Source organism: Bradyrhizobium sp. HKCCYLS3077 (assembly GCF_051167555.1).
Classification (GTDB): Bacteria; Pseudomonadota; Alphaproteobacteria; order Rhizobiales; family Xanthobacteraceae; genus Bradyrhizobium.
In genome coordinates, this window is the sequence record NZ_JBNPTH010000011.1 from 111567 (window position 1) to 166511 (window position 54945).

54 protein-coding genes and 1 tRNA gene (2 of these 55 running past the window's edge) are annotated in these 54945 nt (G+C 67.0%); 31 read left to right on the forward strand and 24 right to left on the reverse strand.

The window, feature by feature from the left end; translation table 11 throughout:
- Nucleotides 1-288 carry the 5' portion of a septal ring lytic transglycosylase RlpA family protein gene (locus tag ACQR0Z_RS32875; protein ID WP_434860366.1) on the reverse strand. It extends 261 nt beyond the left edge of the window, so 288 of the gene's 549 nt are visible here — the first part of the coding sequence; it begins with the start codon at nt 286-288; its stop codon lies beyond the left edge, outside the window.
- A 654-nt stretch (nt 289-942) separates the two neighbouring features.
- Between ACQR0Z_RS32875 and ACQR0Z_RS32880 the strand changes: the two genes are divergently transcribed.
- The 6 genes from ACQR0Z_RS32880 (at nt 943) to ACQR0Z_RS32905 (ending at nt 7953) form a co-directional block, all read left to right on the forward strand.
- Nucleotides 943-1503 carry a F0F1 ATP synthase subunit delta gene (locus tag ACQR0Z_RS32880; RefSeq protein ID WP_434879317.1) on the forward strand — a complete coding sequence of 187 codons (561 nt, stop codon included), beginning with the start codon at nt 943-945 and terminating at the stop codon, nt 1501-1503.
- A complete protein-coding gene (gene atpA, locus ACQR0Z_RS32885; protein ID WP_008961301.1) occupies nt 1503-3032 on the forward strand; it encodes a F0F1 ATP synthase subunit alpha in 1530 nt (509 codons plus the stop codon). Before ACQR0Z_RS32880 ends, atpA begins: the two co-directional genes overlap by 1 nt.
- A gap of 156 nt (nt 3033-3188) precedes the next feature.
- The gene (locus ACQR0Z_RS32890) at nt 3189-4067 is read left to right on the forward strand and encodes a F0F1 ATP synthase subunit gamma (RefSeq protein ID WP_434921396.1); all 879 of its coding nucleotides are present in this window, start codon (nt 3189-3191) and stop codon (nt 4065-4067) included.
- 89 nt (nt 4068-4156) lie between these two features.
- A complete protein-coding gene (gene atpD / locus ACQR0Z_RS32895; protein WP_434860363.1) occupies nt 4157-5599 on the forward strand; it encodes a F0F1 ATP synthase subunit beta in 1443 nt (480 codons plus the stop codon).
- An 89-nt stretch (nt 5600-5688) separates the two neighbouring features.
- Nucleotides 5689-6096 (forward strand): F0F1 ATP synthase subunit epsilon, encoded by a 408-nt coding sequence (locus ACQR0Z_RS32900; RefSeq protein WP_434921397.1) that lies wholly within the window; start codon nt 5689-5691, stop codon nt 6094-6096.
- A 165-nt stretch (nt 6097-6261) separates the two neighbouring features.
- Entirely contained in the window at nt 6262-7953 is a 1692-nt protein-coding gene (locus tag ACQR0Z_RS32905; RefSeq protein WP_434921398.1) for an adenylate/guanylate cyclase domain-containing protein, read from the forward strand.
- Between the two features lie 216 nt (nt 7954-8169).
- On the opposite strand, the gene ACQR0Z_RS32910 is transcribed toward ACQR0Z_RS32905, so the two are convergent.
- The 12 genes from ACQR0Z_RS32910 to ACQR0Z_RS32965 all read right to left on the reverse strand — a co-directional run bounded on the left by ACQR0Z_RS32910 (nt 8170) and on the right by ACQR0Z_RS32965 (nt 19571).
- Nucleotides 8170-8667: an RNA pyrophosphohydrolase gene (locus tag ACQR0Z_RS32910; RefSeq protein WP_434921399.1), complete on the reverse strand. Its 498-nt coding sequence runs from the start codon at nt 8665-8667 to the stop codon at nt 8170-8172.
- 139 nt (nt 8668-8806) lie between these two features.
- Nucleotides 8807-9313 carry an RNA pyrophosphohydrolase gene (locus ACQR0Z_RS32915; RefSeq protein WP_434879277.1) on the reverse strand — a complete coding sequence of 169 codons (507 nt, stop codon included), beginning with the start codon at nt 9311-9313 and terminating at the stop codon, nt 8807-8809.
- Nucleotides 9314-9397: 84 nt separating this feature from the next.
- Nucleotides 9398-10609, reverse strand: a complete 1212-nt coding sequence (locus tag ACQR0Z_RS32920; protein ID WP_434879276.1) for a divergent polysaccharide deacetylase family protein — start codon at nt 10607-10609, stop codon at nt 9398-9400.
- A 182-nt stretch (nt 10610-10791) separates the two neighbouring features.
- Nucleotides 10792-12138, reverse strand: coding sequence for a S41 family peptidase (locus ACQR0Z_RS32925; protein ID WP_434860357.1), 1347 nt, complete (start codon nt 12136-12138; stop codon nt 10792-10794).
- On the reverse strand, nt 12135-13508 hold the full coding sequence (locus tag ACQR0Z_RS32930; protein ID WP_434921400.1) for a murein hydrolase activator EnvC family protein: 1374 nt from the start codon (nt 13506-13508) through the stop codon (nt 12135-12137). The genes ACQR0Z_RS32925 and ACQR0Z_RS32930 overlap by 4 nt, the downstream gene beginning before the upstream one ends.
- 32 nt (nt 13509-13540) lie before the next feature.
- Nucleotides 13541-14023, reverse strand: a complete 483-nt coding sequence (rlmH, locus tag ACQR0Z_RS32935) for a 23S rRNA (pseudouridine(1915)-N(3))-methyltransferase RlmH (RefSeq protein WP_434860355.1) — start codon at nt 14021-14023, stop codon at nt 13541-13543.
- 56 nt (nt 14024-14079) lie between these two features.
- A complete protein-coding gene (rsfS, locus tag ACQR0Z_RS32940) occupies nt 14080-14406 on the reverse strand; it encodes a ribosome silencing factor (RefSeq protein WP_306577791.1) in 327 nt (108 codons plus the stop codon).
- 366 nt (nt 14407-14772) lie between these two features.
- A complete protein-coding gene (locus ACQR0Z_RS32945; RefSeq protein WP_434860417.1) occupies nt 14773-15390 on the reverse strand; it encodes a nicotinate-nucleotide adenylyltransferase in 618 nt (205 codons plus the stop codon).
- A 72-nt stretch (nt 15391-15462) separates the two neighbouring features.
- Complete coding sequence (locus ACQR0Z_RS32950; protein ID WP_434921401.1) at nt 15463-16752, reverse strand: glutamate-5-semialdehyde dehydrogenase; 1290 nt, start codon at nt 16750-16752, stop codon at nt 15463-15465.
- Nucleotides 16753-16826: 74 nt separating this feature from the next.
- Nucleotides 16827-17963, reverse strand: coding sequence for a glutamate 5-kinase (gene proB, locus ACQR0Z_RS32955; protein ID WP_434879273.1), 1137 nt, complete (start codon nt 17961-17963; stop codon nt 16827-16829).
- Nucleotides 17964-18297: 334 nt separating this feature from the next.
- On the reverse strand, nt 18298-19368 hold the full coding sequence (gene obgE / locus ACQR0Z_RS32960; protein WP_434921402.1) for a GTPase ObgE: 1071 nt from the start codon (nt 19366-19368) through the stop codon (nt 18298-18300).
- Between the two features lie 8 nt (nt 19369-19376).
- Nucleotides 19377-19571, reverse strand: coding sequence for a hypothetical protein (locus tag ACQR0Z_RS32965; RefSeq protein WP_434921403.1), 195 nt, complete (start codon nt 19569-19571; stop codon nt 19377-19379).
- On the opposite strand from ACQR0Z_RS32965, the gene ACQR0Z_RS32970 reads away from it, so the two are divergent.
- A complete protein-coding gene (locus ACQR0Z_RS32970) occupies nt 19570-20487 on the forward strand; it encodes a DMT family transporter (RefSeq protein ID WP_434921404.1) in 918 nt (305 codons plus the stop codon). The two genes, ACQR0Z_RS32965 and ACQR0Z_RS32970, sit on opposite strands and share 2 nt — an antisense overlap.
- A gap of 162 nt (nt 20488-20649) precedes the next feature.
- Here ACQR0Z_RS32970 and ACQR0Z_RS32975 read toward each other — a convergent pair whose 3' ends face one another.
- From ACQR0Z_RS32975 to rplU, 3 genes are all read right to left on the reverse strand, one after another.
- On the reverse strand, nt 20650-21240 hold the full coding sequence (locus tag ACQR0Z_RS32975; protein WP_434921405.1) for a GNAT family N-acetyltransferase: 591 nt from the start codon (nt 21238-21240) through the stop codon (nt 20650-20652).
- A gap of 139 nt (nt 21241-21379) precedes the next feature.
- Nucleotides 21380-21649: a 50S ribosomal protein L27 gene (gene rpmA / locus ACQR0Z_RS32980; RefSeq protein ID WP_009026714.1), complete on the reverse strand. Its 270-nt coding sequence runs from the start codon at nt 21647-21649 to the stop codon at nt 21380-21382.
- Between the two features lie 132 nt (nt 21650-21781).
- Complete coding sequence (gene rplU / locus ACQR0Z_RS32985) at nt 21782-22165, reverse strand: 50S ribosomal protein L21 (RefSeq protein ID WP_015663597.1); 384 nt, start codon at nt 22163-22165, stop codon at nt 21782-21784.
- Between the two features lie 286 nt (nt 22166-22451).
- On the opposite strand from rplU, the gene ACQR0Z_RS32990 reads away from it, so the two are divergent.
- The 4 genes from ACQR0Z_RS32990 to ACQR0Z_RS33005 all read left to right on the forward strand — a co-directional run bounded on the left by ACQR0Z_RS32990 (nt 22452) and on the right by ACQR0Z_RS33005 (nt 25419).
- Nucleotides 22452-23591 (forward strand): ROK family protein, encoded by a 1140-nt coding sequence (locus ACQR0Z_RS32990; protein WP_434921406.1) that lies wholly within the window; start codon nt 22452-22454, stop codon nt 23589-23591.
- Nucleotides 23592-24051: 460 nt separating this feature from the next.
- Nucleotides 24052-24141: transfer RNA gene (locus ACQR0Z_RS32995), tRNA-Ser, on the forward strand.
- 102 nt (nt 24142-24243) lie between these two features.
- A complete protein-coding gene (locus ACQR0Z_RS33000; protein WP_434921407.1) occupies nt 24244-24426 on the forward strand; it encodes a hypothetical protein in 183 nt (60 codons plus the stop codon).
- A gap of 93 nt (nt 24427-24519) precedes the next feature.
- Nucleotides 24520-25419: an HNH endonuclease gene (locus ACQR0Z_RS33005; RefSeq protein ID WP_434921408.1), complete on the forward strand. Its 900-nt coding sequence runs from the start codon at nt 24520-24522 to the stop codon at nt 25417-25419.
- Nucleotides 25420-25440: 21 nt separating this feature from the next.
- Here the strand turns inward: ACQR0Z_RS33005 and ACQR0Z_RS33010 are convergent, their stop codons facing one another.
- On the reverse strand, nt 25441-25869 hold the full coding sequence (locus ACQR0Z_RS33010) for a hypothetical protein (RefSeq protein WP_434921409.1): 429 nt from the start codon (nt 25867-25869) through the stop codon (nt 25441-25443).
- A 200-nt stretch (nt 25870-26069) separates the two neighbouring features.
- Between ACQR0Z_RS33010 and ACQR0Z_RS33015 the strand changes: the two genes are divergently transcribed.
- Both ACQR0Z_RS33015 and ACQR0Z_RS33020 read left to right on the forward strand, forming a co-directional pair.
- Entirely contained in the window at nt 26070-27401 is a 1332-nt protein-coding gene (locus ACQR0Z_RS33015) for an ABC1 kinase family protein (protein WP_434921410.1), read from the forward strand.
- A 166-nt stretch (nt 27402-27567) separates the two neighbouring features.
- The gene (locus ACQR0Z_RS33020) at nt 27568-28311 is read left to right on the forward strand and encodes a DUF7168 domain-containing protein (RefSeq protein ID WP_434921411.1); all 744 of its coding nucleotides are present in this window, start codon (nt 27568-27570) and stop codon (nt 28309-28311) included.
- 50 nt (nt 28312-28361) lie between these two features.
- On the opposite strand, the gene ACQR0Z_RS33025 is transcribed toward ACQR0Z_RS33020, so the two are convergent.
- Nucleotides 28362-28970 (reverse strand): hypothetical protein, encoded by a 609-nt coding sequence (locus ACQR0Z_RS33025; protein WP_434921412.1) that lies wholly within the window; start codon nt 28968-28970, stop codon nt 28362-28364.
- Between the two features lie 217 nt (nt 28971-29187).
- Between ACQR0Z_RS33025 and ACQR0Z_RS33030 the strand changes: the two genes are divergently transcribed.
- The 4 genes from ACQR0Z_RS33030 to ACQR0Z_RS33045 all read left to right on the forward strand — a co-directional run bounded on the left by ACQR0Z_RS33030 (nt 29188) and on the right by ACQR0Z_RS33045 (nt 30718).
- Nucleotides 29188-29523: an MmcQ/YjbR family DNA-binding protein gene (locus ACQR0Z_RS33030; protein ID WP_434860341.1), complete on the forward strand. Its 336-nt coding sequence runs from the start codon at nt 29188-29190 to the stop codon at nt 29521-29523.
- A gap of 102 nt (nt 29524-29625) precedes the next feature.
- A complete protein-coding gene (locus ACQR0Z_RS33035) occupies nt 29626-29847 on the forward strand; it encodes a YgaP-like transmembrane domain (RefSeq protein ID WP_434921413.1) in 222 nt (73 codons plus the stop codon).
- Nucleotides 29844-30368, forward strand: a complete 525-nt coding sequence (locus ACQR0Z_RS33040; protein WP_434921414.1) for an RNA polymerase sigma factor — start codon at nt 29844-29846, stop codon at nt 30366-30368. The genes ACQR0Z_RS33035 and ACQR0Z_RS33040 overlap by 4 nt, the downstream gene beginning before the upstream one ends.
- 2 nt (nt 30369-30370) lie before the next feature.
- A complete protein-coding gene (locus ACQR0Z_RS33045) occupies nt 30371-30718 on the forward strand; it encodes a carboxymuconolactone decarboxylase family protein (protein ID WP_434921415.1) in 348 nt (115 codons plus the stop codon).
- 18 nt (nt 30719-30736) lie between these two features.
- Here the strand turns inward: ACQR0Z_RS33045 and ACQR0Z_RS33050 are convergent, their stop codons facing one another.
- Both ACQR0Z_RS33050 and ACQR0Z_RS33055 read right to left on the reverse strand, forming a co-directional pair.
- A complete protein-coding gene (locus ACQR0Z_RS33050) occupies nt 30737-31780 on the reverse strand; it encodes a hypothetical protein (protein ID WP_434921416.1) in 1044 nt (347 codons plus the stop codon).
- Nucleotides 31781-32307: 527 nt separating this feature from the next.
- Nucleotides 32308-32955 (reverse strand): hypothetical protein, encoded by a 648-nt coding sequence (locus ACQR0Z_RS33055; protein ID WP_434921417.1) that lies wholly within the window; start codon nt 32953-32955, stop codon nt 32308-32310.
- A gap of 851 nt (nt 32956-33806) precedes the next feature.
- Here ACQR0Z_RS33055 and ACQR0Z_RS33060 point away from each other — a divergent pair.
- The 3 genes from ACQR0Z_RS33060 (at nt 33807) to ACQR0Z_RS33070 (ending at nt 37935) form a co-directional block, all read left to right on the forward strand.
- On the forward strand, nt 33807-34304 hold the full coding sequence (locus ACQR0Z_RS33060) for a YchJ family protein (protein ID WP_434921418.1): 498 nt from the start codon (nt 33807-33809) through the stop codon (nt 34302-34304).
- Between the two features lie 435 nt (nt 34305-34739).
- Complete coding sequence (locus tag ACQR0Z_RS33065) at nt 34740-36242, forward strand: glycosyltransferase (protein ID WP_434921419.1); 1503 nt, start codon at nt 34740-34742, stop codon at nt 36240-36242.
- Nucleotides 36243-36339: 97 nt separating this feature from the next.
- Nucleotides 36340-37935 carry a hypothetical protein gene (locus ACQR0Z_RS33070; protein ID WP_434921420.1) on the forward strand — a complete coding sequence of 532 codons (1596 nt, stop codon included), beginning with the start codon at nt 36340-36342 and terminating at the stop codon, nt 37933-37935.
- A gap of 16 nt (nt 37936-37951) precedes the next feature.
- On the opposite strand, the gene ACQR0Z_RS33075 is transcribed toward ACQR0Z_RS33070, so the two are convergent.
- The gene (locus ACQR0Z_RS33075; RefSeq protein ID WP_434921421.1) at nt 37952-38698 is read right to left on the reverse strand and encodes a GntR family transcriptional regulator; all 747 of its coding nucleotides are present in this window, start codon (nt 38696-38698) and stop codon (nt 37952-37954) included.
- Between the two features lie 197 nt (nt 38699-38895).
- Here ACQR0Z_RS33075 and ACQR0Z_RS33080 point away from each other — a divergent pair, with 197 nt between their 5' ends.
- From ACQR0Z_RS33080 to ACQR0Z_RS33100, 5 genes are read left to right on the forward strand one after another with little or no spacing between them, the layout of a single operon-like run.
- Entirely contained in the window at nt 38896-39930 is a 1035-nt protein-coding gene (locus ACQR0Z_RS33080; protein WP_434921422.1) for an extracellular solute-binding protein, read from the forward strand.
- Complete coding sequence (locus ACQR0Z_RS33085; protein WP_434921423.1) at nt 39927-41006, forward strand: ABC transporter ATP-binding protein; 1080 nt, start codon at nt 39927-39929, stop codon at nt 41004-41006. Before ACQR0Z_RS33080 ends, ACQR0Z_RS33085 begins: the two co-directional genes overlap by 4 nt.
- Entirely contained in the window at nt 41003-41869 is an 867-nt protein-coding gene (locus tag ACQR0Z_RS33090) for an ABC transporter permease (RefSeq protein WP_434921424.1), read from the forward strand. Before ACQR0Z_RS33085 ends, ACQR0Z_RS33090 begins: the two co-directional genes overlap by 4 nt.
- A complete protein-coding gene (locus ACQR0Z_RS33095) occupies nt 41866-42666 on the forward strand; it encodes an ABC transporter permease (protein WP_434921425.1) in 801 nt (266 codons plus the stop codon). The genes ACQR0Z_RS33090 and ACQR0Z_RS33095 overlap by 4 nt, the downstream gene beginning before the upstream one ends.
- Before the next feature lie 4 nt (nt 42667-42670).
- On the forward strand, nt 42671-43576 hold the full coding sequence (locus ACQR0Z_RS33100; RefSeq protein WP_434921426.1) for a polysaccharide deacetylase family protein: 906 nt from the start codon (nt 42671-42673) through the stop codon (nt 43574-43576).
- 3 nt (nt 43577-43579) lie between these two features.
- On the opposite strand, the gene ACQR0Z_RS33105 is transcribed toward ACQR0Z_RS33100, so the two are convergent.
- Complete coding sequence (locus tag ACQR0Z_RS33105; protein ID WP_434921427.1) at nt 43580-43732, reverse strand: hypothetical protein; 153 nt, start codon at nt 43730-43732, stop codon at nt 43580-43582.
- 111 nt (nt 43733-43843) lie between these two features.
- Between ACQR0Z_RS33105 and ACQR0Z_RS33110 the strand changes: the two genes are divergently transcribed.
- Complete coding sequence (locus ACQR0Z_RS33110; protein WP_434921428.1) at nt 43844-44659, forward strand: NAD-dependent protein deacetylase; 816 nt, start codon at nt 43844-43846, stop codon at nt 44657-44659.
- Between the two features lie 267 nt (nt 44660-44926).
- Here ACQR0Z_RS33110 and ACQR0Z_RS33115 read toward each other — a convergent pair whose 3' ends face one another.
- Together ACQR0Z_RS33115 and ACQR0Z_RS33120 are read right to left on the reverse strand one after the other, a co-directional pair.
- Entirely contained in the window at nt 44927-45100 is a 174-nt protein-coding gene (locus ACQR0Z_RS33115; RefSeq protein ID WP_315787228.1) for a hypothetical protein, read from the reverse strand.
- A gap of 63 nt (nt 45101-45163) precedes the next feature.
- Nucleotides 45164-46468 carry a PQQ-dependent sugar dehydrogenase gene (locus ACQR0Z_RS33120; RefSeq protein WP_434921429.1) on the reverse strand — a complete coding sequence of 435 codons (1305 nt, stop codon included), beginning with the start codon at nt 46466-46468 and terminating at the stop codon, nt 45164-45166.
- A 1486-nt stretch (nt 46469-47954) separates the two neighbouring features.
- On the opposite strand from ACQR0Z_RS33120, the gene ACQR0Z_RS33125 reads away from it, so the two are divergent.
- The 5 genes from ACQR0Z_RS33125 to ACQR0Z_RS33145 all read left to right on the forward strand — a co-directional run.
- Nucleotides 47955-49280 carry a DUF3422 domain-containing protein gene (locus ACQR0Z_RS33125; protein WP_434921430.1) on the forward strand — a complete coding sequence of 442 codons (1326 nt, stop codon included), beginning with the start codon at nt 47955-47957 and terminating at the stop codon, nt 49278-49280.
- 70 nt (nt 49281-49350) lie between these two features.
- Nucleotides 49351-50043 carry a DUF2848 domain-containing protein gene (locus ACQR0Z_RS33130; RefSeq protein ID WP_434921431.1) on the forward strand — a complete coding sequence of 231 codons (693 nt, stop codon included), beginning with the start codon at nt 49351-49353 and terminating at the stop codon, nt 50041-50043.
- A gap of 378 nt (nt 50044-50421) precedes the next feature.
- Nucleotides 50422-51576 (forward strand): glycosyltransferase, encoded by a 1155-nt coding sequence (locus ACQR0Z_RS33135; protein WP_434921432.1) that lies wholly within the window; start codon nt 50422-50424, stop codon nt 51574-51576.
- A 27-nt stretch (nt 51577-51603) separates the two neighbouring features.
- Nucleotides 51604-53868: an exopolysaccharide transport family protein gene (locus tag ACQR0Z_RS33140; RefSeq protein WP_434921433.1), complete on the forward strand. Its 2265-nt coding sequence runs from the start codon at nt 51604-51606 to the stop codon at nt 53866-53868.
- A protein-coding gene (locus tag ACQR0Z_RS33145; RefSeq protein WP_434921434.1) for a glycosyltransferase crosses the window boundary here: on the forward strand, nt 53865-54945 show its 5' portion. The gene runs 77 nt beyond the window's last position; the window shows 1081 of its 1158 coding nt (coding positions 1-1081); it begins with the start codon at nt 53865-53867; its stop codon lies off the right edge, out of view. The genes ACQR0Z_RS33140 and ACQR0Z_RS33145 overlap by 4 nt, the downstream gene beginning before the upstream one ends.

A 54945-nucleotide genomic window follows, 5' to 3' on the forward strand; every position in this document is an offset into this window, starting at 1 on the left:
CGCCATGCCGGAGAAGGTGCGGCCGGTGCCGGAGGTCGGCGCCACCGAGGCGTTGGAATTCATCCAGGACGAGTTGTTGTTCGACCAGCCGTTCGAAAAGGAATCTGCCGCGGGCTGAGCGGCCTGGCGCGCGTGATGATGATGGTGGTGTCGCGCGTGATGATGGTGATGCCTGGAGCGGGCCGAGGCTTCTGTCGCGGTGCCACCGACGATCAGCGTGACGGCAACGGCGAGCGCGGTACGCGAGCCGGCAATCTTGCCAGCCGAGAGGTTCTTCAGTTTCAGCATCTAGATCAGTCCCTCGAAACAGTATTGCTGCCTTCTGCAGCCAGTGGACCCCCGTCAGGTATTGAGGCGCGCGCCGTTTGATGGCGCAATGAGGCACGAATGGGGCAGTAGAAATTGTTCCGTTCGTCTCGAATTATCTTGAGACCAGCGTTCTTCATCACGGAAAATTCCGTAATCAGGTCACTTAACACTTCATTAACTAATTAATACTTCAGATTACTGTTGAGTTAAGTTCTCATTGAGTTTGATAGCCTCTTGACAAGTAATCCCGGCGGAAGCGGCTCGGCTGGCCGCGCCTCTACCCAAGCACCATGCAAGGCCAAACCGGCATAGCGGCCATGCAGCAACAGTTGGAACAGGGTTCAGGGAAATCGGTATCGAGGTCGGGTCCCGCTGGCCCCCGCGAGGGAGACCCAATTCCCTGCTCGCGCCGTGCGCTTGCGCCGCGGCAACAACGTGCCGAATAGCGGGCCACCGCTTGTTGCGGCTGCGCGTACGCTATGTTAGCAAAGCGCCGCTTTTCGTGATCAAGCCGCTCCCGCGGCGATCGAAAATCAAAGTCCTGCTTGAATTCCAAGGGCTTAACTGGTTTGCACCGCAGCGGTGCGCCGGTTTCCCTCTTGTGGGTTGGGCACTTATATAAAGAGCGCGCCTGTGGCTGCTGAAGATCCCTCCGTGTCCGGTGTGTCCGGTCGTTATGCGACGGCCCTGTTTGATCTGGCCCGTGACGAAAAGTCCGTCGATGCGGTCAAGGCCGATCTCGACAAGTTCAATGCCCTTCTCGACGAGAGCGCCGACCTGAAGCGTCTTGTCCGCAGCCCGGTGTTCGGCGCGGACACGCAGCTCAAGGCGCTCAATGCCGTGCTCGACAAGGCCGGTATCGGCGGCGTCGCCGCGAACGTCCTGCGGGTGCTGACCACCAACCGCCGCCTGTTCGCAGTCGCCGACGTGATTCGCGCCTTCAACGCGCTGGTCGCCAAGTACAAGGGTGAGGCCACGGCCGACGTCACCGTCGCCGAGCCGCTCTCCGACAAGAATCTCGACGCCTTGAAGGCCTCACTGAAGACGGTGACCGGCAAGGACGTTGCGCTCAACGTGAAAGTGGATCCAGCGATCATCGGCGGGCTCGTCGTCAAGCTCGGCAGCCGGATGATCGACAGTTCGCTTCGCACCAAACTCAACTCGATCAAGCACGCGATGAAAGAGGCAGGCTGATGGACATCCGCGCCGCGGAAATTTCCGCGATCCTCAAGGACCAGATCAAGAATTTCGGGCAGGAAGCCGAAGTCACCGAAGTCGGGCAGGTGCTGTCCGTCGGTGACGGTATCGCCCGCGTCTACGGTCTCGACAACGTCCAGGCCGGTGAAATGGTCGAGTTCGAGAACGGCACCCGCGGCATGGCGCTGAACCTCGAGACCGACAACGTCGGCGTCGTCATCTTCGGTGCCGACCGCGAGATCAAGGAAGGCCAGACCGTCAAGCGCACCCGCGCCATCGTGGACGCGCCGGTAGGCAAGGGCCTGCTCGGCCGCGTCGTCGACGCTCTCGGCAACCCGATCGACGGCAAGGGCCCGATCCAGTTCACCGAGCGCAAGCGCGTGGACGTCAAGGCGCCGGGCATCATTCCGCGCAAGTCGGTCAACGAGCCGATGGCCACCGGCCTGAAGGCGATCGACGCGCTGATCCCGATCGGCCGCGGCCAGCGCGAGCTGATCATCGGCGACCGTCAGACCGGCAAGACCGCCATCGCGCTCGACACCATCCTGAACCAGAAGCCGCTCAACGCCCAGCCTGACGAGAAGATCAAGCTGTACTGCGTCTACGTGGCCGTCGGTCAGAAGCGTTCGACCGTCGCCCAGTTCGTGAAGGTGCTCGAAGAGCAGGGCGCGCTGGAATATTCGATCGTGGTCGCCGCGACCGCGTCCGATCCGGCCCCGATGCAGTACCTCGCGCCGTTCACCGGCTGCACCATGGGCGAGTACTTCCGCGACAACGGCATGCATGCCGTCATCATCTATGACGATCTGTCGAAGCAGGCCGTCGCCTACCGCCAGATGTCGCTGCTGCTGCGCCGTCCGCCGGGCCGCGAAGCCTATCCGGGCGACGTGTTCTATCTGCACTCCCGCCTGCTCGAGCGCGCGGCGAAGCTGAACGAGACCCAGGGCGCCGGTTCGCTGACCGCCCTGCCGGTCATCGAAACCCAGGCCAACGACGTGTCGGCCTACATCCCGACCAACGTCATCTCGATCACCGACGGCCAGATCTTCCTGGAGACCGACCTGTTCTTCCAGGGCATCCGCCCCGCGGTGAACGTCGGTCTGTCGGTGTCGCGCGTCGGCTCGTCGGCGCAGACCAAGGCGATGAAGAAGGTCGCCGGCAAGATCAAGGGCGAGCTGGCGCAGTACCGCGAAATGGCGGCCTTCGCGCAGTTCGGCTCCGACCTCGACGCCGCCACCCAGCGCCTGTTGAACCGCGGTTCGCGCCTGACCGAGCTCTTGAAGCAGCCGCAGTTCTCGCCGCTGAAGATGGAAGAGCAGGTCTGCGTGATCTGGGCCGGCACCAACGGCTTCCTCGACGGTCTTCCGCTCAACAAGGTCCGTGCCTTCGAGGACGGCCTGCTGTCGCTGCTGCGTGGCAAGCATGCCGATCTCCTGAACACGATCCGCGACACGCGCGATCTGTCGGATGACAGCGCGGCCAAGCTGAAGGCCGCGGTGGAAGGCTTCGCCAAGACCTTCTCCTGATCGGATCAGGAGGCGGTGGCCGGGCGACCGGCCACCCACGTCTTTCCGACGTGGACCAAGACGTCACGCCAGGCACACGGCCTGGCGCTTGAGATTTAGATGGGTTGAGCGGCCGGGTCCTTTCGTGATCGGCCGCCGGGGTGAGCTAAACGAGCCATGGCGTCACTGAAAGATATGCGGGTCCGCATCGCCTCGACCAAGGCGACGCAGAAGATCACCAAGGCCATGCAGATGGTCGCTGCCTCCAAGCTGCGCCGCGCGCAGCTCGCGGCCGAGGCGGCGCGTCCCTATGCCGAGAAGATGGACGCGGTCATCTCGAATATCGCGGCCGCCTCCGCCGGCTCGCCGGCGAGCTCGAAGCTGCTGGCCGGCACCGGCCGTGATCAGGTCCATCTGCTGCTGGTCTGCACCGGCGAGCGCGGCCTGTCCGGCGCGTTCAACTCGTCGATCGTGCGCTTGGCACGCGAGCGCGCGCTGGCCCTGATGAACCAGGGCAAGGAAGTGAAGTTCTTCTGTGTCGGCCGCAAGGGTTATGAGCAACTGCGCCGCCAGTTCGAGAAGCAGATCATCGCCCATGTCGACCTGCGCTCGGTGCGCCAGATCGGCTTCGTCAACGCCGAGGACATCGCCAAGCAGGTGATCTCCCGCTTCGACGCCGGCGAGTTCGACGTCTGCACGCTGTTCTATTCGCGCTTCAAGTCGGTGATCGCGCAGATCCCGACCGCGCAGCAGATCATCCCGCTGGTCGTCGAGGCGCCTGCCGCCAATGCCGCGCCGGTCGCGCTCTACGAGTACGAGCCGGAGGAGGACGAGATCCTGTCCGCGCTGCTGCCGCGCAACGTCGGCGTCCAGATCTTCCGCGCGCTGCTCGAGAACAACGCCTCGTTCTACGGCGCGCAGATGTCGGCGATGGACAACGCCACGCGCAACGCCGGCGAGATGATCCGCAAGCAGACGCTGGTCTACAACCGCACGCGTCAGGCGATGATCACCAAGGAACTGATCGAAATCATTTCGGGCGCCGAGGCGGTCTGACCGCGCAGCGCCCGCTGGAAGACAACACGTTCAATATTCGCGGTCCAAAGGACCGCGCCTGAAATTCGGATCGTAAGGAGAGAGATGAGATGGCTACCGCAGCCAACCAGATCGGTCGCGTCACCCAGGTGATCGGCGCTGTCGTCGACGTTCAGTTCGAAGGTCACCTGCCCGCAATTCTCAACTCGCTGGAAACGAAGAACGGCGGCAACCGCCTCGTGCTCGAGGTCGCGCAGCATCTCGGTGAGTCCACCGTGCGCGCGATCGCGATGGACACGACCGAGGGTCTCGTCCGTGGCCAGGAAGTGACCGATACCGGCGCCCCGATCCGCGTTCCCGTCGGCGAAGGCACGCTCGGCCGCATCATCAACGTCATCGGCGAGCCGATCGACGAAGCCGGCCCGGTGAAGGCCGACAACGTCCGCGCCATCCACCAGGAAGCGCCGTCCTATACCGACCAGTCGACCGAGGCCGAGATCCTGGTCACCGGCATCAAGGTCGTCGACCTCCTCGCTCCCTACGCCAAGGGCGGCAAGATCGGCCTGTTCGGCGGCGCCGGCGTCGGCAAGACCGTGCTGATTCAGGAGCTGATCAACAACGTCGCCAAGGCGCACGGTGGTTACTCGGTGTTCGCCGGCGTGGGTGAGCGTACCCGCGAGGGCAACGACCTCTATCACGAATTCATCGAGTCCAAGGTCAACGCCGATCCGCACAACCCGGATCCGAGCGTGAAGTCGAAGTGCGCGCTGGTGTTCGGCCAGATGAACGAGCCGCCGGGCGCCCGCGCCCGCGTCGCGCTCACCGGTCTGACCATCGCGGAAGACTTCCGCGACAAGGGTCAGGACGTGCTGTTCTTCGTCGACAACATCTTCCGCTTCACCCAGGCCGGCTCGGAAGTGTCGGCGCTGCTCGGCCGCATCCCGTCGGCGGTGGGTTACCAGCCGACGCTCGCCACCGACATGGGCGCGCTGCAGGAGCGCATCACCACCACGACCAAGGGCTCGATCACCTCGGTGCAGGCCATCTACGTGCCGGCCGACGACTTGACCGACCCGGCGCCGGCGACCTCGTTCGCGCACTTGGACGCGACCACCACGCTGTCGCGCTCGATCGCCGAAAAGGGCATCTACCCGGCCGTCGACCCGCTCGACTCCACCTCGCGCATGCTCTCCCCGCTGGTCGTCGGCGAGGAGCACTACGCGGTCGCCCGTCAGGTGCAGCAGGTGCTCCAGCGCTACAAGGCGCTGCAGGACATCATCGCCATCCTGGGCATGGACGAGCTGTCGGAAGAGGACAAGCTGACCGTGGCGCGCGCCCGCAAGGTCGAGCGCTTCATGTCGCAGCCGTTCCACGTCGCCGAAATCTTCACGGGATCGCCGGGCAAGTTCGTCGAGCTCGCTGACACCATCAAGGGCTTCAAGGGCCTGGTGGAAGGCAAGTACGACCACCTGCCGGAGGCTGCCTTCTACATGGTCGGCACCATCGAAGAGGCGGTTGAGAAGGGCAAGAAGCTGGCCGCCGAGGCGGCCTAAGCGACTGGCGAAAGGGGAGGAGCGAATAAGTCTATTCGCTGCTCCCTTCGCAACTCGCTCTTCGCCACTCGCTATCAGCAGGTTCTCTCATGGCAACTTTCCACTTCGATCTCGTCTCGCCGGAAAAGATCGCCTTCTCGGGCGAGGTCGACCAGGTCGACGTTCCCGGCGAACAGGGTGATTTCGGCGTCCTCGCCGGCCACGCGCCGTTCGTCGCCACCCTGCGTCCGGGCATTCTGACCGTGACCACGGGCGGAACGCAGCAGAAGATCATCGTGCTCGGCGGCCTCGCCGAGATCTCGGAGAAGGGTCTCACCATCCTCGCCGACGTCGCGACGTCTCTGAAGGATCTGGACCACACCGCGTTCGCGGCCGAGATCTCCGGCATGGAAGCGAAGCTGAACGAGAAGCAGGGCAACGAGCTCGATCGCGCGATCGAGCGGCTCGATCACTTCAAGACGATCCAGCAGCAGCTCAACTCCACGGCGCTGCACTGATCGATCAGCGACATCTGAACGAATGTTCATGGCCGGGCTCTGCCCGGCCATTTTCGTCTGCGGGCTCGAACGCGCCGCAGCGACGGATGACTACTTCAAGGGAAGCCGGTTGCGCGGCCGCCGATCCGGCGGCATTCTCCCGGCCGTTCGGATGAGCGTGGTGAGATGGCAGGGCAGATCGTCTTGAAGCGCAAGATCGCGGCGATTTTCGCCGCCGATATTGCCGGCTATTCGCGCCTCGTTGCCGAGGATGAGGAGGAGACGCTGCGGCGTCTCGCGGCCTATCGCGAGGTGGTCGACGACTTCATCGCCCGCGCCGGCGGCCGCATCTTCAACACCGCCGGTGATGCCGTACTGGCGGAGTTTCCGAGCGCGGTCGAGGCCGTGCGCTGCGCGATCGACATCCAGGAGAGCCTGCGGACGCGCAACATGGCGTTCCCGCCGAACCGGCAGATGAGCTACCGCATCGGCATCACGATCGGCGATGTCGTCGAGCGCGACGGCGATCTGCTCGGCGATGGCGTCAACATCGCCGCCAGGCTCGAGGGGCTCGCCGATGTCGGCGGCATCTGCATCTCGCGCGCGGTGCATGAGCAGGTCGCCAACAAGCTGTCGGTGCAGTTCGCCGACATGGGCGCGCGCGAGGTCAAGAACATCCCGACGCCGGTGCACGCCTATCGCGTCGCGATGCGCCGGGAGGACGGGACCTACGCGCCGCTGAAGGACAAGAGCGCGCCCGGGTCATTCGGCAAGCGCCTGCTTCAGGCCGGTGTCGCCGTCGTGGTGCTGATGGTGGCCGTCGGCGTAGGCACCGCGCTCTACCTCGATCACCGCGATCCGAAGCCCGCGCAGCGCGATGCGGCCAAAGCCGCGGCCGAGGCGCTGTCGCGGCTGTCGGCGACGCCGACATCATCCGGGCAACCGTCAGCCTCGGCATCGCCATCGGCGGAGCCGTCGGCCTCGCCGAGTAGCGCGCAGGCCACGCCTTCGCCCCAGCCGCAACAATCGTCTCAGACCGGCCCCGTCGTGGCTGCGGAGAAGTTCGCCGCCGATGCCGTGCCGTTCGTCAGCGAGCGCACCCGCATTGCGCTGGCGCGCGACTACGCACCGGCCCAGGGCTACAAGGCGTTCGCGACCACGATCAACGGCGTCAGCGCCTACGTCACCGGACAGGCCAGCGAAGAGGCGGCCAAGACCGCGGCGCTGGAGCAGTGTCACCAGCGCGCCGAAACGTCGAACGGCCCGCGCAAATGCGAGCTCTATGCGGTCGGAGACACGGTCGTCTATGCGCACAGCAAGCCGCCGATGCCGCCACTTCCCTGGGTGCGGCACGATCCCGCCACGGAGCGTGCGTTCAGCGCGGCGGAGATGCCGCTGGTGCGCGACACCGGCCGCGCCCGCCTGGACGCGAACTACACGGCTGCGCGGCGCACCAAGGCGATCGCGCTCGGGCCCGGCGGCCAGTTCTTCTACAGCGTCGGCGGCGACCTCGTGGACGACGTGGTCCGGCGCAATCTCGAAGCCTGCGGGGCGCAGGCCGGCACGGCGTGCCTGATCGTCGCGCTCGACGATGCCTTCGTGGTGCCGGTGCCGGCGGTGATGAAGGCGACCGGCTTCTTCCACGCTGCCAGCCATACGGCGATTGCGGCCGAGTCCCGCGACGAGGTCGCGCGACGCCTCGCCGCCGCAACGTCCGGCTGGAACGCCATCGCGGTCGGCACCGCCGGTCACCCCGGCTACGGCCTCAACGGCGACCGCGAGGAAACCGCGATCGGCGGCGCGCTGGCCGACTGCGCCACCCGCGACAGCGACTGCCGCATCATCGCGATCGGCCCGTTCACGGTGGAAGATAATTAGGCGGGACTCTCTCCGCCGTCATTCCGGGGCATCGCGCAGCGATGAGCCCGGAATCCATAACCACGAGCGGAAGTCGTCTCCACGACAAGCGCGACATCCGTCTCGCGCCTCAGAACATCCTGTGGCTATGGATTCCGGGCTCGCGCTACGCGCGCCCCGGAATGACGTATGGAGAGAGCCTGCGCTCCTCAGCCAAGGAACTATCAATCGACAGCCTTAGCTAGCGAGATGCGCAAACGCCTGCGCCACGGCGCGGTACACCTCGCGGCGGAACGGCACCACCAGCTCCGGCACGCGCGCCAGCTTCTCCCAGCGCCAGGCGTCGAACTCGGCCGGCATGCCGTTGCGCGGCGTCACCGGGTCGATGTCGCTCTCGCTGCCGGTGAAGCGCATGGCGAACCATTTCTGGCGCTGGCCGCGGAAGCCGGCGAGGCGGTGGTTGGGATCCTCGAACGGCGGAAATTCGTAAGTCAGCCAGTCGGTCTCGGCGAGGATGTCGGCGTCGCGGATGCCGGTCTCCTCCCACAGCTCGCGCCGCGCGGCGGCCTGCAGGTCCTCGCCGGGATCGACGCCGCCCTGCGGCATCTGCCATTCCAGGCCGGGCAGCACGATCTCCGGCCCATCGTCGCGAAAGCGGCGTCCGAGGAAAACGAGGCCTTCGGCATTGAGCAGCGCGATGCCGACGTTGGGACGATAGGGTCTGGTTTCAGTCATGCTCGCATCCGTGGACCATCGTCCGCCATGGCAACGCATGGTGACGGCGTTGTCGCGACGGATCTGCAGAGATTTTCTGCAGTGCAAGCGTATGACACGGTTTCAAGGCCCGCGTCGTCGTCGATCTCCAGGGGCCGGCTCAGTCGCCTGCCAATGTCGCGAATTCCTTCACCACGCGCTCATAGACCGGTCGCTTGAACGGCACGATCAATGCGGGGAGGTTCTGCATCGGCTCCCACCGCCAGGTGATGAACTCGGCCTTGTGATGGCCGCCGCCCGGGCGCTCCACGTCGATCTCGGAATCGGCTCCGGTGAAGCGCAGGGCAAACCATTTCTGGCGCTGGCCGCGATAGCGGCCCTTCCAGGCGCGGCCCGCCACCGTGCGCGGAATATCGTAGGTCAGCCAGTCGTCGATCTCGGCGAGCTTCTCGACGGAGCGGACGCTGGTCTCCTCATAGAGCTCGCGCTTGGCCGCTTCCCAGGCATCCTCGCCGGGATCGACGCCGCCCTGGGGCATCTGCCAGACATGGGTGTCGTCGACATGCTCGATCCCGCCCGCGCGGCGACCGATGAAGACCAGCCCCTTCGTGTTGATCAGCGTGATGCCGACGCAGGTGCGGTAGGGCAGGTCCTCGTAGCGCGTCATTCCGTCTCGGCCTTCCTGCGGAGCCTGGCGTCGTCGCGCAGACCCCGCGCTCGCGTCGCCGCCGCAGCAGCAGCGAAAGCGCGTTCAATTCGATTTTGATTTCAGCATCGCCGTTGTCAATGGCACCAGCAGAATGCCCTTGCGCTCCAGACCCTTGATCCACGTTCCGATGCGGTCGATCGAGACCGGCAGGGCCGAGGCCGTCCCGACGGCGACGCCGCGCTCCTTGGCCAGACTCTCCAGCTTGGCCAGCGCGTTGTCGATCTCGACCGGCGTCGGCACGGCGTCGATGGTGACGTCGCCCTTGGCAAACGGCATCGCCCGGCCGGCGGCCAGCGAGCCGGCCACGCTGCGCGGCGCCGCGCCGTCGTCGAACAGCGCCAGTCCCCGCTTGGCGGCCTCGCTCACGATCGGCTGCATCGCGGCCTCGGTGGCGACGAACCGCGCGCCCATGAAATTCCCGATCCCGACATATCCCTGCAGCCGGCTCATGTGCCAGAACAGGCGATCGATGTTCTGGTCCGGTCCGAGCGTCGCGAGCAGCGTCTGCGGGCCCGGGTCGTTGTCGGGATAGTCGTAGGGCTCCATCGGCACCTGAAGCAGGATCTCGTGGCGCTGCGCGCGGGCGCGCTCGGCAAGCTTGGTCGGATCGGCGCCGTAAGGCGTAAAGGCCAGCGTCACGGCCGGCGGCAGCTTCATGATGGCGTCGACCGTCTTGGCGGCGCCCACGCCGAGGCCGCCGATCACGATCGCGACCGAGGGCATGCGGGCCGCCTTGGCCCGGTCAGCGTCGGCGGCATAGGCCGTGAACGGCTTCAGCCCGTCAACCATCACCGGGATCATGCCGTATCGGGTTTTCTCCAGGAGTCGCGGATCGACCCCGATCATGGCTGCCGAAGGCGTCGCTGCGCCCGGCTCGGCGGTGTCGCTGCCACCGATCGCGACCTCCTGGCGTGCCCCGCTGGAGCCATCGATGATGGTGACGGTCTTGCGCTCGCCGCCATCCGCCTTGGTCGCCGGTGCCGCGCCAGGCTCGGCCTTCGCATCCGGCTTGGTCTCGGGTTTGGCGGCTGCCTTGTCGTCCGGCTTGGCGCCCTCGTTGATCGCGACCCTGGCGACCGGTTCGCCGCCGAGCGGATTGTCGCCGAACAGCGCAAAGCCGGCGAAGACGACCAGGAACAGGCCGAGCAGCACGGCGAGCGCCTGCAGGCCTGTAAAGGGAAGCCGAATGCGGCGCCTGCGACGCTTCTCCGTCTGCCCGAGCGGGGCGCTCAGCTCATCGGCCGTCTCTGTCATCGAAATTCCCGAATCAATCGGGCCGACGATACCACGGCGAAGATACGGACGCAGGGGCCGTGTCCGCAAGCCCGTAGATCGGCGGAGCGGAGTGCAGACACGGCACAAAAGAAAAGGGCGGCCGTGGAGCCGCCCTTCCCGTCGAATGTCGCGTTGGCCGCAGGCCGATAAGTTGGCCGCGATCAGTTGGCTTTTGGCTTGTCGGCCGCGGCCTTCTCGGTCGGTGCCGGCGTGTTGGCGCTGTTCTTGATGCCGTGCAGCAGGTCGGCGGCGAGCTTGAGCGCCTTGTCGTCCTTGGCATCCGGCGGAACGTAGGACTGCGAGCCGGTCTTCTCGTCGCCATCGTTCTTGAGGTGGCCGCGCAGCGAAGCTTCACCCTTGGTGTCGGTGCGAGACTTCAACTCCTCCGGCACATCCTGCAGGACCTCGATATCCGGCACGATGCCCTTGGCCTGGATCGACTTGCCCGACGGCGTGTAGTAGCGCGCGGTGGTCAGCCGCAGCGCGCCGTTGCCGGCGCCGAGCGGAATGATGGTCTGCACCGAGCCCTTGCCGAACGATCGCGTGCCGACCAGGGTCGCGCGCTTGTGGTCCTGCAGTGCGCCGGCCACGATCTCGGAGGCCGAGGCCGAGCCGCCGTTGATCAGCACGATGACCGGCTTGCCCTTGGTCAGGTCGCCGGCATGCGCCGAGCGGCGCTGCGTCTCCTCGGCATTGCGGCCGCGGGTCGAGACGATCTCGCCGCGCTCCAGGAACGCATCCGACACGGTCACGGCTTCCTCGAGCAGGCCGCCCGGGTTGTTGCGAAGGTCGATGACATAGCCCTTGAGCTTGTCGCCGATCTGGTTCTGCAGGTCCGCGACGCTCTTCTTCAAGCCTTCGGTGGTCTGCTCGTTGAAGGTGGTGATGCGGATATAGGCGATGTCGTCGGATTCGATGCGCGAGCGCACCGAGCGGACGCGGATGTTGTCGCGGGTCAGCGTGACGTCGAGCGGATTGTCGGCGCCCTTGCGCACCACCTTCAGCTTGATCTTGGTGCCGACCGGGCCGCGCATCTTCTCGACCGCCTGGTTGAGGGTCAGGCCCTGCACGGCTTCGTCGTCGAGATTGGTGATGATGTCGTTGGCCTGGATGCCGGCCTTCGAGGCCGGGGTATCGTCGATCGGCGACACCACCTTGATCAGGCCGTCCTCCATGGTGACCTCGATGCCGAGGCCGCCGAACTCGCCGCGGGTCTGCACCTGCATGTCACGGAAGCTCTTGGCATCCATGTAGCTCGAATGCGGATCGAGGCCGGACAGCATGCCGCTGATCGCCGATTCGACCAGCTTCGAATCGTCGGGCTTCTCGACGTAGTCACTGCGCACCCGCTCGAACACGTCGCCGAACAGGTTGAGCTGGCGATAGGTATCGGCGGTCGCAGCGCGCGCGGTCGATCCCATCAACACTGCGCGCGGCTGGGTCGCGAACAAGGTCAATGCCGCACCGGTGGCCGCGCTCAGGAGAATTACCGAAGTCTTACGCATCATCCGCGTACCTTTTCGCCTTCATTTGCGGCCCACCATGGGCCTGGATCGATTGGAGTGCCGTCCTTGCGGAACTCGACATAGAGCACTGGTTGACTCGCATTCGTTGCGAGAATGGAGGCGACCTGGGAGGTGGACCCCATTGTCGCGACCGGCTCTCCCGTCTGAACAAACTGCCCGATGTTGACGGAAATGCGCTCCATCCCGGCGATCAAGACATGATACCCGCCACCCGCGTTAAGGATCAAGAGTTGTCCGTAGCTGCGGAAGGGGCCGGCATAAACAACCCAGCCATCACACGGGGTTGTGACCTGGGCGCCCGGACGGGTTGACAAGGAAATGCCTTTATCCGAGCCGCCGGCACCGTCAGACGCGCCGAATTCGCGAATCTTGGTGCCGTTGACGGGGAAAGCGAGCATGCCCTTGCTGGATGCGAAGGCGATCGCCGGCGCCTTGCGTCCGGGATTGCGCAGCGCATTTGCGTCGGGCTTGCTGTTGACCGGAACGCCCTGCAGGCTCGCCGTCGACGCCGCCTTGGCGGCGCTCTTGAGATCGAGCTCCATCGTCGTGATCAGGCCCTGCAGCGAATCGATCTGCTGCGCCAGCACCGCGGCGCGGGCGCTCTCGGCCTCCATGTCCTTCTCGGCGGACGCCTGCTTGCGCTGGCGCTCCTCGACAAGGGCGGCGAGGCGCGTCTGATCGGTGCGCAGCTTGTCGCGGTCCCCTGCGAGCTTGTCGCGCTCGGAGGCGATGGTCTTGCGGATCGCGACGAGTTCGCCGAGATCGGTGGAGAGCTTCTCGGCCCGGCTGCGCATTTCCGGAACGACGGCGCCGAGCAGCATGGCGGTGCGCAGCGACTGCAGCGCATCCTCGGGGCGGACGAGCAGGGCAGGCGGCGACCGCCGGCCGGCGCGCTGCAGCGCGGCCAGTACCTCGATGATCTCCGTCCGCCGCGCCTCCAGGGAATTGCGCAGATCCTGCTCACGGCCGTCGAGGCCGCGCAGCCGGATTTCAGCCTCACCGACCCGGGTCTCCACCGAGCGCACCTGCGCCGCGACGTCGATCAGCTGCTGATTGAGTTTGCCACGGTCCTCGCCGAGCGCGGCGATATCGGCCTTCAGGCGATCCTGGGCCTCGGCGGCCGCCTTCTGGGCGGCACGGGCGGCTTCCAGCTCCTGCTCGCGCTGCTTGAGCTGTTCGGGCGTGGGCGGCGGCGTTGGCGACGCGGTCCCGCCGATGGACGGCCGAAGTCCGGTCTGCGCCGCAGCCGGTGCGATCGGAAGGATCATCAGCAGCGCGATCAGCGACGCGTGGCGCGCCCGGCGGCGGCGGCCGGTTGTCGAGGAGCGAGAGGGGGGCCGCGCGGCGAACATCGAATCCTTATTGTGCTCCCGGCGTCCCTGATTCAAGCGCGGTGATAGGGGTGGCCGGCCAGGATCGTAGCAGTACGGTAAATCTGCTCGAGCAGCAGGACGCGGACGATCTGGTGCGGCCAGGTCGCAGCGCCGAACGCGACCCCGAGCTTGGCTCTGCGCCGGAATTCAGGCGAAAGTCCGTCGGCGCCGCCGATGACGAAGGCCGCGGCGGGAATGCCCTCGTCGCGCCAGCGTCCGAGATGGCCCGCAAAAGTTGTGCTGTCGATGTTCTGGCCACGCTCATCCAGGCAAACGAGCACGGCCTTGTCGGGAATGGCGGCGCCGATCGCAGCGGCTTCCTCGGCCATGCGAGTCGCAGCGTCGCGCGCGCGGCTTTCCGGGATTTCATGGATGTCGAGGCCGCGGAAGCCGAGCTTGCGGCCGATGTCGTCGAAACGCTCGCGGTAGCGCTCCGCGAGCTCCCGCTCCGGACCCTGCTTCAACCGGCCGATGGCCACCACGATCAGGCGCATGCGCACGCCCTAGCACGTGCGCGTTGCGATTCGCACCGTTCGCCGCGGCCGGCCGGCTAGACCGTCTTGGCCGGGTTCGGTCCCTGCGTCCACAACCGCTCCAGGTTGTAGAACTCACGGACCTCGGGCCTGAACACGTGCACGATCACGTCGCCGGAATCGATCAGCACCCAATCGCAATTGGGCAAGCCCTCGACGTGGAGCTTCTTGGCTCCGGCTTCCTTCAGGCCTTTGGCGACGTTTTCCGCGATCGATCCGACGTGCCGGTTCGAGCGGCCCGTGGTGATGACCATGTAGTCGGAGTACGCCGATTTGCCGTGCAGGTCGATGGTGACCGTCTCCTCCGCCTTCATGTCCTCGAGGCGGGAGAGGATCGTGCGCAGAGTCTTGTCTGCGTCAGGCTTGTCGGCGTCGGGGTGCGCCTGCAAGGCCGCATCTTGGGTCGAAGCGTTACGCGCAGACTTGGCAACAGATTTGGCAGAAGCCGATTTCGAACTCGTTGCCTTCGTCTTGGGTAAGGCCGACTTGGACAATACAGATGTGGTCAGGGACCATTCCTTTCACTGTATCGCAGGCCGAATCCATCACGGCCTGCAGACCATACTAGGCATGTGGGGTGAATGGTTTCAACAATCCAGTCCCCCCGGTGTTCTGGTCCGGCCATCCAGCATCCTCCCGTCTCGGACCGCGACGGGTCGCTTACGCCATGCACATCCGGTGCCGTGAAGACCCCGCCCGTGCCGCGTCTCTCAGAACGACTTCCAACTGCCATCCGGGTTCCTCAGTCCGGTGGACGACAGGCTCATCTTCAGTCCGGTCAGATAGACCCAGGCGGGGGCGGATCGGCCCGCGAGCTGGCTCGCCTGCGCCTCCGGAATGCGATACCGCGCGAGCGCGCGGGCGGCGGGCGCGTTCAGGGCGCGGAAGCTGCGGGGCGGCCGATCGACCACGGCAATCGGCACCTGGGCCGCGATGTGCTGCCATTTCTGCCAGCGATGGAACTGCGCGAGATTGTCGGCGCCCATGATCCACACGAAGCGCAGACGCGACGCGCGCCGGCGCAGATAATCGATCGTGTCCGCAGTGTAGCGGGTGCCGATGACGGATTCGAGACAGCTGATCTCGATGCGCGGATCGGCGGCCACCTTGCGCGCCGCAGCGGCCCGCTCGGCCAGCGCATGCAGCCCGCTGACGTCCTTGAGCGGATTGCCGGGGGTCACCAGCCACCACACGCGGTCGAGCTGCAGCCGTTTGAGCGCAAACAGGCTGATCGCGCGATGCGCCTGGTGCGGCGGATTGAACGAGCCCCCGAGCAGGCCGATGCGCATGCCGTCGCTGGACGGCGGTAGCGCCTGGCGGATCGCCATGCGCAGGGCGGTGTCGTCGGTCACGTCTGTCACCGCCTGCTACTCCCGCAACTCAACCACAGGCTGTCGCGGTCATGGCCGCGTCTGACCGGTGCCGTGAATGCGGTATTTGAAGCTCGTCAGCTGCTCGACGCCGACCGGCCCGCGCGCATGAAACTTGCCCGTGGCGATGCCGATCTCAGCGCCGAAGCCGAACTCGCCGCCATCGGCGAATTGCGTCGAGGCGTTGTGCAGCACGATCGCCGAGTCGACCTCGTTGAGGAACTTGTCGGCCACGGCGTTGTCGTTGGTGACGATCGCATCGGTGTGGTGCGAGCCGTGCGCGTGGATATGCGCGATCGCGCCGTCGACGCCGTCCACCACCTTCGCGGCGATGATCGCGTCGAGATATTCGGTGTCCCAATCCTCGTTGCTGGCCGGCGTCACCCGCGCATCGGCCGCGCGCACGGCGTCGTCGCCGCGCACCTCGCAGCCGGCGCCGATCAGCATGTCGACCAGCGGCTTGATCTTGTCCTGCGACGCCCGGTCTATCAGCAGGGTCTCGGCCGCGCCGCACACGCCGGTGCGCCGCATCTTGGCGTTCAGCACGATCGACTTCGCCATGTCGAGATCGGCGGCGCCGTCGACATAGACGTGGTTGACGCCCTCGAGATGCGCGAACACCGGCACGCGCGCCTCGGCCTCGACGCGCGCGACAAGGCTCTTGCCCCCGCGCGGCACGATCACATCCACGCCGCCGTTGAGGCCCGACAGCAGCAGGCCCACGGCCGCGCGATCGCGCGTCGGCACCAAGGTGATCGCCGCCTCCGGCAGGCCGGCCTCGCGCAGGCCGTCGACCAGGCATTCATGGATCGCGCGGCAGGAGCGGAACGAATCCGAGCCGCCGCGCAGGATCACGGCATTGCCGGACTTCAGGCACAGCACGCCGGCATCGGCCGCGACATTGGGGCGGCTCTCGAAGATCACGCCGATGACGCCGAGCGGCACCCGCACGCGCTCGATGGTCATGCCGTTCGGCCGCTGCCAGCTCTCGGTGACGACGCCCACGGGATCGGCGACGCCGCGTACCACGGCAATGCCGTCGGCCATGCCGGCGACGCGCGCCGGCGTCAACGTGAGACGGTCGACGAACGACGCCGCCATGCCGCCGGCCTTGGCCTCGGCGACATCTTCGGCATTGGCCGCAATGATCGCATCCGCGCGAGCGCGGATCAGCCGCTCCATCGCCTCCAGCGCCCGGTTCTTCTGCTCGGCCGGCGCCAGCGCCAGCACCCGCGCCGCCGCACGGGCGCGCTGGGCGAGGTCGTTCATCAGCGCGGGCAGATCGGCGCTGCCGTCGATGGCTTTGAGAGGCGCGGTCATGGGCGGTTCAACCTTGAAGCAAGGCTCTCCAGTAGCACGGAAAGCGGCCATTTGCGAACGTCAGCGGCTGGGCTCTAAGCCGGACCCGCTCCCGCCGGCCCGATGACCAGGTCGTCGCGGTGGATCATCTCGGCTCGTCCCGACATGCCAAGAATGACCGCGACATCCGGCGACGACCGGCCCTTGATGCGCTCGGCGTCGTCGGCGTCGTAGGCGACCAGGCCGCGGCCGATCTCGTGGGTATCCGGGCCGCGCACCACCACGGCATCGCCGCGGGCGAACTGGCCCTCCACCTTGATCACGCCGGCCGGCAGCAGGCTCTTGCCGGCGCGCAGCGCGGCGACGGCGCCGGCGTCGATCGTCAGGGTGCCCTTCGGCTCCAGCGATCCCGCGATCCAGCGCTTGCGCGAGGTGACGGGATTGGCTGGCGTGAGAAACCAGGTGCAGCGGCCGCCATTGGCGATCGCTGCCAGCGGATGCTGGATCTTGCCGGAGGCGATCAGCATGTGGGTGCCGCCGGTGGTCGCGATCTTCGCGGCTTCGATCTTGGTCTTCATGCCGCCGCGGGAGAATTCCGACGCCGCGCCGCCGGCGATGCCCTCGATATCGGCGGTGATGCTCTCGACCACCGGGATCAGCTTGGCGTTCGGATCCTGCGCGGGCGGGGCGGTGTAAAGGCCGTCGATATCCGACAGCAGCACCAAGAGGTCGGCGCTTGCCATGGTGGCGACGCGGGCGGCGAGCCGGTCATTGTCGCCGTAGCGGATCTCGGCGGTCGCGACCGTGTCGTTCTCGTTGATGACCGGCACCGCGCGCCATTCCAGCAGTTTTGCGATGGTCGAGCGCGCATTGAGATAGCGGCGGCGCTCCTCGGTGTCCTGCAAGGTCACCAGGATCTGGCCGGCGCCGATGCCGTGCGCGCCCAGCACCTCCGACCAGATCCGCGCCAGCGCGATCTGGCCGACGGCGGCGGCCGCCTGGCTCTCCTCCAGCTTCAGCGGCCCGCGCGGCAGCTTCAGCCGGCTGCGGCCGAGCGCGATCGAGCCCGAGGACACCACCAGCAGCTCGCAGCCGCGGCCATGCAGCCGCGCGATGTCGGCGGCCAACGCCGTCAGCCAGGAGGCGCGGACCTCGCCGGCCTCGGAATCGACCAGCAGCGACGAGCCGACCTTGACGACGATGCGGCGGAAATTTTCGAGACGGGGAGCCATGGCGATTTCAGTCAGGGTCAGCTTCTTCGGACAGACATCGGCGGATCAAGGCAGGTCGGCGCCGCGAGTCCGGTGTCCTCCCCTCCCCCAGGGCGAAGCGCAGCTTCGCTAGGCGGCGAGGGGGCGGGGGTGGGGGTCCACACGGCAAGACCGTTGTTGGGGTACCCCCCTCCCCAACCCTCCCCCACAAGGGGGGAGGGAGCGCACCGAATGCGCGGTGAGGGCCTTCGAAAATCCGGTTGAATGCCGCCAGCAGATTTCAGGGTGAGCCAGCGGAACGTCGATGCGACTTATGCGACGGCCGCGGCCCGCGAAGCAAGCTCGCGGCGAGGGATCAGCCCTGCGGTGGCGTCGGCGCCGCCCATGGCTCCTCGGTCGCGGCGTTCTCGACCGCGTTCTTGGCCTTGTTCGACACCGGCTGCTCGCTGATCACGTCGGCAAGCTTGCGCAACGCGTCCTTCACGCCCTCACCGGTCGCGCCGGAGATCAGCAGCGGCGTCTTCTTGGCGGCGCGCTTCAACCGGTCGCGCTGCTTCTTCAGCTCGTCCGGATCGACCGCGTCGATCTTGTTGAGCGCGACGATCTCGATCTTGTCGGTCAACTCGCCACCATAGGCATCGAGCTCCTGACGCACGGTCTTGTAGGCCTTGCCGGCATGCTCGCAGGTGGCATCAACCAGATGCAGCAGCACGCGGCAGCGCTCGACATGGCCGAGGAAGCGGTCACCGAGGCCTGCGCCCTCATGGGCGCCCTCGATCAGGCCGGGAATGTCGGCCAGCACGAATTCGCGGCCGTCGGCATTCACGACGCCGAGCTGCGGGTGCAGGGTGGTGAACGGATAATCGGCGATCTTCGGCTTGGCCGCTGAGACCTTGGACAGGAAGGTCGACTTGCCGGCATTCGGCAGGCCGACCAGGCCCGCATCGGCGATCAGCTTCATGCGCAGCCAGATCCAGCGCTCCTCGCCGGGCTGGCCGGGATTGGCGTGGCGCGGCGCGCGGTTGGTCGGCGACTTGAAATGCGCGTTGCCGAAGCCGCCATTGCCGCCCTCGGCCAGCACGAAGCGCTCGCCGACGGCGGTGAAGTCGTGGATCAGCGTCTCGCGATCCTCGTCGAAGATCTGGGTGCCGACGGGAACCTTGAGCACCACGGATTTGCCGCCGGCGCCGTGGCGGTCCTTGCCCATGCCGTTCTCGCCCTTCTGGGCCTTGAAATGCTGCTGGTAGCGGTAGTCAATCAGGGTGTTGAGGCCGTCGACGGCCTCGATCACGACGTCGCCGCCACGGCCGCCATTGCCGCCGTTCGGCCCGCCGAACTCGATGAACTTCTCGCGCCGGAACGCAACGCAACCGTTGCCGCCGTCGCCGGAGCGCACATAGACCTTGGCTTCATCGAGGAATTTCATGATGCGCCCTACGTAGGCGAGGCGGCCCCCCACGGCAACCGCGGAATGAGGTTAATTCGGCCGGAAGCCTTAATTTCGAGCGGTATCTCCGCGTTGCGTAAGGGCTGGGCGAGCGTTGCGTCGGGGTTGCGGCAGGGCTGCGTCACGCCTTCAGCGGAAGGGCTGGAGCCGGTCAGGCCTGCCTGATAAGGCAGCACCATCATGAGCGTGCTCTCCCGAATCTCCACCGCCACCGACGAGCGTTCGGCGCGGCTGGCCGGCATCGGCCTGATGCTGCTGTCGATCGCGATGTTCTCGTTCGGCGACGCGCTGGGCAAGTTCCTGGTGTCGACCTATGCCGTCGGCCAGCTGCTGTGGCTGCGCGCCTGCGCCGCGCTGCTGCTGCTGGCGCCGTTCATCTGGCGCAACCGCGCGGCATTCCTGCAGCTCGAGCGCCCGTGGCTGCAGCTCGTGCGCGTGGTTCTCTCGACTTTGGAGGTCGCGGCGTTCTTTCTCGCCACCGTCTATCTGCCGCTCGCCGACGTCATCACCTACTATCTCGCAGGCCCCATCTTCGTCACCGCGCTGTCGGCGCTGGTGCTGCGCGAGCATGTCGGCTGGCGGCGCTGGACCGCGATCCTGATCGGCTTCTGCGGCGTACTGATTGCGCTGCGTCCGTCGGCGCAGACCTTCAGCCTGCCAGCGCTGATCGCGCTCGGCGGCAGCCTGTCCTTCGCGGTGCTGATGCTGATCACGCGCAGCCTGCGCTCGACGCCCGACATCGTGATGGCGTCCTCGCAATTCGTCGGCACCTTTCTGCTGGGTGCTGCGATGTCCGCGTTCGGCTGGGTCACGCCGTCGCCCGGCAGCCTGGTGCTGTTCGCGGCCGCCGGCCTGATCTCGGTGACCGCGCTGTTCTGCGTCAACCGCTCGCTCAAGCTCGCGCCGGCCTCGGTGGTCGTGCCCTATCAGTACACGATGATCGTCTGGGCCGTGCTGTTCGGCTTCGTCGTGTTCGGCGACGTGCCGCATCCCGCGACCATCATCGGCGCCATCATCATCATCGGCGCGGGGCTGTACATCTACCTGCGCGAACGCAGCCTGGGGCAGGGACAAGGTGCGGTGAATCCGCCCGTGTAGCGGCACCCACCGTTGTCGTCCCGGCCTTGAGCCGGGACCCAGACTCCGTGCAGCCTGCGTTAGAGAAGGCTGTGGCTCCAGCGTGATCCCACCACCAACTTCGGTGGCTATGGGTCCCGGCTCAAGGCCGGGACGACAGCTGGGGGGAAGCGGCCGCCTCGGCTAGATTCGCCGCCCCGTCTTGGCCCACGCCTTCAGCGACGTCCACACGCCGCGGGTCAGCCGGAACGCATCGACCGGGGCCGAGGAGCCGAGCACCTCGAAGCGGTGCAGTTCGACGCCGGTCCATTGGAAGCCGCACTTTTCGAGGATGTTGCGCGAGGCCGGGTTGCTGACGCGCGCATGCCCGATCAGCACGGTCTCATCGCTCGTCTCGAAGAAATCGTCGATCGCGGCGCGGGCCGCTTCCGTGCCGAACCCGCGGCCCCAATGCTCGACGCCGAGCCAGTAGCCGAGCTCCGCACGCCCTGACGCCGGCCGGTTGATGCCGACCATGCCGATCGGCGCATCGAGATGCTCGATCACGAACGCGGTCTCGCCGCTCTGCTCCAGCGCGCGCACGAAGCGGGCGGCATCGACCTCGGAATAGGGATGCGGCAGCCGGCGCGTGTTCTCGGCAATGCGCCGGTCATTGGCGAGCCTGGCGATGGCGGTCACGTCGGCGAGCACGGGCGGACGCAGGGTCAGCCGGGGGGTCTCGAGGACGCAAGGTCTCGCCTCGCGCAAGGTGGGAGTGGTGATGTCCTGCAGCATGTCGGGCTCCATCGACGCTTCGGGATCAATCGATCAGCGAAAATGAAAAGGGGAGGCCGGTTGTCCCGCCTCCCCTGGAGCCATCTGGCGCTCCGCCGGTTCGTCAGGACCCGGCGGACGCGAATTGTTCCACCGTATGTTACTCAGCAGCTTCGGCGAGTACCGGGCGTACCGAGATGAACGTGCGGTTGGCACGGTCATGGAACTCGACGACGCCCTCGATTTTGGCGAACAGGGTATGGTCGGTGCCCATGCCGACGTTGAGGCCGGGATGCCAGGTCGTGCCGCGCTGACGCGCAATGATGTTGCCCGGAATCACGCGCTCGCCGCCGAACGCCTTGATGCCGAGGCGCTTGCCCTTGGAGTCGCGTCCGTTGCGGGATGAACCGCCTGCCTTTTTATGAGCCATCGCTCGTCTCCGATCTCGAGATCACCATTAGCGCGATTCCGCTAAGGGATCATTCACAATTGCGGGGCGCGGACGAAAAATCCGCGCGATGAAGGTTTGAAGCCGATGCAGCGCGCCAAGCGCGCCTGCATGTTACTCCGCGGCTTCGGCCGCCGGGGCTTCCGCCTTGGCCTTCTTCGGGCGCGGGCCCTTGGTCGGCTTGGCGTTGTCGGTCAGGATCTCCGAGACGCGGATCAGGGTCAGCTCGTCCCGGTAGCCGCGCTTGCGGCGGGAATTCTTGCGGCGGCGCTTCTTGAACGCGATGACCTTGGGGCCACGCTTGTGGTCCAGCACCTCGACGGCCACGGACGCGCCGGCCACCGCCGGAATGCCCAGTACCGGGGTGTCGCCACCGACCACCAGCACCTCGTTCAGCTGCACGATCGTGCCGGGTTCACCGTCGATCTTGCCAATCTCGAGCACATCATCCGGGGCGACGCGGTATTGCTTGCCGCCGGTCTTGATGACTGCGAACATCGTTCTCATCCTTCGTGTTCGATCCCGGCCTCGGTGCGCTGACGCCCCGGGTCGGCTTCTTGTTCAGTCGTTATGGTTCATGTGATCCGGCCCGATCGGGGCCGGCAGTCGCGCCCGAGGCGCAAGACCTCAAAAATGGGCGCAACGACAATCGGCGCGAGAAGCTCGCGCCGGTCGATCGGGCGCTTATAGCCGCCTGCAAGCCTGAGTCAAGGTGAACGAGCGTCCGAAACCATCGGTTTCGTCCGCCGTTGTCGTTCACACAAGGCAACAGGGCAGGGACCATATGGCCGACGACGTCATGACCACCACGGGCATCGCCCGTCACGGCGCCGCGCGGCTGCCGTCGGTCGAGATCGACAGCTTCAATATCGAAATCAAGGACGAGGACGGCTTCCTCGGCGACCGCGCCTCCAAGGGCGCCTTCCGCAAGATCCTGGAGCGCTGGCGCAAGCCGTTGCGCAAATCCGGCAAGGACCCGTTCGGCGACGAGGACAGCGAGACCATCAGCAAGAAGGCGCTGGACGCGATCCTGGTCGGCGACGACACCGAGGCCTCGGCCGTGGTGCATTCGGCGATCGAGGAGTTCGCCCAGGAGCTCGCCCATGTCACGAGGCGCTTCCTGCGCACCAAGGCCTGGGCCAAGACTGAATGCATCGTGGTCGGCGGCGGCTTCCGCGATTCCCGGCTCGGAGAACTGGCGATCGCCCGCACCGAGATCATCCTCAAGGACGAGGGCTTTGGCGTCGAGCTGGAGCCGATCCGCTACCACCCCGATGATGCCGGCCTGATCGGCGCGCTGCATCTGGCGCCGTCCTGGATCTTCGAGGCCCATGACAGCATCCTCGCCGTCGACATCGGCGGCACCAACATCCGCTGCGGCGTGGTCGAGACCGCCTGGAAGAAGACGCCGGACCTGTCGAAAGCCTCGGTCTGGAAGTCCGAGCTGTGGCGCCATGCCGACGACGAGCCCACGCGCGAGGGCGCGGTGAAGCGGCTCGCCAAGATGCTGAAGGGCCTGATCGAGGAGGCCGACGCCGAGGGGCTCAAGCTGGCGCCGTTCATCGGCATCGCCTGCCCCGGCGTCATCAACGAGGATGGTTCGATCGAGAAGGGCGCGCAGAACCTGCCGGGCAATTGGGAGAGCAGCAAGTTCAACCTGCCGGCCAGCCTGGTCGAGGCGATCCCGATGATCGGCGACCACGACACCGCGGTGCTGATGCACAATGACGGCGTCGTCCAGGGCCTGTCCGAGGTGCCGTTCATGCAGGAGTTCGGGCGCTGGGGCGTCCTGACCATCGGCACCGGCCTCGGCAACGCCCGCTTCACCAACCGCCGCAAGGAGAACGGGCGAAAGGACAAGGACGACAAGTCCGAGGACAAGAAGTCGGACGACAAGAAAGCCGCGAAGAAGAAGAAGGACTAGCGCGCGATCCGCCCAGCCCCTGGCTGGTGCAGCATATTGCGCAACATGGGTTCCGCGGCAGCCGCCGCGGCGCCTCACGGCGCACGGAAAAGTATCGTGCCACCAATCAGATAGCCGGGCGGGGCCGGTAACCTTGACTGGTTAGGTTAAGGAACGGTTTGCGTTGCGGTGCACGCTATCATGCTCCAGGGTCCGCCCGTCGCTCAGGCCGGCCGGATTGACCCCCGTCTCTTCCGTCGGTTTCCCCAAGATGCAGCGACACGGGACCGCCGATATGTGTCAGCGTACGGCGGTCCCACCCGTCTTGGCGGGGCGCCATGCCGCCCGGGCCGTAGCTCGCGCGCCGCATGACACAGCCACCGCATTTCGGTGGGAAATATCGCAATCCCCGCCTTGTCACCCCCGCCGCCGTGCCCTAGAACGGCGCCCGACCCGGGGGCTTCGCCCCTGATTTGCGCCTGGAGAGGTGGCAGAGTGGTTGAATGCACCGCACTCGAAATGCGGCATAGGTGCAAGCCTATCGGGGGTTCGAATCCCTCCCTCTCCGCCACTTAGCGCTGTCCGCCGCCGCCAAGGTCGCCGAGCTGCTCGACCGAAATATATTTGTGGCTTTACGACCTCGAGTTCAACGCTGCACCGACAGGGCCCGGCCATGCTTCAGGCCTCGCTGGTCGACTCCAACAAGCTCGATCTAAAGTTGCGATCTGCGCGCAGCGCGAGCCGGATGGTGTCGGCTACCGTTTATCAGGCTGGCGGGTCGTTCGCGACGCAGGCCTTCGATACGGGTATCGACGACGCGGCGACGCCAGCCAAGCAGAAGCACGGCCGACGGTAACCCTCGCGCAGATGGCGCAGAGACGTCGCCCACGGCTAGGTCTCGTATCATCTGCAATTTGCCACCGTCTGCAGACGAGCTAATCTCGCCTGCATGAGCTACTGCGTGTTCATGCACCGGACCGATTCGATCTACGATGACAGCCCGGCGGAGCAGTACCAATTTCCAAAGCAGTACCTGGCGCGCGCCCAGGGTAGTATCGGAGATTGGATCGTCTACCTTGAGCCCACGAAGGTCCAGGGGACGCGCGGCTACTTTGGGATCGCCCGCGTTGAGCGGATCATTCCTGATCCCAAGGCGCCCGGTATGTATCTCGCCCTAATTCAGCCGGGCTCATATCTCGAGTTTGTCAGCCCGGTTTCCTTCAGCGAGGCGAACAGTCCTATCGAACGCGGCCTGCTCAATGAGCACGGCAAGCTCTCCGGGCGGGCGCAGGCTGCCGTGCGCCCGATCTCGCCGTCGGATTTTCAAAGTATCATCGAGCGTGGCTTGGATGATCGCGGCGCCATACTGCCGCGGAATCCCGATACCGATAGCCCGGCCGGATTCGAGGAAGACCAGCCGCCACTTGTGTCCGAACAGCTGCGCGATCGCATTCAACGCCTGACTTCGCGTGTCGTGCGCGATCGCCTGTTCCGCAAGATCGTGCTTCGGGCCTACGGCGAGCGTTGTGCGATGACCGGGCTGAAGCTGATCAACGGCGGCGGCCGCGCCGAAGTCAATGCGGCTCATATTCGCCCTGTCGAGGCGAATGGCCCTGATCTCGTAACCAACGGCCTGGCACTTTCGGGCACAGTGCACTGGATGTTTGACCGAGGTTTGGTCAGCCTAGGGGACGATCTCGCCATACTGATATCGAGGCACGTCAACGACGTTGATCGCATCCGAGGATTCATCAATGCATCAGGTTTCGCGTTCGCTCCAGAGCGCGGCGGAGACCGACCACATCCGCATTTTCTGCGTTGGCATCGCGAGAACTGTTTCAAGAACTGACATCTGAAGATCGACTGATCCTCACAGCAAGGTCGCCCTCAAACGGCCGGAGGCGGTCGTCTGGCCCCACTGCGAATTCGCTAAAAAGAAAATGACTTGCCATTTTTCAGAAAGTATGTTTATCTCTCCCCATCCCGGTCTGCGAGAGGGGCGCTTCGCGATCGTCACGAGACGTGGGGCCGGTGATGCGGTGGCTGTGAGTTTGCTGCAGCGGGTGTGATGCTCGCCGACGAACGGCAGGCTTGCGGACGTGAAGACGCGTGGTCCTGGCGCCCCGACGCTGGCGCTAAGCCTTCTGGTCATGATGATCCGGGAGGCGACGGTGGCTACCAAGCCGGACACCGGGGAGATCGCGACATAAGCGTGAAAACCATCGCGCGGGGAATGCCGGGTGATCTCGGCTGAACCTGTGGTGACTGCCGCCTGCTTTTTTTGCTGCAGGCGGGCCATGGGTTGCGGCCAGCGCCCGGCATTCCCCGCGCCCTCTCATCTTCCGAGGGCGGAACGACCGGCACAACTCGGACGCCATGGCGCCGCGGGACCGCAGCTCTGCGGGCCACTCCCCAGGCATCACGCCGGATTGGAGAACTGGAAGCAGCTTTCGCTCGTTTTCTCTCCATGCACTGCCGCTCGTCCTGGAGTTTCACCTGATGAGTTCGACCTCCGACCGCCCGTTGCCCCGCTTCGCCGCCGTGCCGTCGTCGCGGCCGGGGCGGCTGTTGCGGCTTGGTGGGATCGCCGCAGGAATCGCGGGTGGCGTGGTGACGGATGGCTTGCGGCAGCTCGCGCAGGGGCGGCGTCCCGGGCTGCCGGAGCTGCTGCTGGCGCCGGCGCAGGCGATGCGGCTCGCCAGCGGGCTGGCCGGGCTGCGCGGCGCGGCGATGAAGCTCGGGCAGATGCTGTCGCTGGATCCAGGCCTGGTGCTGCCGAAGGAGGCCGCGGCGCTGCTGGCGCAACTGCAGGAGGCGGCGCCGCCGATGCCGCCGCCGCAGCTCGAGCGCGTGCTGGCGCGGGCCTGGGGCGCCGGCTGGCGCGCGCGCTTCAAAACCTTCGAGATGCGGCCGTTCGCGGCGGCCTCGATCGGCCAGATGCATCGCGCCGAGACGCTGGACGGCCAGCGCCTCGCCATCAAGGTGCAGTATCCCGGCGTGCGCGCCAGCATCGACAGCGACGTCGACAACATCGCCGCGCTGCTGCGCCTGCCCGGCCTGCTGCCGCGCGAGATGGACATCTCGCCGCTGCTGTCCGCCGCCAAGGCGCAGCTGCATGCAGAGGCGGATTATGCCGCGGAGGCCGCGCAGCTCAGCGCGTTCGGCGATTTTTTGCGTAACGATCCGCGCTTCGTGGTGCCGACGCCGGTAACGGCGCTGTCGACGCCGGAGGTGCTGGCGATGGCGTTCGTCGACAGCCGGCCGATCGCCTCGCTCGCGACGGCGGAGCCCACGCGGCGCGACGCCGCGATGACGGCGCTGATCGAGCTCACTTTGCGCGAGCTGTTCGTGTTCGGCGCGATGCAGACCGATCCCAATCCCGGCAATTTCCGCGTCACGCCGGACGGCGGACGCATCGTGCTGTTGGACTTCGGCGCTGTCAGGCCGATCGCGCCAGAGCTGCAGGCCGCGTTCCGCGCGCTGCTGGCGGCCGGGCTCGACGCCGACCGCGCGGCGAGCCGCACCGCGATGCAGACCATCGGCTATTTCGACGCGGCGACGGCGCCGCGCCACCAGGACGCCATCGTGGAGATGTTCCTGCGCGCGATGGCGCCGCTGCGCCAGCGCGGGCCGTATGATTTCGCGCGCCAGGACCTGCTGGCGGAGCTGCGCGACCGCGGCCTTGCGCTCGGCCTCGACCGCGACCTCATGCATGTGCCGCCGGCGGACACGCTGTTCCTCCACCGCAAGATCGGCGGGCTCTATCTGCTGGCGACGCAGTTGCGCGCGAAAGTGGATTGCGCGGCCTGCGTCGCGCCCTACCGGGCATGACGGCGGGGCGGCAAGCCGTGGCGCCGGCCTCGATCGCGACATGCGCCACGTGCAACGCAAGGCAAGGGACGCGCTTGAATCCGGAGAGCCGCCCTGCAACAACCAGTCTCCTCCTTCTCTCCGCCAGTCCCGCGCGCGTCGGTCCGGCGATTCTCGGATATGACCGGTGACGTCAACCTTCGATCCCATCGCCCTCGATAAGCTCAAGGCGCGTATTCAGGCGCTGCGCGCGAAAACCATCGCCAATGGCTGCACCGAGGACGAGGCATTGTCGGCCGCCGCCAAGGTCGCCGAGTTGCTCGACCGCCACGATCTGTCGCTGTCCGACATCGAGCTCAGGGCCTCGCAATGCGAGCGCAAGGTCTATGAGACCCATCGCAAGAAGCGCATCCCGCTCGACGATTGCATCGGCGCGATCGCGCTGTTCTGCGACTGCCGGGTCTGGCGCGAGAAGAACGCCGCCGGCGAGGCCGCTTACGTGTTCTTCGGCCTGCCCGCGGACATCGAGGTCGCGCATTATCTCGCCGAGCTGATCGACGGCGCGGTGCGCGCCGAGCTCGGCCGCTACAAGACCTCGACGGACTATGCCCGTTTCCGGCACCAGGACCGGCATCTCGCCAACGCGTCGTTCGCGCTCGGCATGATCACCTCGATCGGCGACCGGCTGGTCGCGATGAAGAAGAGCCGCGACCAGGCCAACGAAACCACCGGCCGCGGTCTGGTCGTGCTCAAGACGTCGGTGGTCGACGCCGAATTTGGCAAGCTCGACCTGAAGCTGCGGTCCGCGCGCAGCGCGAGCCGGATGGTGTCGATGGACGCGTACGAGGCCGGCGGCGCCGCCGGCGCGACGCTAGCCATCAATCCGGGAGTCGATCACGCGCAGCCAGCCGGCAAGGCGAAGCGAGGTTGATGGGGCCTCGCGCGATGCGGCGCCATGGAGTTGGCGCGCACCGCGCCGCCTCAATTCTTCGTGCCGGCCCCTTTCAGCGCCGTCCACGCGGCCTGGTTGGCTTGGTCGAAGGCCTTGCGGGATTCGCCGAGCGCGGCGCTGAGCACCGACCAGGACGCGCTGCCCGTCTGCTTCAGCGTGTCGAGATGGGCGCCGGCCGCCGCGGCGTCGGTCTTGAGCTGCTTCAGCACGGCATCGAGATCGGTCGTGCCGATCGCCGCGGCCTTGGTCGCGGCCTCGCGCAACCGCTCGGCCGAGTCGCTCCAGGCCTTGGCCTGCGCGGCCGCGATGTCCTTGAACGTCGCCTGATATTGTTCGGCCTGCTGTCCGGCGCCGTCGAAATAGGCCTTCATCTGCGCCTCGAAGCCGGCCCAGTGGGCATCGAGCTCGGTCTTCGCGCCGGCCAGTGCGGCTTCGCCGGCCTCCGCATGGGTCTTCAGCAGGGCTTCGAGATCGCTGCGGCGCTTCTTGAGGTCGGCGAGCAGGTCATCCGCCTTGACCTTGGCGGCCGCCTCGGCCTGCGGGGCGCTCACCGCAAGCGAGGCCAGCGCTGCATCCATCTCGTGGAGACGCTCGCGCGCCCAGTTCAGGGTGAGGTTCAGGGTGGTTTGTTCCGGCATCTCGCTCTCCCTCGATGGTCTAACGCCGAGCCTAGGGAAACGTTACCGTATCGTTTTGATATGCATCAAAGCAGCGCGGTCCAGGCGTTCACGTCTTCGTGCCCCACGGATGCGCCATCGCCGTCCGCCGATGCGTCTCCGCGGTGAAATGGCCCTGGCTCGCGCAGGCCGACCAATGCCATCATCGCTCGACGCCCGTGTCACGAGGACAGTCGCAATGACCGGCTCCGAGTTCCGCACCCTTGCTCTGTCGTTCGCCGGCACGACAGCCGCGCCGCATTTCGAGCGCACGGCGTTCAAGCTGCACCGGACGTTCGCCACGCTCGCCGCCGATGGCGCGTCCGCCAATGTGCTGCTGACGCCGGACGAGCAGGAGCATTATGCCGGCCTGCAGCCGGGAGTGTTCCGCCGCGTGCCGAACAAGTGGGGCGACCAGGGCTGGACCACGGTGACGCTGGCGGAAGCCGATGCCGGTCTGCTGCGGACCGTGCTCGACAGCGCGTGGCGCGCGGCACATCCGCCGCAGCGGTCGCGATCCAGAAAGACGCGCTGACTGCGCCGGTCGAAAAAAATCGTCCCTGTCGCGAATCCCTTGCGCCGTTCGCCGCCTCTTATGCGCCGAGACATCGGTCTCGATCACAGCGGAGGGATTGTCATGGCATGGGTTCGCAGGAATTTGGCACGGCCGCATCGATGGGCCCGGCTCGCCCTCGGGCTCGGCGCGGCCGCGGTGGCGGTCACGGCCCTGAGCGGAGCGGCGGCCTGGCTGGCGGCGGCGGGTGGCGTCGCCTTCGCGCTGTCAGGGGCGGTCGGCTATTGTCCGGTCTGCGCCGTCACCGGCATCGGCACGGAGACTGCGAGAGGCGGCCGGTCATGAGCGCGATGCCGATCACCGATGAGACCACCTTCGAGGCCGCCCGGCTCGGCGATCGTGACGCCATGGTGCGCCTGCTGACGCTGACGCAGCCGGACATCCGCCGCTATGCCCGGGCGTCGTGCCGGAGCTCGGCCGATTCCGAGGACGCCGCCCAGCAGGCGCTGTGGCTGCTGTCGCGGCATATCGGCCGCATTCGCGCGGTCGCGGCGCTGTCGTCATGGCTCTATCGCGTGGTCCGCCGTGAATGCATGCGGCTGTCGCGGCAGTTTGGCCTGATCAACGATGCCGATGACGACGCCCTTGTTGCGCGTCTGGACGCGCAGCCGGAGGCCGAACTGCGGCTCGATCTCGCCGCCGCCTTCGAATCGCTGCCGCCGCATTATCGCGACGTGGTGCTGATGCGCGATCTCAAGGAAATGACGATCGACGAGATCGCGAGCCGTCTCGGCCTGTCCCGGCAGGCCACCAAGGCGCGCCTGCATCGCGCCCGCCAGTTGCTGCGCGAATATCTCGGAGGCTGATCATGACCGACTATCAGAAGCCGTCGGACATCCAGTCGGTGCCCCAACTGGTGGCGCTGGCACCGACCGAGGCCAAGGCGTTCCTGGCCTTCAATCACGCCTGCGAACGCGCCGACGGCGCCATTCCGCCGAAATATCGCGAGCTGATTTCGCTCGCGGTGGCGCTGACCACGCAATGCGCCTACTGCCTCGACGTGCACACCGCGGCGGCCGTCAAGGCGGGCGCCACGCGCGAGGAGTTGGCGGAGACCGCGATGATCGCGGCCGCCGTGCGCGCCGGCGGCACGCTGGCGCATGCGCTGCTCGCCCTGCGGCTGTTCGACGGGAACGCGCTCAAAGAGAAGGGCTGAGCGGTCTTGCCGTCGATCTCACACCCGCCGCCCCACCATCAGCAGGATGCCGCCGAGTTGCGGCAGCAGCGCCAGCAGAATCAGGCGCAGCATCGCGAAATCGTCCGCGGACGGCGTCAGCCGCCCTTGCGTGACCCACGCCACCAGCTTGATCGCAGCCTGGGTCTGCGGATCGGCGGTCTGGCTCACCGTGGCCATCGCCGCGTCCAGCGCCTGGCGGCGCTCCGCCACGGCGGCCTCGCGCTCGCGACAGAACTTGCCGACGCCGCCCTTGCACTCGCGGTCGCGCGCGGCCATCGCATCGTTCAGCGCGGTCTGCGCGGTCTGGATGGCCGGCGTCACGCGCGAGGCGCGCGCCAAGGTCACGTCGCTGATGTTGGTGGAGGCGAAGCCGATGCCCGCGGTCAGCGCGAACACGAAGGTCATCAGCCACACCGTCCAGCCGGCCAGCGCCGAGGCGCGGTGCCGCGCATGCCACAGCCGCGCGGTGCAGGTCGGCATCACCAGTGCGACGAGATCGGCGGTCACGCCGATCGCGAGAAACATGGTGCCAGCGGTGCTGTTCGACCCCAGCGAATGCGCGAACCAGCCGTTCATGGCCATGCCGACAGCCGCCAGCGCGAGCGCGGAAAGCTGCAGCAGCACCGAGGAGACGGTGAGGCGCGGGCGTTCGATCTTGGCCGGCGCGATGGGCGCGGTGGCTGGGACGATCTCGCCGTCGATCGGCGATGCCGTCTCGCGCGGCGCCACCGCGGCAGGCGGCACCGGCGCGGAGATCGCCGCGGCGGCGGCGCTGGCGGCGGCTTCCGTCCGTGGCGTCTCCGCGACAGCGGGCGTTCTTGCCGGCGCCTTCGCGGGCTCGTTCACGAGCTCCAGGAAGTCCGGCATGATCAACGTCTCGGACGCCAGCATCTCGTCGTCGAGCGCGGCTCTGATCTTATCGGATTTGTCGGCCTTCTCCGCCTTGGGGCGCGGCTTGACGGCCTTGGGACGCTTCGGGCGCGGCTTGGCGGTCTTCGGCTCTCGCCAGGGAATGATCGACGCGACGGACTCTTCAGCCATCGGGGCTGCTCCAGCGGTTGGCGATGGGCACGAGTCTGCGTTTGCACGCAACGCTCATCGCGCCGGCATCGGGGCACATCAAATCGGGAGGTGAGCAGCGGCCCGAGAAAGGCGAGCCCAGTTTCTTGCGGCCTGGCTGGCGTCGCGCGAAGAAATCGTTGGCGTCTCACGCGCCCGCACCGCCGATGATGCGGTGGGCTGCGGTCGCAGGCGCCACGTAATGAGGCGGCGCCCGGAAAGTTTTGGTCGCGCGGGGCCGGGCAGGTCAGCCGTGCGCCCAACACCCTTGTTCTTAACCAATGGTTAACACGGATTCGCCGGTTTCGAAACCGCGTGGCGCGTGTAGGGCGAACAGCAGTTGTGAAGAGTGGCGACCTGCGTCTTTGGAGTCACAACCGGCAGCTGAGCAATCGCGTCGGGGTCCGGACTTACGCGCGCAAGCGGCAGTCGCGTGCGATCATCGAACGAAACGTCATGGCCGCGACCGATTAACGTCGTCCGAGGTCATCGCCGAGGCGTTGTGCTGGCTAGCGCGGGACAAGTATGGGTGTGCTGCCACTGAGGGAGTGACGTTCGTTGACGGTTGTCAGCACGAGTACGACGTTTGCAATGGCGAAGCTGACGCCGGCCCCGGCGACCTTCTTGAACTCCGGCAGCGGGATGGGTTGGGCGCGGTCGCCTGGGCCGATCCGGTAAAGGCCGTCATGGCCCACTGCGAGCAGATCCTCACCTTGACGCTGCAGCCCGAAGAAGGCGGTCGTGTGCTGCGGAATCGATCCGATCCGCCCATTCGTGTCTCTGACGATCTGCTCCGGGATTTGGCGTTCGTAGAGCAGCCGAACCTGGTCGTGGCAGACCTCCACGAGCTGTCCAGATGCGAACATGTGTATGAGGCCGATCGCGGCTGCGACACAGTCCGGCTTCCAGGGCACGGTGGCGATGCCATTCACAGGGGAGTCGAGCCGGCCGACATCGGACACCACACCGGTCGCGCGATCGATCCGCTGCAGGCCACCGCCAAACTCGCCCGCGTTGTAGCCGACGAAGACATATTCCGGCGTGACCAGGACGGCCTCGACCGGCCAGTGCTTCAGCGGCTTCGCGCGGCCTGATCCGAGCTGGTAAAGGTAGGTCAGCGGAAAGGGAAAGGCCGCTTGGGCTTGCTGCTCGTCCAATGGCTTCGACGGATCGAACAGCGGCTGCGAGATGGCGGAGAACGGCAGGGTGAGAGCCGTCTCGGATTGTTGTCCGTCGGTGACAATCGATCAATCGACTGTCGGTTAGCACAATGTTTGAAGCCGCGGCCACCAGCGCATCTCCCCGCGACACGATTTCGGCAACAACCTGCCAATCGTTGTCGCTCCAGCGGCGCACCGTCCACCGTCCGTTCGGCACGAGTGGTGCGTAGGACGCCCAGGGGCAGGTCACGATCGCTGCCCGCCCATCCTGCACGAACAGCGTCATCACCCGATCCGGCGTCGCCACGTCAGTCCGCTGGCCGCCTTCCGCGATGCTTGACAGCCGGCCGCCACTGCTGAGCAGCCAGAGCCGTTCGTCGGCAAAGACGGCGCGCTGGATCCGCGCGTCCGGTTTGGCACGCGGCGGCTCCGTCGCCGAGCCATGACCGGCGTGGAGGGCGACCAGCGCAAGGGCTGCCGCGGCCCATCTGGTCACGATGCTGTTCAAGATGCGGGTCCCCAAGCTATTTGTTATTCTACGCCACATCCCCCGTCATTCCGGGGCAAGGCCGGTAGGCCTTGAACCCGGAATCCCGAGATTGGCTTGCGACCGTTCTCAACAATCTCGAGATTCCGGGTTCAATCGTCAATGCGCAGGCGCTTCGCGGCGCACCGACGATTGCCCCGGAATGACGGCCAAATTCGCAGCCGGTTCGCACCTCTGGAGATATTTGGTATCACGCGGCGCCATCTGTTGAGGGCAAAGCCGCCGGTGACGACTGCCGCCACCGATGCGTCGCCATCGGCCCTCGATTCTCATCGCGCCGCATCAGTGCTAGCCTCGCGCGATGCAATGCCCCTGCGGATCACCGCTTCCCTTCGATCGCTGCTGCGGTCCCTATCTGAATGGCGATGTCTCGCCGCCAACCGCTGAAGCCCTGATGCGCTCGCGCTACACGGCCTATACGCGCGGCGACATCGATTACATTGCTGCCACGCTCGCGGCCGACCGGCGCGGCGCCTTCGATGCCGCCGCCGCGAAGGGCTGGGCGACGCGCGCGACCTGGCTCGGGCTCCGCGTGGTCTCGACGGCGCGCGGGCAGGAGGGCGACGCCGACGGCGTCGTCAGCTTCGTTGCAACCTATCGCGAGGGCGGCAAGACGATCGAGCATCACGAGGTCTCGCAATTCCGTCGCGATGGTGACGGCGCCTGGCGCTTCGTCGAGGGCGAGACGCGGGCGGTGGTCAGCGAGCCGAAGCGGGCAGCTGCGCCGGCCAAGGTCGGACGCAACGAGCCATGTCCATGCGGCAGTGGGAAGAAATACAAATTCTGCTGCGGGCGTTGAGCTGCGCTGGGCGTTCGGTTCGGAACAGGCGAAATTTCACGTTGGCATGTTCAGAAGTTGCGGTTTGATCCCCGTATCTCGTTCTCGTGCCGAGGGGCCTGAGCGTCATCACGATACGCGGGGGCGGGGAGCGTGGCCGCGGCCTCTCCGGTGCGCTTGCGCATGACGGCCGGCAGTTCGCGGACGGTCAAGCCGTGTGGTCCTGGCGCCCTCGCATTTGCGAGCGCGAACGAGAAGCAAGAGATCGGGCCCGTCCGGTGCGGCATCGATGATGCCGGCTGCCCTGGTGTGGCCGGCTGATGTCTAATCATTTCGAATGTTTGTCCTGTTGCGGCGCCTCGTTGCGAACATCGTGGAGCACGTCTCCGCATCGCCTTGACTCCGCCCAACCGGGCTGGCCTAGAAGGACGTAGTTCCCAACGAGGATGGTATCAGGTGGCGGAGTTGGACGACGAAGTCATGCAGCACGCGAGACCGCCGGCTGCAGCAATCCAGACGCCGGCGCAACAGGCCTTGTCGCCGCGCAAGGCCGCCATCCTCGACCACGCCAACCGCTTCGCGGACGAGCGTGCGGGCTGGCGCGACAAGGCCGCGTTCTTCCACGGCGAGGACGAGTGCTATCTGCGTTTCCTGATCCCGCCGGGCAGCCGCGTGCTGGAGATCGGCTGCGGCCTCGGGGATACCCTGGCCGCGCTGGCGCCGTCCTATGGGGTCGGCATCGACTTCAGCGAGGCGCAGATCGCGATCGCGCGCGCCCGCCATCCCGATCTCACCTTCGTCGCCGGCGATGCCGAGGATCCGGCGACGCTCGCGGCCGTCACCGGCCCGTTCGATGCGATCCTGGTGCTCGACACCATCGGCTCGCTGGATGATTGCCAGCAGTTCATCGAACAGCTGCATCCGCTGTGCACGCGCGAGACCCGGCTCGTCATCGGCTATTTCTCGCACCTCTGGTATCCGCTGCTGAAGGCCGCGGAGGCGATGGGCTGGCGCATGCCGCAGCCGGAGCAGAACGTGCTGTCGCCGGCGGATCTGCGCAATCTTGCGGTCCTCGCCGACTTCGATCCGGTGAAATCGGAGCAGCGCGTGCTGTCGCCGCTGCGGCTCTATGGCGTCGGCCGCTTCGCCAACCGTTTCCTCAGCGTGCTGCCCGGCCTGCGGGCGCTGTCGCTGCGGCATTACCTCGTGGCGAGGTCGATGCGCGCCGTCGGCGACGACGTCCGCTCGGCCACCGTCGTGATCCCTGCGCGCAACGAGCGCGGCAACATCGAGCCGGCGGTGCAGCGCATCGCCGCGTTTTGCCAGGATATCGAGATCATCTTCATCGAGGGCCACAGCAGGGACGGCACCTATGAGGAGATGGAGCGGGTCCGCGCAGCGTTCCCGAATCACGACATCAAGCTGATGCGCCAGCCCGGCAAGGGCAAGGCGGATGCGGTGTTCACCGCGTTCGACGCCGCCCGCGGCGACGTGCTGATGATTCTCGATGCCGACCTCACGATGCCGCCGGAGCAGTTGCCGAAATTCTTCGAGGCGCTGCGCTCGGGCAAGGGCGAGTTCATCAACGGCTCGCGCCTGGTCTATCCGATGGACGAGGGCGCGATGCGCTTCCTCAACCTGATCGCCAACAAGACGTTCTCCTATCTGTTCTCCTGGCTGTTGAACCAGCGCTACACCGACACGCTGTGCGGCACCAAGGTGCTCCGTCGCAGCGACTATCTCAGGCTCAAGGCCGGCAAGGCCTATTTCGGCGATTTCGATCCGTTCGGCGACTTCGACCTGATCTTCGGCGCCTCGAAACTGAACCTCAAGACCATCGACCTGCCGATCCGATACGCCGCGCGCAGCTACGGCGAGACCCAGATCTCCCGCTTCCGCCACGGCTGGATGCTGTTGAAGATGGTCGTGTTCGCGTTCTTCAAGATCAAGGCGATCTGAGCATGGCGGGCGCGATGCGCGCGACACCGTCGCGGTTGGACGTGACATCGTGCGTCGTTCGCGGTGCGCTCGCTCGCCCCGGTTGTGCGATGTCGGCATGATCAAGAGCAAGGACGCGCTCGACCGCCTGACCCCGTTCGGCTGGCGCGGCGGCGTCGCGATCGTGCTGCTGATCTCCATCGTCTCGTTCGTCGCCGCCGGCTATTTCACCGTCTATTGGCGCAATGCCGACATGGACTTCATGGTGATCTACAACGCGCTCGCCATGAACGACGGCGGCGCGCAGGCGTTCTTCGATCACCCGGCCTACCTCACCATCCTCTCGGTCAAGGCCTGGTTCGCCGGTCTTCACCGTCTTGGCCTGCTCGACGCCTGGACCTTGTCGGCGATCCCGCCTGCGTCGGACCGCACTGCCTTCGATGCGGCGATGACATCCGCGGTCCATGCCGGGCGCGTCGCCGCGCTGCTCACCGCGAGCGGCATTCTCATCGCTTTCGCCGCTCTGGCGCGCCGTCTCGTGTCGGACTGGCGCATCGCCATGCTCGCCGTGACCGCCTTCGCATTCTCCGGCGGCGTGCAGATGCATCTGCGCATCCTGCGCAGCGAGATGATCGCGGCGTCGTTCTGCATCCTCGCTTTGATGCTGCTGATCATCGCCGCGCGCCGCGCCGGTCCCGCGCGCCCGCTCGTGGTCGGACTGGCCGCGCTGCTCTGCATGCTCGGGCTCACCAACAAGGTGCATGCGATCCTGCTCATCGCCGCGATCCCCGTTCTCTTGCTACCGTTCGGCTGCGAGACGAGTGCCAGCGTCGCGTTCTGGCGGACGTCGCGGGCCTGGGCGGCCGTGCTGGCCGCGGCCGTCTTGGCGATCATCGCGGCGGTCGCCGCATGGCCCCTGCTCGCCACCGGCCTTGCGCCGGCCAACGCCAGCGCCGCCGGACTGAAGCCGCTGCTGCTGGGACGTTTCGGCGTCTATCAGGTCGCTCTGCTCGGGGTCATCGCCGCCTGCATGGTGCTGTACGCCCGGCTGTGGCGCGTGAGCGCGGCCGAGACGATCGCCGCCCTGCTCATGACCGTGGCGGGCGCCAGCCTGGGCCTGCTGTCGCTCGATCTCAGCTACGACCTCAATGATGTCGTCGTGGTGCTCAATCCGCTGGAGAAGATGATCACCTATGTCGACGCGCCCGAGGCGGCCGGCAGCATCAGTGGCGCCATCGGCCTGCTGCTGTCCGGCGTGCTCGGCGTGATCAGGCGTTACACCTTCATCCTGCAATCGTCGGCCCGGCCCACCGTGTTCCTGACCTGGCTGATCATCCCCGGCATCGCCGTCGCTATCAGACGCGGCGAGCGGCAGACTGCGCTGCAGGCCACGCTGCTGATGCTCGCCGCGATCGGCATCGACACGCTCGGCGTCCGCCGCGGCCTGAAGGTCGAGTACTTCGTCTTCACCGATCCGCTGATCATCATCGCCGGCATGATCCTGCTCGATCGCCTGATCGACCTGCGCCTGTCCCGCTTCGCCTATCCGATCGGCGCCACGCTGTTGGTGCTGCATGTCGCCATCAGCCAGGCCGAGCCGGTCAAGATGGCGCTGAAGCGCCAGGGCCCCGAGACGATCTGCGAATGGAACGGCTACTATTTGCCGCGGCTGGCGCTGCCCTGGTGCGCGCCGAGCGGTCCGTCGAGGACCTGAACATGCGCCGGTGCGGTCAGCCCGATTGCGCCGATCGCGTCTTGCGCCGCAGCGGCTTGACCGGTGCGAAGATCGCCGCGAGATCCTCGCTCTCCGCGCTTTCGGTTGCGTCGAGCCGCAGCCGGCCCTCGACATGCAGGAAATGCTCGCGCGACACTGCGATGGCGCGCAAGAGGTCGCGGTCGCGTAGCGCCGCGACGATGGCGCCGTGCTCGTCGACCGCGCAGATCGACTGCGCCGCCGGCTCGTACACCGAGACCATCACCGAGGAGCGGCTGAGCAGATCGCCGAGCATGCGCGACAATTCGGGATTGCTGAGCGCATCGACCAGATGGACATGAAACGCGCCCGACAGCCGCACCGAGGCGGCGCGGTCGCCACGCTGGGCGGCGGCGCGCTCCTCGGCCAGATGCGCGTCGAGGCGGGCGAGCAGGAGATCGTCGATCCGCAGCACCAATTGGCTGAGCACACCGGCCTCGAGCACCCGATGCGCCTCATAGACCCGCCTGACATCCTCCAGTGTCGGCCGCGGCACCCGGGCGCCGCGGTTCGGGATCATCTCCAGCCGCCGCTCCGCGCCGAGCCGGTGCAGGACTTTCCGGATGCGCTCGCGCGACACGCCGAAGATCGACGCCAGCGGCGTCTCGGCGAGCTTGGTGCCGGCCTTCAGCTTGCCTTCCAGCAGCGCGCGCAGAATGGCCTGATACACCGCCTCGTCCTCGGCGGGATTGGCCTTTCCGATTCGCTGCGCTCCGATCGTCATGCGCCACTGCTAGGCCCAAAGGCGCGGCAGGTCATCTCCAAAAAATGTGCACATTCTGCCTCGCGCCGGGCAGCGCGGCGAATGGGGGAAGCACGCAAGCTTCTGACAAAACTGATAAATAAAAAATGTGCACATTTGGCACGGCGCTTGCTGATCTGCCGGTACAAGCCACGCGACAGCTCACACGGGATCTCCTCATGCATGCCTACTCCCGCCGCAGCCTTCTCAAGACCGGTGCGGCCTTCGCCGCCAGTTTCGCCGCGCCCGCGCTGGTGCGCGCCGCCCCGAAAGAGATCGTGATCGGCGGTCCCGCCGGCGCCGCCAAATATTTCAACGCCGATTTGTTTCCGGTGCTGGAGAAGAAGCTCGACTGCAAGGTGCTGTACGAGGGCACGAACTCGCTGACCAATCTGCAGAAGATGCAGGCCGACAAGGGGAGCCCGAAGATCTCGGTCGTGATCATGGACGATCCGGTGATGCTGCCCGCGGCGGCCGAAGGCCTGATCACCAAGATGTCGTCCTCATCAATTCCCAATCTCGGCAAGCTGGTCGGCGACGCCGTGCACCAGGACGGCATGTGGGCCAACTACCAGAAGCCGTGGGCCGGCATCGCTTACTCCACCAAGCGCGTGAAGACGCCGCCGGTGAGCTGGGCCGAGCTGTGGGACGCGAAATACGATTCCAAGATCGTGGTGCCGTCGCTGTCCAACACCGAAGGGTTCTGGACGTTGCTGGCGGCCGCGCATCTCGAGACCGGCAAGCCCTACAAGGAAGCGCAATACGACATCGACGCCGGCTTCAAGAAGATCAAGAGCCTGAAGGCCAATCTGCTGAACGTCTACACGAATGCGCCGCAGGCCATCAATCTCTTGGAGCAGGGCGAGGCCTGGATGATCGGCGGCCAGTTCTCGGCCTACACATTGATCCGGAAAGCGGACGGCTCGCCGGTCGATCTCGCGATCCCGAAGGACGGCGGCTTCTCGATGCCGTCGGGCATCGCCAAGGTGACGGGCGCGCCGGCCGGAGATCTCGCCGACGCCGTGATCGACTTCTATCTCAGCCCGGAAGCGCAGAGCATCCTGGCCAAGACGGCCTTCATCGCGCCGACCAACCAGGCGACGCCGCTTCCCGCCGGCTATCCCGATCCTGCGACGTTGTTTGCGCCCGACTGGGCCTTCATCGCCAAGAACCGCGCCGGCTGGGTCGACCGCTGGAGCAAGGAGATGACATGAGCGAGGCCGCGCCGCATCTCGTCATCAGCGCAGTCTCCAAGCGTTTCGGCGCCGCGACCGTGCTCGACCGCGTGGATCTCACGATCCGCCGCGGCGAGCTGGTCACGCTGCTCGGGCCCTCCGGCTGCGGCAAGACCACGCTGCTGCGCGCGATCGCCGGCCTCGCGCCGCCGGACGGCGGCACGATCGCGCTCGCCGGCCGCGACGTCACCCATGTGCCGCCGCACCGGCGCAATGTCGGCGTCGTGTTCCAGAGCTACGCGCTGTTTCCGCATCTCACTGTCGCCGGCAACGTCGCGTTCGGCCTGAAGGTGCGCGGCACGCCGAAGGCCGAGATCGGGCGCGCGGTCGAGAGGGCGCTTTCGCTGGTCAAGCTCGGCCATCTCGGCAGCCGCCGCATCTCGGCGCTGTCGGGCGGCCAGCAGCAGCGTGTCGCGCTGGCGCGCGCCATTGCGGTCGAGCCGGACGTGCTGCTGTTCGACGAGGCGCTGTCGGCGCTCGATCGCAAGCTGCGCGAGGAGATGCAGGTCGAGCTGCGCCGCCTGCTGCAGGAGGTGAAGGCGACCGCGATCTTCGTGACGCATGACCAGGACGAGGCGCTGACGATGTCGGACCGCGTCGCGGTCATGAACAAGGGCCGCATCGAGCAGCTCGCCGAGCCGCGCGAGCTGTATGCGCGACCGGCCAGCCTGTTCGCGCTGAACTTCGTCGGCCTGTCGACGCGCATCGCGGGACAGGTGGTTGGCGGTCAGGATGGCATGGTCGACGTCGTTACGCCTGTCGGCCGTCTCTCGGCGCGCGGCGCGTTCCAGCCGGGCGCGTCGGTGATCGTGGCGACACGGCCGGAGCAACTGCGTCTCGGTGCTGTCGATGGCGCGAACTCCGCGGCCGGCCGCGTGCGATCGGTCGTGTTCCAGGGCTCGCGGACTCTCGTCGATGTCGACGCCGGGGCCGGCGCGAGCCTGCTGGCCGAACTCTCCGGGCGCGAGGCGGAGCTGCCGCGCGTCCATGACGAGGTCCGCTTCGCCTGGCCGGTCGCCGAGACCTTCGCCTTCGCCGCGGAGGCATCGCCATGACCGACGCCGTGCTGCCGGCGCCCGTCGTCAAGCCCGCGCCGGATCGCGAGCGGCTCGCCGCGTTCGGCTTCGTCGCGCCTTCGGTGCTGATAACAGCGCTGGTCTTCGTGCTGCCGCTGGCGCTGCTGCTCGGCGTCAGCGTGCTCGACCCGAAGGGCGGCCTCACCGTTGCACATTATGTTCGGCTGCTCGGCACGCCCTATTATCTCGGCGTGATCTGGAACTCGCTGCGGCTCGGCCTGCTGACGACATTGATCGCCTTCCTCGTCTCCTATCCCGCGGCCTTCGCGCTCGCGCGTGCGCGCGGGCCGTTGCGCTCGATCCTGCTCGCCACTCTATTCCTGCCGCTTGCGGCCTCCGTCATCGTCAAGGCCTTCGCCTGGACCATCCTGCTGCGCAGCGATGGCCTGATCAACACCGTGCTGATCGCGCTCGGGATCATCGAGGATCCGATCCGGATGATCTTCACCCAGACCGCGCTCATCGTCGGCGCCGTCAACATCTTCCTGCCGTTCATGGTGCTGCCGATCTACGCCGTCGTGGCGCAGCTCGACGGCCGATATGCGGAGGCCGCGGCGACGCTCGGCGCCTCGCCGCTCGTCGTGTTTGTCCGTGTCATCCTGCCGCTGACACTGCCCGGCATCATCGCCGGCGTGGCGCTGGTGTTCTCGCTCTCGGTGTCCGCCTATGTCGTGCCGACGCTCTTGATCGGCGAGAAATACCCGACGCTCGCCACCACCATTGCGAAAGCCTATCTGCTGGCGCGCGAGCCCGGCTTCGGCGCCGCCGCTGGCGTCGTGCTGCTGGCGATCGCGGTGATCGTCGTGGCGCTCAGCACGATGCTGTCGCGGGAGCCGAAATGATGTCGCGGCTCGCCATCGTCGTCTGCTGGGTGCTCGCGATCGGGCTCGCGCTGTTTCTGCTGTTACCGCTGGTCGTGATCGCCGCCGCCTCGTTCTCGCCGACGCCGGTGTTCGACCTGCCGCTGTCAGGCGCATCGACGCGCTGGTATGGCCGCATCGGACGGCTCGACGGCTTCTGGCCGTCGCTGTGGCTGTCGCTGCAGATCGCGCTGCTGTCGACCGCGCTGTCGCTGGTCGCCGGCACGCTCGCCGCCATCGCGATCGCCCGCGGCAGGCTGCCGGGCGCGACCGCGCTCGGCACGCTCTTGGTGTCGCCGCTGATGATGCCCGGCCTCGTGCTCGGCATCGCACTGCTGCAATATTTCCGCATGATCGGCTTCACCGCGACCTGGAGCGCGCTGCTGGTGGCGCATCTCGTGGTGACCCTCCCTTACGTGGCGCGCACCATGATCGCCGGCCTGTCGCGCTTCGACTTCACCTTGATCGAGGCCGCGCGCACGCTCGGCTGCACCTATGCCGGCAGCGTGCTGCGCGTGATGGTGCCGGCGCTGGCGCCATCGTTCCTGATCTCGGGCCTGTTCAGCCTGCTGGCCTCGTTCGACAACTATCCGGTCTCGATCTTCCTCACCGATGTCCGCTCCAAGACGCTGCCGATCCGCATGCTGCAATATATCGAGGAGGCGCCCGATCCGACGCTCGCCGCGCTCTCCACCCTCATCTTGGCCGGCACGCTGGTGCTGCTGCTGATCAGCGATCGGCTGGTCGGCCTGCACCGCATGGCCGGAACCGCGGATTGATCCGATGACATCGCAACCCGCCTTCCGCCGTGATCTCACTGGGTACGCCGGCAAGCCGCCGCACCCGCACTGGCCGAACTCCGCCCGCGTCGCGGTATCGCTGGTGGTGAATTTCGAGGAGGGCTCGGAGTTCTCCATCTCCGACGGCGATGCCAGTAACGAGGCGATCTACGAGGTCGTGCACCGGCTCGACGGTCCCGATCCCTGCATCGACAGCCATTTCGAATACGGCACGCGCGCGGCGTGGTGGCGCATCATGGACCTGTTCGATGCTCATGGCGTCAAGGTCACCGTCAGCGCCTGCGGCCGCGCGGTGGAGCGCTCGCCGGATCTCGCGCGCGATGCGGTCGCGCGCGGCCACGAAGTGTCGGCGCATGGCTGGCGCTGGGAGAGCCATGCCGGCATGAGCGAGTCCGAGGAGCGGCGGGTGATCGCGCGCACCGTCGAGACCATCCAGCGCGTCGCTGGACAGCGGCCGCTCGGCTGGCACACGCGCTCGGCAAGCTCACCCAATACCCGCCGTCTGCTGGTCGAGGATGGCGGCTTCCTCTACGACAGCGATGCCTACAATGACGATCTGCCGTACTACGTCGACGTCGCCGGGCATCCGCATCTCGTGCTGCCCTATGCCTTCGACAGCAACGACATGCAGTTCTTCAACGGCTCGCGTTTCCGCGGCGCCGATTTCGCCGACTACGTCATCGACGCCTTCGACTGGCTGGCGCGCGAGGGCGTCAGCGCGCCGAAGATGCTGTCGATCGGGCTGCACCTGCGCATGATCGGCCGCCCCGGCCGCATCGGCGCGCTCGACCGCATCCTCGCGCACATCACCGGCAGCGGCGCCGCGTGGATCGCGCCGCGCGCCGACATCGCGCGGCACTGGCTGACGACGGTGCCGCCGGCGCGCTGACGCTCAGTCGTCCTCGGCGAGATCGTCCGGCGTCAGCGGCAGCTCGATGTCGCCGCCTTCGCCGGTGGCGAGGTCGCGCTCGTCCTCCGGCGGAAGCTCGCCCTCGGCTTCGTCGAGCGGCCAAAGGCCGCGGTCGTGTCCGTTGCGTGGCGTCATGGCAGATCCTCCCGGCGGGATAAGAGCTGCGGCGCGCATTGGTTCAGGCCGGCGCGTCCGTGCTGCGACGGTCTGGCGCAGACCGGTTCCGGCGCCTACATGTGCGAGGCCATGGTCAATCCCAGAGCGCTGAAATCCTTCCTCGACAGCCACAGCCGCATCGTCGTCCTCACCGGCGCCGGCTGCAGCACCAATTCCGGCATTCCCGATTATCGCGACACCGACGGCCAGTGGAAGCGCACGCCGCCCGTGACCTATCAGGCCTTCATGGGCGCGGAGGAGACGCGCCGGCGCTATTGGGCGCGCAGCATGGTCGGCTGGCGCCGCTTCGGCCGCGCCCAGCCCAACGGCGCGCATCGCGCGCTGGCGCGGCTGGAGGCGCAGGGCAGGAGCTCGCTGCTGGTAACGCAGAACGTCGACCGCCTGCACCAGGCCGCCGGCGCCAGCAACGTCATCGACCTGCACGGCCGGCTCGACCGCGTGCGCTGCATGGGCTGCGGCGCGACCCTGTCGCGCGCCGAATTCCAGGACGAACTGGCGCACGCCAATCCGCTCTGGCTCGCGCATGATGCCGCTGACGCGCCCGATGGCGATGCCGATCTCGACGGCGTCGATTTCGCCGATTTCACCGTGCCGGCCTGCCAGGCCTGCGGCGGCATCCTGAAGCCGGACGTCGTGTTCTTCGGCGAGACCGTCCCGCGCGAAATCGTCGCGACCGCGCGCGATCACGTCGACCAGGCCGACGCGATGCTCGTCGTCGGCACCTCGCTGATGGTCTATTCCGGCTTCCGCTTCGTCCGCGCCGCCGCCGACCGCAACATCCCCATCGCCGCCGTCAATCTCGGCCGCACGCGGGCTGATGATCTGCTGTCGCTGAAGGTCGAGGCGCCGTGCGACGAGGCGCTGGCGTTTTTGCTGGAAGGGTAGGCCTGAGCCTCAATTCGTGGCTGAGGCGCGAACGTCTCTCCGCTTGCTCAGTGCAACCTCGCCCCGCTTGCGGGGAGAGGTCGGATGTCATCGAAGATGACATCCGGGTGAGGGGGTACAGGTCTATCCGCGAACACTTCCGGTGCGCGGGTCCAACTGATACCGCCCGCGTGGCTGCCCCTCACCCCAACCCTCTCCCCGTGAAGAACGGGGAGAGGGAGCGCACCGTCGTCGGTGCGAGAGCTGGGCTCACACGAGCCAAACAACCTACCGCGACTGCGGCTCCTCGCGCTGCTCGATGCGGTCCTTGTTGTTGACCTGCTCGCCTTCCGGCTTGCCGACATCGATGGTCTTCCCGGCCTGATTGCCGGGATTGTAGTGGAACTTGCCTTCTTGATGCTCGCCGGGCTGCTTCTGGTTCGGATTGACGTTGTCGGCCATGGGGATCTCCTCGGGACTGTTCCGTTGTCCCGGCGACAACGGCCCGAGGTCACCCCGGTTCCGTCACGCCCCCGTCACCCGCCAGATGCAGTTGCCGACGTCGTCGGCGACCAGCAACGATCCGTCCGGCCCTAGCGTGACGCCGACCGGGCGGCCATAGGAGAAGCTCTCGTCGGGCGCGAGGAAGCCGGACAGGATGTCGCGGGCCGGGCCGGAGGGCTTGCCGTTCTCGAACGGAATGAACACCACCTTGTAGCCCGACAGCTTGCTGCGATTCCACGACCCGTGCTGGCCGATGACCATGCCATCGGGGAAACCGGGCAGCGTGCCCGCGGGCAGCCAGCACAGGCCGAGCGAGGCGGTGTGGCCGCCGAGCGCGTAGTCCGGCGTCAGCGCGGTCGCGACCAGCGCGGGGTCCTGCGGCACGCGGTCGTCGACCGTCTTGCCCCAGTAGCAATAGGGCCAGCCATAGAAGCCGCCCTCGCGCACGGATGTGAGGTAGTCCGGCGGCGTCTCGTCGCCGAGCCCGTCGCGCTCGTTGACCACGGTCCACAGCACCTTCGTATTCGGCTCGAACGCCAGCCCCACCGCATTGCGCAGCCCGCCTGCGAAGATGCGCGATGCGCCGCTGGCGATATCCAGCTCATAGATGCAGGCGCGGCCTTCCTCGACCTCAAAACCCTGCTCGGCGATGTTGCTGAGCGAGCCGACGCCGGCATAGATCTTGGTGCCGTCGGGGCTGACCAGCAGGCTGCGCGTCCAGTGTCCGCCCGGCTTGAACGTGGTCAGCCGCTTGCCCTGCGCGCTGATGCGCTCGGCGCCGGCGCTATAGGGAAAAGCGACGATGCCGTCGGTGTTGCCGACATAGAAGGTGTCGCCGACCAGCGCCATGCCGAACGGCTGGCTGAGATTCTCCATGAACGCGTTGCGCTTCTCGGCGGTGCCGTCGCCGTCGGCATCGACCAGCCGCGTGATGCGGTTGGCGCTGACGCCGAGCGCCGCGGCGCGGCGCATCGTCGCCTGCATCGCATAGCCGAACATGTTGCGTACCGGGCTCGGCACCTGCGTCGCTTCCGCGATCAGTACGGACTTGTCCGGCATCGCATAGATCCAGCGCGGATGATCGAGCCCGGTCGCGAACGCATTCACCTTCAGCCCCGGCGCCGCCACCGGCTTCTCGCCGTCCTTCCAGCCGCGCGCCGTCGGCATCTTCAACGTCGGCAGCATCCCTTGTGGCTTCGCCTGCGGAATCTGCGGCGCCGCCCCCCACGCCGGCTGCGGCGTGTCCCCTTGCAGCTTGCGCCACTGCAGCGCCGCATTGCCAACCAGCGCGACACCGCGCGCGACGATGGAGGAAAGCGTGGTCATGGGAGTCCTGTCGGGCTTGGGCAGACGGATGTGGCGAGTGGCCATCGGGCGATGGCGGAAGACGACGTTGTTATGATCTACCATGCCCATCGTGACAACTGCGTACGTCGCGGACGGGGGCTGCGGAACCCGCCACGAATGTCGGCCATACGAGCGATGCGAATGCTCCTCTTCCCCCTTGCGGGGCTAGCGTGAGAACACATCTCGAAGTCGGATTCAGTCACTTCATGCACGGACGGTAGGCTCCCTCTCCCCGTCCTTCACGGGGAGAGGGTTGGGGGGCAGCCCCACCCACCGACCGTGCGGAGAGCCCCCTCACCCGGATTGCATCTGGCGATGCAATCCGACCTCTCCCTGCAAGCGGGGCGAGGTAAATCCCGTCGCGGCCAAGATGTGTGCTGAAACTAGCCCCTTTGCGTGGAGGGGTCGGGGGCCCCACGGGCGGTGTGAATAGCCGACGGCCTGCGGCGCACGGCTCTCGGCGTCTCGACGATTCTTCTTGCTAAATTTCCGAAATCATGCTCTACTCGCTCCATCCCGTCCTCATGCAGAGGGGCGTACGCGTCGTCACGATACGTTGAGGCGGGGAGCGGTGGCCGCGGGCCTGTCAGGTGCTTTTGCGCTGGACGATTGGCAAGCCTGCGGACGGTCAAGCCGTGTGGTCCTGGCGCCCCGATGCTGGCGCTAAGCCTCGCTGACATGACGTGTCACGAGGTGACGGGGGCAAACAAGCCCGGTCCCCGGGGAGAGCGCGGAGCAGCCGTTAAACCCATCGCGCAGGGAGGGCCGGGTCTGTCCGGCTGGACCTGTGGTACCTGCCGCCTGCAATTTTTTCCGCAGGCGGGCCACGGGCCTCAGTCGAGGCCCGGCCTTCCCTGCGCCCTCGGCATTTTCGGAGGGTGTTGCCGAACATGATCTCGGGTGCGCCAGCGCCGCGGGAGGTTTTGGTGTGTGTGGGGGGGGGGCCACCTGGGGTGAAGGGCGCGATGCGGAGCGAATTATTCGAGATCGACATATAGGAGCCGAGCTGGTGCGTCATCGGAACTGCGCTCCCTCTCCCCGTTCTTCACGGGGAGAGGTTGGGGTGAGGGGCGGCCGCACGGGTGGTGTATGTCGTTGGCACCGGCCGACGAGTCCGATGAGCCTGCGACGTGGCGTCGTATGTGCCATGCCCCTTGGATTGCTGCGCAATCCGACCTCTCAGCGCGAGCGAAGCTCGTCGCGCCCCCGCGAAGGGCGGGGAGAGGTTGCACCGCGCGAGCCGCGAGATGCGGGCTCGAACTGGCAAAGCGTGGCGTCGTCATCGAATTGCGCTACAGTGGTGGAAACACGTGCGAGATGCGCGGAGCCAAGGGGAGTCGGAGTGCGGAATGGCGGGGGTGATCATGTCAGGCGTGACGGCATTGGCTGCGTCGTGCGTCGCAGTGGGACCATCAAAGCCAAACGCCTTACCGGTCCGGCGAAGCCTTAGCCGCGGAGCCCGCCGATGACCGCGCTCGACATGTCCGCCTTCACCCCGCACGCCCTGCGCGAGAGTGTGCTCAACGAGGTGCATGCGCGCCCCTTTACGCCGCTGACGCCGCCGGTCTCCGTGATCCGCTTCGCCGTCATGGCGAAAGGCGACAGCGCGAATGCAGACCGCGACAGCCTCGCGTCGTTCTGCGCCCGCCATGGCGCGCCGGCGCCGGAGCCCGGCATCAAGCATCACCAGGTGGTCATCGGCGCCGCGCGGCTGCGCTGGGAGCAGCATTCGGAGTTCGCGACCTTCACCTGGATCTGGAGCCCGCCGGCCAACGCGCCGAAACTCGCTTTCGGCGAGATCGCGCCGGAGCTGCAGGCGCTGATCGCCTCGCTGAAACTGTCCGGCGAGCTGCTGGTCGCGGTCAAGCTCGGAGTCGAGAGCGTCACCGATCCGGTCAGACGTGCGGAAGCGCTGTTCGACAAGAGCAGTCTCGCGCTCGTCGCCGTGAAGGGCTCGATCGGCGCGCTCGCCTCCGACTTCCGCCTCGATGCCGACGGCTTCACCCGCATCCTCGTCTGCATCGAGGGGCCGACGCCGGAGCGGCTCGGGGCGCTGGTGCAGCGCGTGCTCGAGCTCGAGACCTATCGGACGCTGGCGCTGCTCGGCCTGCCCGCCGCGCTGGAGCTGGCGCCGCAGGTCGACCGCATCGAGCGGCGGCTCGGCGAGGTCTTGGCGGAGATGCAGGGCGCCGAGACGCTGAAGATCAACAATCATCTGCTCGACGAGCTCACCGAACTCGCGGCGTCGCTGGAGCGCGGCGCGACCGGTTCGCTGTTCCGGTTCGGCGCCAGCCGCGCCTATTGGGACCTGGTGCAGGCGCGGCTCACCGTGATCGAGGGCGAGCCGATCACGCCCTATTCGAGCTGGTCGTCGTTCCTGTCGCGGCGCATCGCGCCGGCGATGCGCACGCTCAACACGCTGGAACGACGGCAGGACAACCTGTCGCGCAAGCTGGCGCGCGCCGCCGACCTGCTGCGCACCCGCGTCGACGTCGAGCTCGAGGAGCAGAACCGCGACCTGCTGCGCTCGATGAACGAGCGCACCAAGCTGCAGCTGCGGCTGCAGAGCACCGTCGAAGGCCTGTCGGTGGCCGCGATCGGCTATTACGTCGTCAGCCTGTTCGGCTACCTCGCCAAGGGCGCCCACGATGCCGGCCTGCATGTCGAGCCGAGCTTCGCCACCGCCGCCTTCGTGCCGGTCGCAATCGCGCTGATCTGGTTCACCACCCACCAGATCCGCAAGCGGCACCTGAAGGAGGACCACGAGGCGGAGAAGGCGGGCAAGGAGTGAGGGCAGGGCGCTTGCCAGCATGCCCAGGGGCGGCTAAGCGGCAGGCTGGTTTTCAAGGGGCAAGGCGACGATGAGAGGCACGACGATCGACTTTCTGGTTCACGCTGACGGAACGGGGGCGCGGCAGCCGGTCGCGCTGAACCGTCTCGTCATCGCCGGCTGGACCGGGCGCGATCCGGTCGCGCGCGACAAGCACATCGCCGAGCTGGAAGAGCTCGGCATTCCTCGTCCAGCGACGACGCCGATCTATTACGAGGTCGCGGCGAGCCGGCTGACCACCGCTGACAACATCGAGGTCAGCGGTGGCGACTCCTCGGGGGAGGTCGAGTTCGTGCTGATGAAATCCGGCGGCCGGCTGCTGGTCGGCGTCGGCTCCGATCATACCGATCGCAAGGTCGAGACCTACAACATCACCGTCTCCAAGCAGATGTGCGACAAGCCGGTCGCGCCCGAGCTGTGGTTGGTCGACGACGTCCTGGGGCATTGGGACCGGCTGATGCTGCGCGCCTACGCGACCATCAATGGCGAGCGCGTGCTGTACCAGGAGGGCGCGCTGAGCGGCATGCTCGCGCCGTCCGATCTGATCGCGCGGCGCTATGGCGAGGCCGGGCTGCCCGAGGGCACCGCGATGTTCGGCGGCACCTTCGCCGCAAAGGGCGGCATCCGCCCCGCCGACCGCTTCGAGTTCGAGCTGGCCGACCCCGTGCTGAACCGCGTCATCCGGCACGGCTATGCGATCGCGCAGCTCGTCATCGCCGGCTGAGCACGTGCGCGCGGTCACGTTCGCGTGCGTCGATAAAGGTTAACCAACAGACCGCGGCGCGTCGTCGCGGTCTGGCTCCACTGATCACGGCGCGCGCAGGCGTTGCAATCGGCAAGGGCCTGTTAAGCAAGACCGCCTAGGGTGCCCCAGTGTGCCATCACGGACCAAAGTCTTGTTTCGCGTTCTGGTCCGGCACACGCCTGTTTCGACATGAGACGCGTTGCGGCTTGCCGATCCTTAACTGATCCTTACTTGATAGCAGTCGATTCGATGGATCGGAGGAGAAGGGCGATTAACTAGAAGTTTAGGATTGGTTTTGTGCGCGTGAACGCCTCCCTTAAGGGTTTGTTCAAATACCCCGGGACTTGGGAGAGCGGGATGCGCGTCGCGATCGTCCACGATTGGCTTTACGTTCTCGGCGGCGCCGAGAAGGTGCTGCAGGAGATCTTGCGCTGCTATCCGGGCGCGGACGTCTTCACGCTGTTCGACCTGCTGCGTCCCGAGGACCGCACCAGGCTGGGGTTCGAAAAGTCGCACACCAGCTTCCTGCAGAACATGCCGGGCCTGCGGAAGTATCACCGCTCCTATCTGCCGCTGATGCCGCTCGCGATCGAGCAGCTCGATCTGTCGAGCTACGATCTGGTCATTTCGAGCAGCTGCGCGGTGGCCAAGGGCGTGCTGACAGGACCGGAGCAGCTGCACATCGCCTATGTGCATTCGCCGATGCGCTACGCCTGGGACCTGCAGCACCAGTACTTGCAGGAGAGCGGCTACGCGACCGGGGTCAAAGGCCTGATCGCCCGCGCGCTGCTGCACAAGATGCGGATCTGGGACGCGCGCACCGCGCACGGTCCCGACGCCATCTTCACCAATTCGCAATTCGTCGCCCGCCGCATCAAGAAGATCTACGGCCGCGACGCCAAGGTGATCTATCCGCCGGTGACCATCGCGCAGCGCGATGCGATTCTGCCCGTCGGCAACCACTTCCTCGCCGCGAGCCGGCTGGTGCCCTACAAGCGCATCGAGCCGATCGTGCGCGCCTTCAACACGATGCCCGATCTCGAGCTGGTCGTGGCTGGCGACGGCCCGGAGGCGGCGCGGCTGAAGGCGATCGCGGGGCCGAACGTGACGTTCGCCGGCTTCGTGCCCGACAAGCAATTGCGCGATCTCATGACCACCGCGCGTGCCTTCGTGTTCGCGGCGGAGGAGGATTTCGGCATCATCCCCGTGGAAGCTCAGTCCGAAGGCGCGCCGGTGCTGGCGCTCGGCCGCGGCGGCGCGCGGGAGTCGATCCTCACGACGGGACCGCGGCCGACCGGCATGTTCTTCGAGACGCCCGAGCCCGAGGCGATCGCCGCCTGCGTGCGGGCGTTCGTGGCCAAGGAGAAGACGATCTCGCGTCTCGATTGCCGCCAGCGCGCCAGCTTCTTCTCGGCCGAGCGCTTCCGCAGCCAGTTCGTCGCGGCGGTCAACGAGGAGCTCGACAGTTTCCGTGACGGCCATCAGGGCCGCGCGACGCGGCTGATTGCGTAGTGTTGATATGTGGTGCGAGTGCAGATCATGAGGCAGGCGGCTCTCAACGAGGCGTTCTCCGGCTTTGATGCCGTGGCCCGGATCTGGCGCCGCCGCGGCGTGTTCGCGATCGTCGCGGGTGCGGTGCTGGCGTTGGCCGTCGCGGCGCTCGTCCTGCTGCCGGTGCGCTATCTCGCCACCGCCTCAGTGATCATCGCCGAGCAGGAGCCGGGGGCCAACACGTCGGCCGCCTGGGCGCAGAAGATCGGCGATCCCGCCGACATGGAAAGCCAGCTGCTGGTGATCCGCTCGCCGCGGCTGCTGCGGCAGATCATGTCCGCGCCTGGTGTGGTCGACGCCGTCGTCGGCGAATGCGAGCGCGGCCGCCTGCTGGGGTCGGTGGAGGCGTGCCAGCGGCTCAAGACGGATGTCAGCGCCTTCATCGATCACGTCGACGGCCGCTTCAGTGTCGCCTCCGCGGGCCGTTCGCGCGTCATCAACATTTCCTATCAGTCGAGCAGTCCGGAGGTGGCGCAGACGCTTGCGAATGCGCTGACCCAGACGTTCCTCGAGGACCAGCGCACCGAAGGCGCCAACAGCCGCGAGGTCGCGAGCTCCTGGCTGTGGCAGGAGTTGAAGCAGCTCGACCAGCAATTGCGCGAGGCCGACGACAAGATCCAGAAGTTCCGCCGCACCAAGGGCCTGATGCGCGGCGCGAATGCGCCGATCTCCTCGGAGCGGCTGACCAGCATCGGCCAGCAGCTGTCGCAGGCGGAAGCCGCGCGCGCCGAGGCGGCGGCCCGATTGCAGGAGATCAAGTCCGAGCAGGAGCGCGGACCGACAGATGCGCCATCGGTGCTGCAGAGCCGCACCATCGCCGATCTCAAGCAGCAGCTCACGACGGTGAGCGCGCAGCTCGCCAGCGCGGCCGGCGTGCTCGGGCCGAAGCATCCGTCGATCCTGGCGCTGACGCGCGAGCAGGCGACGATCCAGCAGCGGCTTGTCGAGGAGATGCAGACCATCGCGGCCAGCGCGCAGAAGACCTTCGACGCCAATAATGCGCTGGTGAATTCGCTCAAGAAGCAGATGGACACGGCGAAAGCCGAAGCCGGCTCGGCTTCGCTGGACGAAGCCTCGATCGAGAGCATGGTGCGCGACACCGAGATCAAGCGCCAGCAATATGCCGAGCTCTACAAGAAGGCGAGCGAACTCGAGACCGAGCGCCGCGTTCTGCGCGGCAGCACGCGTCTCGTCAGCCTCGCGGAACTCCCGAGCAAGCCGTTCTTCCCGAAAAAGCTGCCGTTTCTGGCCGCCGGTGTGACGCTCGCCATGATCTTCGGCGTCGGCGCAGCGCTGCTCGCCGATCAGTTCGGCGCGCGACGGATCAGGCAGCCCGTTCCCGACGTAGACTCGGCGCCGTCGCCTCAGGTCGCTGCGCCCGAGGCCGATGCGGCGCGAGCCATCGTACCGGAGACGCCCGCGATCGCCACGGCGTCTCCGGACGTGGAGGCGCCGCCGTTGGCGCCGGAGCGAAAATCTCACCTGCCGAGCGTCGCCGACGTGTCGATCCTGGCCTGTCTGCCGCGGCTGAAGTCGCTGCGCCAGATGTCCGCGCTGGGCGCCATCCTGCAGGGGCACCAGCCGCTCGCGATCCCGCACGTGCTGCGCCTCGCGTCCGAAGACAACGAGTTCCAGCACACACTGCACGACCTCCTCCACGAGCTCGGCATCGAGCAGCCGGGACGGCCGCTGCGCCTCGTCGTGACCTCTCCCGATGCGGGCGACGGCAAGACCACCACGGCCTGCGCGCTGGCGGAACATCTGGCGGCCGCCGGACGGCGCGTGCTGCTGGTGGAGTGTGACATCGCGCATGCCTGCTTCGCCGAGATCATGGCGCTGCCGCGGAGCGCCGGATGGCTGGGCGCGCTCGAGCACGGTACGCCGCTGCGCGAGGCCGTGCTGCGCACCGAGCATCCGTGTCTCGACGTCCTGCCGGCCGGTGCCATCCATGGTCCCGTCGGCGACATTCTCGACGCGGTCGGCCTCGATCACCTGCTCGGCGGTCTCGATGGCTATGATGCCGTCATCGTCGACACCCCGCTGCCGTCGCGACGCGACGACTTCCTGGCGGGCACGGACTGGGTGATCGTCTGCGTGCGCAGCGATCGCTCGCTGATCGAGCCGGCGGTCGCGACGGTGAACAAGAGCCGGGCGCTTGGAGCCGTCGACGTCGGCATCGTCGTCACGATGACCGATGCCGAGCCCCGCAGCGGGTCCGTTGTCGAGGCCCCTGCCTACGCCGAGGTCGGGTGATGTCGACCGAGCGCGTGCTGTTCGTCGACCATACCGGACAGATCGGCGGCGCCGAGCTGATCCTGCTGGACGTCGTGCAAGGCCGCAGCGATTCGAGCGCCTTCCTGTTCGAGCCGGGGCCGCTCGGCAACGCCCTCTCCGAGCGTGGCCTCCCCGTCGTCACCTCGCGCTGGGGCCGTGGGCTGGCGCAGTTCCGCCGCGACAGCTCGTGGCTGAAGGCGCTGCCGTTGTTCGGCCGATTGGCCGCAATCACCGTTGAGCTCGCGCGCGCCGTTCGCCGTCACGACGTCGTCTACGCCAACTCGCAGAAGGCGTTCGTGCTGTCGGCGATCGCCAATCTCGTCGCGCGCCGGCCGCTGATCTGGCATCTGCACGACATCATCAGCCCCGCCCATTTCGGCGCGCTGCAGCGTCGCATCCAGGTGTTCCTGGCCAACAGCTTCGCGGCCAAGGTCATCGTACCGTCCGAGGCGGCGGCGTCCGCCTTCATCGACGCCGGCGGACGGCGCTCCCTCGTCGAGGTCGTACCAAATGGCCTCGCCGTCGAGCCGGTGCCGGTGTCCCGGCAGGAGCTGCGACAACGGCTCGGCCTGCCGACGGCTCCGCTGGTTGGCGTCTTCAGCCGGCTCGCGCAGTGGAAGGGGCAGCATGTCCTGATCGAGGCGCTGGCGCGGCTGCCGGGCGTTCACGCCATCATCGTCGGTGACGCGCTGTTCGGCGAGCAGGCCTATGCGGCCGAGCTGAAGCGCCAGGTCGCCACACTCGGTCTCGGCGACCGCGTCCACTTTCTCGGCCATCGCGGAGACGTGCCGATGCTGATGCAGGCCGTCGACGCGATGGTGCATCCCTCGATCGATCCAGAGCCGTTCGGCCGCACCCTCGTGGAGGCGATGCTGGCCGGCGTGCCGGTGATCGCGACCGATGCCGGCGCGGCTCCGGATATTCTCGAGCACGGCCGGGCCGGCATGCTCGTCCCGCCCGGTGATGTCGGCGCGCTGGCCGAGGCCCTGGATCATGTGCTGGCCGAGCCGGAGCTGCTCAAGCCGCAGCTCGACTACGCGTCGCGCCGGGCGCGGA

Bases quoted from the DNA above. Each gene is read 5' to 3' on its own strand.
- ACQR0Z_RS33075 (WP_434921421.1), bottom strand. From the start codon at position 38,698: ATGACGATCGGAGCGCAGCGAATCGGAAAGGCCAATCCCGCCGAGGAC.
- ACQR0Z_RS33125 (WP_434921430.1), top strand. From the start codon at position 47,955: ATGACCGCGCTCGACATGTCCGCCTTCACCCCGCACGCCCTGCGCGAG.
- ACQR0Z_RS32970 (WP_434921404.1), top strand. From the start codon at position 19,570: ATGAGCGTGCTCTCCCGAATCTCCACCGCCACCGACGAGCGTTCGGCG.
- ACQR0Z_RS33025 (WP_434921412.1), bottom strand. From the start codon at position 28,970: ATGCCGGAACAAACCACCCTGAACCTCACCCTGAACTGGGCGCGCGAG.
- ACQR0Z_RS33115 (WP_315787228.1), bottom strand. From the start codon at position 45,100: ATGGCCGACAACGTCAATCCGAACCAGAAGCAGCCCGGCGAGCATCAA.
- ACQR0Z_RS33015 (WP_434921410.1), top strand. From the start codon at position 26,070: ATGAGTTCGACCTCCGACCGCCCGTTGCCCCGCTTCGCCGCCGTGCCG.
- ACQR0Z_RS33035 (WP_434921413.1), top strand. From the start codon at position 29,626: ATGGCATGGGTTCGCAGGAATTTGGCACGGCCGCATCGATGGGCCCGG.
- ACQR0Z_RS32905 (WP_434921398.1), top strand. From the start codon at position 6,262: ATGGCAGGGCAGATCGTCTTGAAGCGCAAGATCGCGGCGATTTTCGCC.
- ACQR0Z_RS32930 (WP_434921400.1), bottom strand. From the start codon at position 13,508: ATGTTCGCCGCGCGGCCCCCCTCTCGCTCCTCGACAACCGGCCGCCGC.
- ACQR0Z_RS33060 (WP_434921418.1), top strand. From the start codon at position 33,807: ATGCAATGCCCCTGCGGATCACCGCTTCCCTTCGATCGCTGCTGCGGT.
- ACQR0Z_RS32910 (WP_434921399.1), bottom strand. From the start codon at position 8,667: ATGACTGAAACCAGACCCTATCGTCCCAACGTCGGCATCGCGCTGCTC.
- ACQR0Z_RS33090 (WP_434921424.1), top strand. From the start codon at position 41,003: ATGACCGACGCCGTGCTGCCGGCGCCCGTCGTCAAGCCCGCGCCGGAT.
- ACQR0Z_RS32950 (WP_434921401.1), bottom strand. From the start codon at position 16,752: ATGACCGCGCCTCTCAAAGCCATCGACGGCAGCGCCGATCTGCCCGCG.
- ACQR0Z_RS33080 (WP_434921422.1), top strand. From the start codon at position 38,896: ATGCATGCCTACTCCCGCCGCAGCCTTCTCAAGACCGGTGCGGCCTTC.
- ACQR0Z_RS33110 (WP_434921428.1), top strand. From the start codon at position 43,844: ATGGTCAATCCCAGAGCGCTGAAATCCTTCCTCGACAGCCACAGCCGC.
- ACQR0Z_RS33135 (WP_434921432.1), top strand. From the start codon at position 50,422: ATGCGCGTCGCGATCGTCCACGATTGGCTTTACGTTCTCGGCGGCGCC.
- ACQR0Z_RS33120 (WP_434921429.1), bottom strand. From the start codon at position 46,468: ATGACCACGCTTTCCTCCATCGTCGCGCGCGGTGTCGCGCTGGTTGGC.
- proB (WP_434879273.1), bottom strand. From the start codon at position 17,963: ATGGCTCCCCGTCTCGAAAATTTCCGCCGCATCGTCGTCAAGGTCGGC.
- ACQR0Z_RS33085 (WP_434921423.1), top strand. From the start codon at position 39,927: ATGAGCGAGGCCGCGCCGCATCTCGTCATCAGCGCAGTCTCCAAGCGT.
- ACQR0Z_RS32945 (WP_434860417.1), bottom strand. From the start codon at position 15,390: ATGGCGATCCGCCAGGCGCTACCGCCGTCCAGCGACGGCATGCGCATC.
- ACQR0Z_RS33095 (WP_434921425.1), top strand. From the start codon at position 41,866: ATGATGTCGCGGCTCGCCATCGTCGTCTGCTGGGTGCTCGCGATCGGG.
- ACQR0Z_RS33040 (WP_434921414.1), top strand. From the start codon at position 29,844: ATGAGCGCGATGCCGATCACCGATGAGACCACCTTCGAGGCCGCCCGG.
- ACQR0Z_RS32965 (WP_434921403.1), bottom strand. From the start codon at position 19,571: ATGATGGTGCTGCCTTATCAGGCAGGCCTGACCGGCTCCAGCCCTTCC.
- ACQR0Z_RS33105 (WP_434921427.1), bottom strand. From the start codon at position 43,732: ATGACGCCACGCAACGGACACGACCGCGGCCTTTGGCCGCTCGACGAA.
- ACQR0Z_RS32975 (WP_434921405.1), bottom strand. From the start codon at position 21,240: ATGCTGCAGGACATCACCACTCCCACCTTGCGCGAGGCGAGACCTTGC.
- ACQR0Z_RS33140 (WP_434921433.1), top strand. From the start codon at position 51,604: ATGAGGCAGGCGGCTCTCAACGAGGCGTTCTCCGGCTTTGATGCCGTG.
- ACQR0Z_RS32920 (WP_434879276.1), bottom strand. From the start codon at position 10,609: ATGACAGAGACGGCCGATGAGCTGAGCGCCCCGCTCGGGCAGACGGAG.
- ACQR0Z_RS33030 (WP_434860341.1), top strand. From the start codon at position 29,188: ATGACCGGCTCCGAGTTCCGCACCCTTGCTCTGTCGTTCGCCGGCACG.
- obgE (WP_434921402.1), bottom strand. From the start codon at position 19,368: ATGAAATTCCTCGATGAAGCCAAGGTCTATGTGCGCTCCGGCGACGGC.
- rlmH (WP_434860355.1), bottom strand. From the start codon at position 14,023: ATGCGCCTGATCGTGGTGGCCATCGGCCGGTTGAAGCAGGGTCCGGAG.
- ACQR0Z_RS33130 (WP_434921431.1), top strand. From the start codon at position 49,351: ATGAGAGGCACGACGATCGACTTTCTGGTTCACGCTGACGGAACGGGG.
- ACQR0Z_RS33070 (WP_434921420.1), top strand. From the start codon at position 36,340: ATGATCAAGAGCAAGGACGCGCTCGACCGCCTGACCCCGTTCGGCTGG.
- ACQR0Z_RS33050 (WP_434921416.1), bottom strand. From the start codon at position 31,780: ATGGCTGAAGAGTCCGTCGCGTCGATCATTCCCTGGCGAGAGCCGAAG.
- ACQR0Z_RS32900 (WP_434921397.1), top strand. From the start codon at position 5,689: ATGGCAACTTTCCACTTCGATCTCGTCTCGCCGGAAAAGATCGCCTTC.
- ACQR0Z_RS32890 (WP_434921396.1), top strand. From the start codon at position 3,189: ATGGCGTCACTGAAAGATATGCGGGTCCGCATCGCCTCGACCAAGGCG.
- ACQR0Z_RS32925 (WP_434860357.1), bottom strand. From the start codon at position 12,138: ATGATGCGTAAGACTTCGGTAATTCTCCTGAGCGCGGCCACCGGTGCG.
- atpD (WP_434860363.1), top strand. From the start codon at position 4,157: ATGGCTACCGCAGCCAACCAGATCGGTCGCGTCACCCAGGTGATCGGC.
- ACQR0Z_RS33010 (WP_434921409.1), bottom strand. From the start codon at position 25,869: ATGGCCCGCCTGCAGCAAAAAAAGCAGGCGGCAGTCACCACAGGTTCA.
- ACQR0Z_RS33000 (WP_434921407.1), top strand. From the start codon at position 24,244: ATGCTTCAGGCCTCGCTGGTCGACTCCAACAAGCTCGATCTAAAGTTG.
- rpmA (WP_009026714.1), bottom strand. From the start codon at position 21,649: ATGGCTCATAAAAAGGCAGGCGGTTCATCCCGCAACGGACGCGACTCC.
- ACQR0Z_RS33005 (WP_434921408.1), top strand. From the start codon at position 24,520: ATGAGCTACTGCGTGTTCATGCACCGGACCGATTCGATCTACGATGAC.
- ACQR0Z_RS33100 (WP_434921426.1), top strand. From the start codon at position 42,671: ATGACATCGCAACCCGCCTTCCGCCGTGATCTCACTGGGTACGCCGGC.
- rplU (WP_015663597.1), bottom strand. From the start codon at position 22,165: ATGTTCGCAGTCATCAAGACCGGCGGCAAGCAATACCGCGTCGCCCCG.
- ACQR0Z_RS32915 (WP_434879277.1), bottom strand. From the start codon at position 9,313: ATGACGCGCTACGAGGACCTGCCCTACCGCACCTGCGTCGGCATCACG.
- ACQR0Z_RS33045 (WP_434921415.1), top strand. From the start codon at position 30,371: ATGACCGACTATCAGAAGCCGTCGGACATCCAGTCGGTGCCCCAACTG.
- atpA (WP_008961301.1), top strand. From the start codon at position 1,503: ATGGACATCCGCGCCGCGGAAATTTCCGCGATCCTCAAGGACCAGATC.
- ACQR0Z_RS32990 (WP_434921406.1), top strand. From the start codon at position 22,452: ATGGCCGACGACGTCATGACCACCACGGGCATCGCCCGTCACGGCGCC.